Annotated in this window: 32 protein-coding genes, 1 tRNA gene and 1 pseudogene (2 of these 34 cut by a window edge); 11 read left to right on the top strand and 23 right to left on the bottom strand. The window is 34.4% G+C overall.

What is annotated here, in order from left to right; translation table 11 throughout:
- The 5 genes from IE051_RS14110 to IE051_RS14090 all read right to left on the bottom strand — a co-directional run.
- A protein-coding gene (locus IE051_RS14110; RefSeq protein WP_229796824.1) for a sulfatase-like hydrolase/transferase crosses the window boundary here: on the bottom strand, window positions 1–1,796 show its 5' portion. 58 nt of this gene lie to the left of the window's left edge; only the first 1,796 of its 1,854 coding nucleotides appear in the window; its start codon is at window positions 1,794–1,796; its stop codon lies off the left edge, out of view.
- Window positions 1,797–1,803: 7 nt separating this feature from the next.
- Window positions 1,804–3,345 (bottom strand): alpha-L-fucosidase, encoded by a 1,542-nt coding sequence (locus IE051_RS14105; protein ID WP_189361744.1) that lies wholly within the window; start codon window positions 3,343–3,345, stop codon window positions 1,804–1,806.
- A gap of 11 nt (window positions 3,346–3,356) precedes the next feature.
- Window positions 3,357–5,519: a hypothetical protein gene (locus IE051_RS14100; protein ID WP_189361742.1), complete on the bottom strand. Its 2,163-nt coding sequence runs from the start codon at window positions 5,517–5,519 to the stop codon at window positions 3,357–3,359.
- Window positions 5,520–5,534: 15 nt separating this feature from the next.
- Window positions 5,535–7,133: a sulfatase-like hydrolase/transferase gene (locus tag IE051_RS14095; RefSeq protein WP_189361739.1), complete on the bottom strand. Its 1,599-nt coding sequence runs from the start codon at window positions 7,131–7,133 to the stop codon at window positions 5,535–5,537.
- 498 nt (window positions 7,134–7,631) lie between these two features.
- A complete protein-coding gene (locus IE051_RS14090; RefSeq protein WP_189361737.1) occupies window positions 7,632–9,989 on the bottom strand; it encodes a glycoside hydrolase family 3 N-terminal domain-containing protein in 2,358 nt (785 codons plus the stop codon).
- Window positions 9,990–10,675: 686 nt separating this feature from the next.
- On the opposite strand from IE051_RS14090, the gene IE051_RS14085 reads away from it, so the two are divergent.
- Both IE051_RS14085 and IE051_RS14080 read left to right on the top strand, forming a co-directional pair.
- Window positions 10,676–11,977, top strand: a complete 1,302-nt coding sequence (locus IE051_RS14085) for a sulfatase-like hydrolase/transferase (protein ID WP_189361735.1) — start codon at window positions 10,676–10,678, stop codon at window positions 11,975–11,977.
- 94 nt (window positions 11,978–12,071) lie between these two features.
- The gene (locus IE051_RS14080; protein WP_189361732.1) at window positions 12,072–13,328 is read left to right on the top strand and encodes a glycoside hydrolase family 117 protein; all 1,257 of its coding nucleotides are present in this window, start codon (window positions 12,072–12,074) and stop codon (window positions 13,326–13,328) included.
- 12 nt (window positions 13,329–13,340) lie between these two features.
- On the opposite strand, the gene IE051_RS14075 is transcribed toward IE051_RS14080, so the two are convergent.
- The 8 genes from IE051_RS14075 to IE051_RS14040 form a co-directional block, all read right to left on the bottom strand.
- Window positions 13,341–14,816, bottom strand: a complete 1,476-nt coding sequence (locus IE051_RS14075) for a sulfatase-like hydrolase/transferase (RefSeq protein WP_229796823.1) — start codon at window positions 14,814–14,816, stop codon at window positions 13,341–13,343.
- 10 nt (window positions 14,817–14,826) lie between these two features.
- Complete coding sequence (locus IE051_RS14070) at window positions 14,827–15,717, bottom strand: family 16 glycosylhydrolase (protein WP_189361728.1); 891 nt, start codon at window positions 15,715–15,717, stop codon at window positions 14,827–14,829.
- A 27-nt stretch (window positions 15,718–15,744) separates the two neighbouring features.
- Window positions 15,745–17,256 carry a sulfatase family protein gene (locus IE051_RS14065; RefSeq protein ID WP_189361726.1) on the bottom strand — a complete coding sequence of 504 codons (1,512 nt, stop codon included), beginning with the start codon at window positions 17,254–17,256 and terminating at the stop codon, window positions 15,745–15,747.
- A 66-nt stretch (window positions 17,257–17,322) separates the two neighbouring features.
- Entirely contained in the window at window positions 17,323–18,867 is a 1,545-nt protein-coding gene (locus IE051_RS14060; protein WP_189361724.1) for an alpha-L-fucosidase, read from the bottom strand.
- A gap of 152 nt (window positions 18,868–19,019) precedes the next feature.
- Complete coding sequence (locus IE051_RS14055) at window positions 19,020–20,675, bottom strand: sulfatase family protein (protein WP_189361722.1); 1,656 nt, start codon at window positions 20,673–20,675, stop codon at window positions 19,020–19,022.
- A gap of 141 nt (window positions 20,676–20,816) precedes the next feature.
- On the bottom strand, window positions 20,817–22,388 hold the full coding sequence (locus tag IE051_RS14050) for a hypothetical protein (RefSeq protein ID WP_189361720.1): 1,572 nt from the start codon (window positions 22,386–22,388) through the stop codon (window positions 20,817–20,819).
- Between the two features lie 9 nt (window positions 22,389–22,397).
- Window positions 22,398–24,203 carry a RagB/SusD family nutrient uptake outer membrane protein gene (locus tag IE051_RS14045; protein WP_189361719.1) on the bottom strand — a complete coding sequence of 602 codons (1,806 nt, stop codon included), beginning with the start codon at window positions 24,201–24,203 and terminating at the stop codon, window positions 22,398–22,400.
- Window positions 24,204–24,219: 16 nt separating this feature from the next.
- Window positions 24,220–27,360 (bottom strand): SusC/RagA family TonB-linked outer membrane protein, encoded by a 3,141-nt coding sequence (locus IE051_RS14040; RefSeq protein WP_189361716.1) that lies wholly within the window; start codon window positions 27,358–27,360, stop codon window positions 24,220–24,222.
- Window positions 27,361–27,836: 476 nt separating this feature from the next.
- Here IE051_RS14040 and IE051_RS18730 point away from each other — a divergent pair, with 476 nt between their 5' ends.
- Window positions 27,837–27,941 carry an L-rhamnose mutarotase gene (locus IE051_RS18730; RefSeq protein ID WP_308427729.1) on the top strand — a complete coding sequence of 35 codons (105 nt, stop codon included), beginning with the start codon at window positions 27,837–27,839 and terminating at the stop codon, window positions 27,939–27,941.
- Window positions 27,942–28,391: 450 nt separating this feature from the next.
- Here the strand turns inward: IE051_RS18730 and IE051_RS14030 are convergent.
- The 6 genes from IE051_RS14030 to IE051_RS14005 all read right to left on the bottom strand — a co-directional run bounded on the left by IE051_RS14030 (window position 28,392) and on the right by IE051_RS14005 (window position 37,933).
- Window positions 28,392–28,461, bottom strand: a tRNA-Cys gene (locus IE051_RS14030).
- 529 nt (window positions 28,462–28,990) lie between these two features.
- On the bottom strand, window positions 28,991–29,656 hold the full coding sequence (locus IE051_RS14025; RefSeq protein ID WP_189361715.1) for a helix-turn-helix transcriptional regulator: 666 nt from the start codon (window positions 29,654–29,656) through the stop codon (window positions 28,991–28,993).
- A 3-nt stretch (window positions 29,657–29,659) separates the two neighbouring features.
- Complete coding sequence (locus IE051_RS14020; protein WP_189361713.1) at window positions 29,660–31,336, bottom strand: tetratricopeptide repeat-containing sensor histidine kinase; 1,677 nt, start codon at window positions 31,334–31,336, stop codon at window positions 29,660–29,662.
- 181 nt (window positions 31,337–31,517) lie between these two features.
- On the bottom strand, window positions 31,518–32,960 hold the full coding sequence (locus IE051_RS14015) for a T9SS type A sorting domain-containing protein (RefSeq protein ID WP_189361711.1): 1,443 nt from the start codon (window positions 32,958–32,960) through the stop codon (window positions 31,518–31,520).
- Between the two features lie 298 nt (window positions 32,961–33,258).
- The gene (locus tag IE051_RS14010; RefSeq protein ID WP_189361709.1) at window positions 33,259–35,424 is read right to left on the bottom strand and encodes a glycoside hydrolase family 3 C-terminal domain-containing protein; all 2,166 of its coding nucleotides are present in this window, start codon (window positions 35,422–35,424) and stop codon (window positions 33,259–33,261) included.
- A 49-nt stretch (window positions 35,425–35,473) separates the two neighbouring features.
- Entirely contained in the window at window positions 35,474–37,933 is a 2,460-nt protein-coding gene (locus IE051_RS14005; protein WP_189361707.1) for a glycoside hydrolase family 2 TIM barrel-domain containing protein, read from the bottom strand.
- Window positions 37,934–38,544: 611 nt separating this feature from the next.
- Here IE051_RS14005 and IE051_RS14000 point away from each other — a divergent pair.
- Window positions 38,545–40,404, top strand: a complete 1,860-nt coding sequence (locus IE051_RS14000; RefSeq protein WP_189361705.1) for a sulfatase-like hydrolase/transferase — start codon at window positions 38,545–38,547, stop codon at window positions 40,402–40,404.
- A gap of 310 nt (window positions 40,405–40,714) precedes the next feature.
- Here the strand turns inward: IE051_RS14000 and IE051_RS13995 are convergent, their stop codons facing one another.
- From IE051_RS13995 to IE051_RS13985, 3 genes are all read right to left on the bottom strand, one after another.
- Complete coding sequence (locus tag IE051_RS13995; protein WP_229796822.1) at window positions 40,715–42,115, bottom strand: sulfatase; 1,401 nt, start codon at window positions 42,113–42,115, stop codon at window positions 40,715–40,717.
- A gap of 271 nt (window positions 42,116–42,386) precedes the next feature.
- Complete coding sequence (locus IE051_RS13990; protein ID WP_189361703.1) at window positions 42,387–44,204, bottom strand: alpha-1,3-galactosidase-related protein; 1,818 nt, start codon at window positions 44,202–44,204, stop codon at window positions 42,387–42,389.
- A gap of 30 nt (window positions 44,205–44,234) precedes the next feature.
- Window positions 44,235–45,698 (bottom strand): sulfatase family protein, encoded by a 1,464-nt coding sequence (locus tag IE051_RS13985; RefSeq protein WP_189361701.1) that lies wholly within the window; start codon window positions 45,696–45,698, stop codon window positions 44,235–44,237.
- A gap of 760 nt (window positions 45,699–46,458) precedes the next feature.
- Here IE051_RS13985 and IE051_RS13980 point away from each other — a divergent pair.
- From IE051_RS13980 to IE051_RS13960, 5 genes and pseudogenes are all read left to right on the top strand, one after another.
- Window positions 46,459–47,613 (top strand): efflux RND transporter periplasmic adaptor subunit, encoded by a 1,155-nt coding sequence (locus IE051_RS13980; protein WP_189361699.1) that lies wholly within the window; start codon window positions 46,459–46,461, stop codon window positions 47,611–47,613.
- Window positions 47,614–47,615: 2 nt separating this feature from the next.
- Complete coding sequence (locus IE051_RS13975) at window positions 47,616–50,810, top strand: efflux RND transporter permease subunit (RefSeq protein WP_189361697.1); 3,195 nt, start codon at window positions 47,616–47,618, stop codon at window positions 50,808–50,810.
- Window positions 50,810–52,270: an efflux transporter outer membrane subunit gene (locus tag IE051_RS13970; RefSeq protein WP_189361695.1), complete on the top strand. Its 1,461-nt coding sequence runs from the start codon at window positions 50,810–50,812 to the stop codon at window positions 52,268–52,270. Before IE051_RS13975 ends, IE051_RS13970 begins: the two co-directional genes overlap by 1 nt.
- A 512-nt stretch (window positions 52,271–52,782) precedes the next feature.
- Window positions 52,783–53,520, top strand: a complete 738-nt coding sequence (locus tag IE051_RS13965; protein WP_189361693.1) for a (Fe-S)-binding protein — start codon at window positions 52,783–52,785, stop codon at window positions 53,518–53,520.
- Window positions 53,521–53,522: 2 nt separating this feature from the next.
- Window positions 53,523–54,548 (top strand): annotated as a pseudogene (locus IE051_RS13960) (lactate utilization protein B); the annotation flags it as partial.
- Here IE051_RS13960 and IE051_RS13955 read toward each other — a convergent pair.
- Complete coding sequence (locus tag IE051_RS13955) at window positions 54,517–55,341, bottom strand: family 43 glycosylhydrolase (RefSeq protein ID WP_229796821.1); 825 nt, start codon at window positions 55,339–55,341, stop codon at window positions 54,517–54,519. The pseudogene IE051_RS13960 and the gene IE051_RS13955 overlap by 32 nt on opposite strands.
- Window positions 55,342–55,706: 365 nt before the next feature.
- Between IE051_RS13955 and susR the strand changes: the two genes are divergently transcribed.
- Entirely contained in the window at window positions 55,707–57,347 is a 1,641-nt protein-coding gene (susR, locus tag IE051_RS13950; protein WP_189361691.1) for a SusR family glycan utilization regulator, read from the top strand.
- A 284-nt stretch (window positions 57,348–57,631) separates the two neighbouring features.
- Window positions 57,632–57,671 carry the start of a SusC/RagA family TonB-linked outer membrane protein gene (locus IE051_RS13945; protein WP_189361689.1) on the top strand. It continues 2,912 nt past the right edge of the window, so only the first 40 of its 2,952 coding nucleotides appear in the window; its start codon is at window positions 57,632–57,634; the stop codon falls past the right edge of the window.

Here is a 57,671-nt window from a genome sequence, read left to right as displayed (position 1 = left end):
GTACCTGTCCCCTGTTTTTCCCAATTTACCTCAACCCTATTATCACCTAAAACAATATTCAATAATTTATCTTTCATCATTTTAGCTATCTGTTCATACTTCTTATCGAAAGCAACGTTATTAATTTCTTGAGGATCTTTTTTAAAATCATATAAGGCAGGATCAAGATCTTCCCAAGAGGCAGACAATGCCCATTTCATATCTTCACCCTCTTTTCTTGTTGGTCTCGTTTTTAATGATAGTACATAATCTTTAGTTCTGATATATGCTCTTGGACCAATAACAGCATGGGTTTCACCAATAATATAATCTCTTATTGGGGCTTCTTCTGCTACTATTTCTGCCATATCAAGTCCGTCTAAATATCCATATTTTTCAGACGTTAATTTTTCTCCTGCGGCAGCCAAAGCTGTAGGCGCTATATCAACAAACTCTGTAAATTCTTTAACCACTTTACCCGCTGGAAATTTTTTCTTATCTGAAGAAACAACAATAATTGGGTTATGACTATCCCATTCCCAAGGGGTGAATTTTGAAGTAGCGCCATGTTCATTTAACTTCCATCCATGATCACCACATACGTAAATAATCATCCAAGGTTGGTTGTGTTTTTCACTATAAGCAATAAAATCATTCGCCGCTTTACCAACGAGTCTATCTCCGTAAGCACAAAATGCATAGTAATCTTGAATCATTTTCTGTAAATCTTCTTCAGACAGATGATCGGTGTACTTATTATTAACAAGTCTTTTAACCTGACTCGGAATACTTTTCAACTCTTTGTCTGTAACTTTTGGAATCTTATAGGTGTGCTTTTGAAAACGCTCTCTATAATCAGCAGGTGGTAAAACCGGGGTATGAGGAAAATCGAATCCAATATGGGCAAAAACAGGCTTTGAAGGGTCAACGCCGTTAAACTTTAATGTTCCTGCATTAAATCCTTTGTTTTCATTCACCAAGTATTCATTTAGAAAATGAGCATAATATCCATCTCGAGTTTTTCCGGCTGGTTGTGGACTAACACCTGAAATAACCATACCTTTTGATATGGATTCCTTTGCGCCTTTTTTATAATGCCTTATTAGGTCATACTTCTTTGTAATATCCTCCGCTACAGATTTATACTCCTTGCGTTGGGCTATTAATTCGTCACAAACATATTCAAATTTCCCTTCAGGCGTAACAAATAATTCTACCCTATTTACTGGTGGGTTAAGCGGTTTTCCGTCTAATTCTTTTATGCTTCCGTAGGTATAATCCGTTAAGCCTTCAAAACCCAATCTTCTAAAATCTATATCTGTTTGATATACTTTATGTCCTTTTGGTCTACCATTTTTACTGAGACCCTTCAAACGAAAACCTAACTTACCTACATGAAATGTTTGATACCCTATAGAAGCCATTTGTTCAGGTAAAGAGGGATTAGTATGTTCGGCGACATTATTATGCCATTCAAACTCGTAAATACCAGATCTAAAAGGGTAGCGCCCTGAATGCATTGTTGCTCTAGATGGAGCACATCCTGGTGCTTGGCAATAGGTATTTATAAACGTTGTTCCTTGCGATGCTAACTTATCAACTTCAGGAGATTCAATATAGCCTAACTGACTCATTTCCTGACCGTCTATTAACGTGTTAAACGTTTTGATCGAATCATACCTTTGATCATCTGTTAAAATAAAAAGTATGTTTGGTTTTTGCATTTTAGACAAACTATTTTCAACGCTTTGTGCATAAATCATTTTACCTACAAAAAAGGACATTACAACTACCCCTAATCTAAAATCTCTTTTCATTTCTATATTATTTATCAAGTGTAATTCTATAAACCTGAGCATAATTATTGCCGTTATTCTTTGACTCTATTTTTAAACCACCATCTGTCATTTCCCATGGATATGATGCTCCACTTAAAGTACTAACGCCTTTTACTTTTACGTTTTCTGAAGCGAATGTTTTTAGTATAATTTCTTCATTGTTTTCTGGAATTCCAAGAGTCATTGCATAAACTGTCTTACCATCTTTAGAAACGGTATAGCGAATATCTTTTGAAGTATATTCAATACCTAAGAATTTCTTGTGATCCTTAAATCCTCCACTAGGTTCTGCGGTTGGTCCTTCTGCAGCGTTAATCCAAGGCCTTGTGTTATAAATGGCTTCTCCATTTATTTTCAACCATTTACCTAATTCAAGAAGTCCTTTTCTTTGGTTATCAGGAATAATGCCATTTGACATTGGCGAAATATTTAAAAGTAATATTCCATTTTTACTAACGGCGTCAATTAATGCATGTAAAACTTTATCTGTAGGTTTTATTACCAAATCATCTGTATAACACCAGCTACCCGTGCTAAACGTATCATCAGTCATCCAAAGTTCTTTAAGAGCTTTAGGTTCTCTTGACTTTTCATGATCATTAATACTAATTTCTAACGGTAAATCATTTTGTTTTCTCACTATTACAACTTCTTTATCCCAATCTTCAGCGGCGTTTAAATAATACGCCGAAAACTGTTGTCTATAAGTTTCAGGAATTTGATCTAACCAACTATCAAACCAAATAATATCTGGTTTATACTTGTCAATTACTTCCTTTAGTTTTCCTAGCCATATTTTTTCATTCCATTCATCTTCTGGTACAGAACCATAAAGCAATCTGTACTTAGGGTCATCAAATATTTCTTGAAATTCTGGTAAATAAGGATAATGGCTACTTCTAAAAGATCTTCTGTGAATACTATCTTTTATTTCATTTTCCCAAGAATCTTTATAACGTTGTAAATTTCTGGCATGATGAAAAGTCGCTATTGTTTTTAGGTTTCGTTTTTCTAAAGCCTTAAACAAATCGCCTAAAACATCTTTCTTAGGCCCTTTATCCATAGCGTTCCAAGGTGTAACTTCTGAATCCCACATTGAAAACCCGTCATGATGTTCTGCAACTGGCCCTGCAAATTTTGCTCCAGCTAGTTCAAAAAGTTCTGCCCAATTCTCGGCGTCAAAATGATCTGCAGTAAACATTGGCACAAAATCATGGTACCCAAATTTTTCCGGGCTTCCATATGTATTTATATGATGTTTATTGGGTTTGGAGCCCGTTAAATACATATTTCTAGGGTACCACTCATTCCCAAAAGCAGGTACTGAATAAGGACCCCAATGAAAATAAATTCCTAATTTGGCATCTTTTAACCATTCTGCTTCAGCATTATGCTTTGATAACGAATCCCAATTAGGTTCATATTTTTTTGTTAATGCATGATTTATCTGAGTGTCTTTTGATTCCTTTTTTGAATTGCAATTAAAAACGAACAAAACTAATACGAGTAACAGAATTATTTTTTTCATTTTATTATGATTTAAAAATTAATACTTTCCACTATTTCTATATCTTTTAATACCCTTGGATAATACATTTCCCATGAAAATTTAAATGATCTTATATGCAGTAGAGAGACTTCTTGATATTGCTTGGTTGAATCAATAAGATCTAGCCAATGCTTTGATCCTTGCCTCAAATAATCAATAGCCTTTTGTTTCTTTTCTAAACTTTTGGTTTTAACACCTTCATCTAGATTTATACCTGCCATTAATTTATCTGCAAAATATAAACTGAGATGTGCCCAGGCTTTAACATCATTGATTTCAATATTAAAATTTTCAGCATTATTTATTGAAGAACCTTCCATTTTATGACATAACTCCAATATTTTTAATCCATTTCGCTCCATTTCATTAGCTAATTCAAGAGGTGTGACATATTCATTAGAAATTGATTTTCTTGCTAATTTCAGGTTATTATATTCATCAATATTAAGATACAGAGGGTCTAATGTTTTATGAGTAATCATTTCGTCTATTCTAATAAAGGCATCTTCAGCTTCTTTATAATTTCTATAAAGTTGCTTTCCATTTAAGAATCCTTCGCTATAAATAGTAAAGTCCCATGTTCCTTTGTAAAAAGTTGAAAACCTCAATGGCATTTTACTTCCTAATTGAAGTGCTCTAAATAGAGATTCCCCTACTTCATTCCCATAACGATAATTAAAGTTTTTTATAAAATAATCATCACTGGTATTGGGGTCATACATTAAACGCCCCCACATTTGGTAAAACTCCCAATCTTTTTCATAGGCATATTTCCAATTGTAGTTAACATCTGGGTTCATTCTAAATTCTTTGGCAGGTATATAAGTTTCAGAACCTATAAAGTAACCGGCTGTCACATCTGGTATATCATTAACGGCAATGTGCTCACGAATAAACTCTGTATTTCCCCAATTGAGCATTATAAAATCTTCATTACGCATCATCCAAGCCATTTTATAGTTGGATGGTTTAGGGTTCCAATATTGGTCTGATACTTTGCCGCCATGTGTAATTGCCAAATTAGGCGTTGAATGCCCATGAGACCAGTTAAACTTAAACTCCATAATAATAGGGTCAGGAAAATCAGTATAAGACTCTATATATTCTCTTGCTATTTCTGGTTCCACTTTAAACGGTGCACGATGAATAAACTTTACCTTCCTATCAGCATTCTTCATGCCTTCAATAAACGTGTTCTTAACCCATTTCATGGCGTCTTCCATTGGCATCTTCATCCGTTCACCAATACTAACACCCAAACCAGTTAAATTGGGATACTCATTTATAGTTTGTGTAATAGTTTCACGCATATAATCAACTATAACCTGAGAAGTATCGGCAGGTGTAAACCCGTAATGCCATTCTAAATCATCCTTATAATTGGCTACATTATGAGTTTCTGTGATGCCTGGTGAGGTAATTATATTCCAATTAACAATATAGGTTTCAATATTTCTGTCCTTTGCCATTTTAAACAATTGTCTCCAGAATTTTTGCCAATCTTTAAATTCTTGTCCTGTAAATTGAGTTGCCTCAGGAAACTTTTCAGATTGAACCATAAAAGTAAACGGGTGTAAATTCCATAGTGTTAAAGCATTCAATCTATTCTCTGCCATCATATCCAAATAACCTTCCCAAAAAGAGATATCTTTTACTGTCTTCATATGAAGATGTAAGGACTCGCCAATGCGATATGAAGACCACGGTAAATTAAATTTAACAGCTCTAAAAGGAAAGTGCGGATTTTCAGTCTTCTCTATAAACTTTGAATTGTTCCCGTTAAGCTTAAGCTGATCGCGAAGCTCTAATATTCCGTACATAAGTCCGGAATCATCTGAAGCAATCAAATACGTATTATTAACCTTATTAATTATTTGAAACCCTTCTGATTTTACTGTATTAGGTTTAAGTTTAAACTTTTTTATCCATTTATTATCGGCTTCTATTTTGAGTAAAATAATTTTTGAATCAATTGATTTTGATTTCTTAACTGATTCGATATTAAATTTTGAAAACGTAGTTTGGTCAGCTAATTTCTCTAGAGCTATTTTTGTCACATCTGAATATGAGGAAAGAAAAACACCTCTTGACTGTGCACTCACTGAAAAAACAAAAAAACTAACAGCTATTAAAACTAAATTTTTAAAATTCATATTATATTTTAATTACTATTTCTTGATTAAACGATCTACCTCACCATACCCTCCTTCTGGAGCGTCATGCGCCCTGGCATGCCTATCAAACCTTGGCACCACTTCTTTCAACTTATCCCGTTCGCTTCTGTGCGCTTCAGACACTTCATCCCAATCTTTAATTTTAGGAAAACTGATCAAGTCGTCTGGATATTCGCTCACATCATACCATACATTATTCCCATCTTTTAAAACAAGACTTCCGCGTATAAGGGTCATTTCTTTATGGTAACCATAAATCCAATCTCTATGTGTGGTCTTATTAGTGGTTAAAAAAGGGATTAAGCTTTCTCCATTCATCTCATAGGATTCAGGAAATTCAACACCACCCAATTCCGCTATGGTTGGTACAATGTCTGCCATATTTACTAAAACATCTTGTACGCCTTTTTTAGTCAGATTCATTCCTGGAGCATAAATAATTAGAGGAACATGTGTTCCTTTTTGACATATTGGACTAGATTTACCATATCCACTAGTTCCGTTATCGGCACAAAAAATAAAAATGGTATTGTTTTCTATACCAAGTTCTTTAAATTTATTCAGGTATTGCCACACTTGATAATCCAAATAATTCACATGAGAATGAATTCCATTTTCAGTAATAGTTCCATAATCATTGTAAACACCGTTATCACCTGTTACCTTAGGAGTTACTCGCGTATATTTTTTACCATTCCAACTAATTTTTGGTGTCCCTGGCCATTTACCCTTAGAGCTTGGGTTTAAAAAATCCCATGCATCATGACCTAAATGACTTGTGTGGTATACAAAAAAAGGGGCATCTGCTTTGGCCTTTCGCTCCATGAAATCAAATACAAATTCTAACTCAACATCTGGTCCAAACGTATCCAAGCCAAATCTCTTTTTTGATTTCTTATCATGAGGCCACCAGACTAATCTTTGACTAGTACTTGGATGATGCAATAGTTGCACATGAGGTTTCCAATACCAACCAGATTGCACATAACTCTTTTTATGAATCTCTTTATTAGTATCAGCATTAAAAATAACTTTCTTTCCATTTATTTTTCTACTCTCTAATCTAAAATCCGTGGTGTATATTGGGGTATTATATGAGCCTTCTCCGGGTGTAAAACAACCTTCATCAAATGCAAAACCATCAATCTTCATTTGGGTTTTACCCGCCCAAAACGTAGCGTAACCTCCAGCTTTTGCTACATCAGCAATAGAATGTGGCGAACTATCGTATAAATTCCAGATCCCTTTTCCGTTTGGTGCTTTTCCTTTGTCCTTATTATGCCACCATTTATGTAAATGCGCATAACGTCCAGTCATCATCATTGCTCTGCTTGGCCCACAAACAGTAGCTGCCCAAGCTGTTTTTACATAACAGCCTTCTTCCGCTAATTTATCTAGTACAGGTGTTTTAGCTCTATACTCCAAATTTGTAGTATTGCCGCCCTCTGGTGGGCTCCAAACACTCGATTTATATATTGGTAATTCCCTAGCACTAATATCGTCAGCAAATAATAAAACTATATTTGGTTTATTTTGACCATGGGACGCACCGAACATAAGTAGTGCCAAATACATCATTTTTAATTTATACATACTTATTTTTTTAGGTTACCTTAAATTCTTTACATAGGTGTAATAAACACCATAGGTTTTGTTCCCTTCTATTACTATCATTTTGTAAAAAAGTCTTGCCTTTTTCTAGATGAACTTTGACAGCTATTTCAAAATCATCTTTTTTTATTTCTTTTTAACATTTGATAACCAAATCGGTTACCGTTATCTGACATCTAAATTAAAATGGTATTCTCCATTAAACCTTCATCTTTTAAAAATTGATACAACTTGCCAAAAATTTTTATCAATATTAGGTGTATTTAACCATGGATTTCCATGACACCCTAAGTCTCCAATACCCTAACCATCAGTAAGAATAAGAATAACATTGGATCTTTTTGATTTTTAAGCAAATGAACTAAAACTAACAAAAAGAAGGAATTACAGTACTTTCAAGCATCCTATATTTCTCATAATCCTAATGGTTTAAGTATAGCATTCAATACGTATCAATGTGCTTTCTTTCCACTACTCGCCTTATTGATTAACAGAAAAAAATATGTCTCTTCCATTTTCAAGGAATAAATTATCACCTTTTAAATTAATTATTCCTTTTAATTTAATATCCGTTGAGGAAGCTCCAATTTTAAACTCATAACTTCCACTTTCAACTATCCATTTACTATCTATATATTGTGCCAATTGTTGTGGCGAAACTTCAAAAGTTAACGTTTTTGTTTTTCCAGCTTTAATCGCTACCTTTTTAAAGCCTTTAAGTTGAATGGGCTTCATGCCCGAATTTCTATCGGTTGGGGAAACATAAAGTTGCACAATTTCTTTACCATCCATTTTACCCGTATTTTTTACATTAATTGAAATTGAAAAACGTTCCTGTTCTATACTAACTTCAGATGCCATTTTGAAATCAGAATATTCATAGTTTGTATATGACAAGCCATAACCAAATGGATAAAGTGGTAATTGCGCTTCACTATAACCATTTTGATAATTAACTTCTTCCCGTTTTTGACTATTTGGATAAGTCACACATAATTTAGCAGAAGGATTTACTTTTCCAACAATAATATCTGCAAGGGCATTACCGCCTTCCTCACCTGGAAACCAAGCGTTTATAATGGCTGCACATCGTCCTTCTAATTTATCAATTACTTGTTGCCGCCCACCAAATAAAACTAGGATTACAGGTTTACCTGTCGCTAATAATTGTTCCACAAAAGCTTCTTGTTCACCAGGTAAACCAATACCCTTTCTGCTTCTACCTTCACCATTTAATGAAATATTCTCACCCATAGCAGCTATAATAACATCACTCTCTTTAGATATTTTTATTGCATTTTGTAAATCTGGTTGAGGAAGTCCTTGTACTGATAGTAGTTTTAATTTACCTAATCGGTCATCTCCAAACCCGCTTTTATCTATTTTTGCTTCTAGTTCAGCACTCCAATCACAGCCTCTTTCATGTTCAATTTTTACTGATTTTCTTAAACTGTTTTCTAGACCTTCTTTTAGCGTTACTAACTTTGGATTTAGAGCATCATAAGGTTCGTTTTTCCAAAAGGCACGCATGGCTTGATACGTGTAATCACCTAAAAGCCCTTGAGTTGTAGCTGCATTTGGGCCAACTAAAGCAATCTTTTTAACGTTTTTTTTCAAAGGAAGAATACCATCATTTTTAAGAAGCACAATCGATTCACACGCCGCTTGATAGGCTAATTCCCTAAATTCTGGTGGATCAAAATCCAGCGCACCATCCTTTCCAATACTTTGATTTTCATCAAATAACCCAAGTTTTAGTTTCATAATTAAACACCGTTTTACAGCGGTATTAATCACTTCTTCAGTTACTAAACCTTTTTCTATAGCTTCTGGCAATAGCGGATATGCAGTAGGTGCTGAAAATTCTATATCAATGCCTGCATTTATCGCCATAGCACCTGCCGTCATTATATTAGGCGCTTGTTTATACTTTTTATAAACCATATTAATAGCGCCGTAATCACTTACTACCATACCATCAAAACCAATTTCTCTTCGTAACATACGATCTAGCATGCTTGGATTAACTGAAATAGGTAAGGCTTTATAAACACCATATGAAGGCATGACGCTTTTTGCCCCAGCTACTTTAATACAAGCTTCAAAAGGCATTAAATATTCTTCATATAAGGTTTTCTCACTGTTATTTTTTGTGCCATAACCTGCAAAATGCTTTACAGTTGTCGCAATACCTGTTTTAAAGTCATCGCCTTGTAAACCATTCACAAAGGCAACCCCCATTCTAGATGTTAAATATGCGTCTTCGCCATAACTTTCTTGATGTCTATTCCAGTGCGCAGTTCTACTTAAATCTAACATTGGTGATAATGCGAATGTTGCCCCGGCATCACGCATATTTTGAGCTGTAGATTGTGTGTTTCTTTTAACTAATTCTGGATTCCAAGAACAACCCATACCTATTTGCTGAGGAAACGTGGTTGCACCTTGAGTTGCAAAACCTGTAATAGCCTCTTCATGAAAAATAGCCGGGATTTTCAAACGTGTTTCAGTCATTAGATAACTTTGAACTTCACGCACTAAATCTCTTAACGCTTCTGGATTTAACGCTTGCCCCGTTGAAAACTGACAAAAATGACCAATACCATTTGGTATCAGCTCCCGACATTTTTCTAAGGACACTTTTCCATCAACCATTAGTTCTCTTAAACGCGTTCCTGTAATCTGCGCTATTTTTTCATCCATTGTCATTTTAGACATTAAACTATCTACTTTCGCTTCAAGTTCTGGCGTACTAAAAGGCGTATTGTTATAATCTTGAGCATCAATACCCAAATTCATAACTACCATGAAAACTAATAGGATGATTTTACGGTTCATAAATGGTGCATTATCTTTTACTTAAATTTCTAATGTTTAAAATCACGTCTGCTTCATGTGTTAATTGACTTATTTTTTCTTCTATGGTCATTTGCGACACCAATTTTTACATGCGCTCTTCAAGAGGCGGTTTATTATCTAAAAATGAAAAATCAACTTCTTGAGCGAAAAAACGAAGGGATACCAATAAATAAGGCACTAAATTCCTCTTAAAAAAATAGCTTGGTGATGTCATTGCTGTATTCAGTATTTGCTTTATTAACAATTAATTTCCAATTATTATAGATCAAATTCACAAAACATAAGGCGAGAAAACCAGGGAATTCATAAATCAGAAGGTATATATTGTATAACTTATTCACCTCTTTAGTTAGTTGAATTTTTATAACAGATTTAACCATTCTGCTAATCTACAAATGTAATTTGCCATTTTATCCCACATATGTTTTTGCTAATGAAACAAATGTGTTAATTCACAAAAATCTTTTGTTTTTGATTTTTTTTCTTACACATAAAATTTAACCTTCTTCTTTCTTTACACTGAAAAAACATACCTCATATTTTTAAGCACATTTATTGCATTTAATTTTTTTTTGAATCGATAATTTTACCTAAGCAAAATATAATCGTGGCCTCCTTATTTATAAAAGGAATTTTTTGTGATTGATATGAGATAAACTTAAAATATGAAAACGCAAATTATTTTTTTCCTTCTATTCTTTGGAATAATATATTCCACATTAGCTCAAATGAACATCTTATTTATTGAGTCTGATGACCAAAGTAATCAAGCTGTTCAGGCATATGGAAATAAGCAGATGGTCACACCACATATTGATCAATTAGCAAAGGAAGGTGTTTCTTTCACTTCTGCATATAATATGGGATGTTGGTCTCCGGCTGTTTGTATACCTAGTAGAACCATGCTTATTTATGGAAAGTATCTTTGGAAATCGCAGAAAATCAATAAAAAAAATGCTCCTATCGCATTGCCTGAAGTTCTCCATAACAATGGCTATTATACGTTTATGACGGGCAAATGGCATGCCATGGGAAAAACGCCAAATGTTTTGTTTGATGAAACAGGTAGCATTCAACCAGGACAATTAAAAACATATAATACTGATGCCGGACATATTACCGATATTACAGCAAATGAAGCTGTTAATTTTATTAATAACTATAATAACGACAAACCATTTTTTGCATATGTAGCCTTTAATGCTCCCCATGTTCCAAGACAAACAGAACAGAAATATTACGATTTATATCCTTCAGATAACATGGTATTACCGCCAAGTGTGATAGATAAAACACCGTTAAATCCTAATGTTAAATATCAATATACCAATAACCCCGTAAGGACGAAAACCATGCAAAAACGTGTTCAGCAAAATAATGCTATGGTCACACACATGGATATTAGAATAGGTGATATTATAAAATCTCTTAAAAAGAAAGGGCTATATGATAATACTATTATTGTATTTACTTCAGATCATGGAATTAACTTTGGTGAAAATGGTGTTGCAGGTAAAGTCTGCCTTTATGAACCTAGTGTAACCGCACCGCTTATTATTAAGGCTCCAAAAATAAAAGCAAATAGCAAGGTTACTGGACGCGTATACCTACAAGATATAGTGCCAACTCTTTTTGATCTAATAGAATTAAAAGATCATGCAGCGACTGATTTTCAAAGCCTAATGCCATTAATTTATGAAGATAAAAAAGCAAGAGCTTCCATTTATCTCGCTATGTTTGATGACCAAAGAGGTGTTATTGCAGAAAACAAAAAATTGATAGTTTATCCTAAGAGTGGTAATTTGGAATTGTATGATCTCAAAATTGACCCTTGGGAAATAAAAAATTTGATTGCAAAAAAAAAGTATAAGCCCACTGTAGTTAAACTATTGAAACACATGAAAAAATGGCAGATCGACACTAAGGATAAAACAGATCTGGCTTCCATATTTAATCAATATTTTTAATCTAATACTTTTTTGGTTAATCCTTTATTTCAATATATCTAAAACTAAAAAAACAACGCTTCAATATAACAAAGACTCTAATGATTTCAATACTATGAAAAAAGACTATTTATTTTTACTTGGTATAATTTTATCCGGATGTTTATTAAATCCATTAAAATTAAACGCACAATCTTTTCCTTTTGTCTTACCAGATAAAAAACCGGATCAACCTTTGAGTTTGGCGATGCAGCGTAATTACGATAATTATAGAGCTCCAAGACCTGAAGATAATGAACTCTACACACAATTTAAATATACAGCCCTTAAAGGCTTAGATTATAGCAATCATGATGGAACTATTTCACGTCGTGATCCATCCAAAGTAATCTTTGAAAATGGCAAATATTATGTTTATTATACGCATAGGCAAACTGCAACACCTCCAAAAGGGGCAAAGGCTTCTACAGAAACCATTCCCTCAGCAGATTGGGATTTATCTGAAATTTGGTATGCGACTAGTATAGACGGGTTTACTTGGGAAGAACAAGGTGTAGCGATACCTCGACCTCCTAAACCAAATTTAGGACATCGATCTGTTTCAACCGCTGATGTCTTAAAGTGGAAAGGCAAATTCTATATGTATTATCAAGGTTTTAGTGAGGCCAGTGGTTTGCGCGGCGATGATTGTCCCGTTTTAGCTTCATATGCTGATTCTCCGGATGGACCATGGACACCTGTAAACAAAATAATAATTCCGAATGGTCCTAAAGATTCTTGGGATCAGTACTCCATCCACGACCCCTACCCTTTAGTTTATAAAGATAAAATATACTTATATTATAAATCTGATTTTGATGGTCAACCAAATCTTATTAGAATGCAGGGGCTAGCCACGGCCGATAATCCCTTGGGTCCATTTAGTAAAAGCCAACTCAACCCAGTATTAGCATCAGGCCATGAAACTTCGCTTTTTCCATTTCAAGAGGGTATTGCTGCGCTAATAATTAGAGATGGTAATGAGCATAATACCATACAATTTGCAAAAGATGGTGTTAATTTTGAAATCGCGGCTCTTGTCGAATTAATGCCCATGGCCGCAGGACCTTTTATTCCTGATGCTTTTACAAATACCAAAGATGGTAGAGGTATTACATGGGGTATATCTCACTTAACCAATGTTACTACCTGGAAAGAAAACCATGCTATGCTTCTTAGGTTTGATTGTGATTTAAGTCAAGATTTAAATGATCCAGATATGAAAAAACATCATGTATATCATCGTCCTGAAATTTACCTTAAAAATGGCTTAAACCCAAAGCAGAAAAAGCGTATTTCTGAGAAAAACGAAGCCTTATTAAACAAAAATTAGTTAACTATTTTTTTAATCAATAACTAAAGTTTCTTTTTTCTTGGCTTTTATTAATAAACTTTCATAAAGATCTTTATACATTTTTAAGCGTTTTTTCTGATAATCATTAGCCTGTAAAAATATATTTCCAATATTATCTTTATTCCATTCATTCCAGAGTTTAGCCAGCTCTTTCCTTAGTTTAGGGGATGTATTGATAATATTAAAATCCTCATATGGATCTTCAGTCATATTGAACAATGCACTTAATTGATCACTGTTTTCTTTTTGGTATTTACCCTCTAAAGTTCTAACGGCCCATGCAACACCATCTTTCCTTCTCCAAAACAATGCCTCATGCGGAGAACCTTCTTTATCGCCTTTTAAATAAGGAATTAAATTAACACCTTCCAACGGTTTTCCAGAAGTATCGCCATTTCCTATTTCTACAGCTGTTTTAGCAATGTCTAAAGCTGAAACTAATCCATCAAATGTTCTTATTTTAAAATTACCATTTGGCCAATGTACTATAAAAGGAACATGAGAGCCTCCTTCATACATACTTCCTTTTCCTTTTTTAAAATTTCCATTATTGGTAAAGGTTTCTCCACTTTTTCTAGGACCTCCATTATCAGACAAAAAGAAAATAAGTGTATTATCTAATTGACCTGATTTTTCTAAAGCTTTTACAACAATCCCAATGCCTTTATCCATCTCATCTACCATAGCCGAATAGATACGACGCTTTTTATCTTTTATATGCCTGTATTTTTCTATAGTTTCTTTAGGTGCTTCTAATGGAGTATGAGGTGCGTTATAAGCAAGATATAAGCAAAACGGTTGACTACTATTAGCTACAAATTTTGCCGCATCATTACTTAATGCCGTTGTTAAATATTCGTTGAACTCAGCTGGCTTATCATTTCTCGTTAGCGGCCAATACCCGCCTTCATTAGCACTATAATGTGGCCTATCTTTACCAGGGATAATTAAAGGCATGTGAGTTCGTACGTTATCAGGAAAATAAGAATGACCACCAGATAAAAATCCATAAAAATAATCGAATCCTCTATTATTAGGGTGGAATGTATTCGAGCCTCCTAGATGCCATTTACCAATTATGCCTGTTTTATAACCTGATTTTTGTAAACGATTTGCAAAAGTTTGTTCTGTCAGTGGCAACCCATTATACATATCATAAGGTGAATTGGTTAGGTTTATTTCCATACCAAAACGCGCTTGATATCTTCCAGTAATCAAACCTGCTCTTGAAGGTCCACAATAAGGATGGGTGACGTAGCCATTTTTAATGACTACTCCATTATTTGCCAGTTTATCCAAGTTAGGCGTTTTTATGTCCTTTGAACCCGTGAAACCAAGATCTGCGTAACCTAAATCATCCGCTAGAATAACTAAAATATTTGGACGATCTTGGGCAAAAACACTTACATATAGGAGGGTAACCAATACTGTTATCAAACCCTTTAAATCCTTAACTCGACTCTGCACTTTAATATTTTTAAAGTTTGTCAAGTAATTTCCAAGAACGCACCCAATCATAATATGTTGTTCTATCGTCTGCTGACATATTCATACCTCCATCAGAAGGCACAGGGTTCCAATTATAGGTCTCAACAACCATTCTTAAATGCATTTTAATATCAAAATCGGCCGGCGGGGTAACGTTTTTTATAAGTTTTCCATCTAAGAAAAACAATATTTCATTTTTACTTTTCCACCACACACCATAGACATGAAAATCATCATAAACTTTACCTCCTGCAAGTGCACCACTTTTACTAGTTCCTTTTTCATAATTACAACCTTCGGGAATATTTCTACTATGTGTGTTTGAATTCATTGCTTGATCAAAATCCTTCATCCATTCTGCGTCATTTACAATTTCACCTACGCATTCTTGAATATCCAATTCTGTTGTTCTTTTATCGCAACCCTTGACACCCTTGCTTTCGTTAATTAACCAAAATGTGGAAGACATAAAGGTTTTATTCGCCTTCATTCTACACTCATAATAACCATAACTCATACCTACTTTTGAGCCTACATATCCACCACCATGTGTAAATTCTTTTCCTTGTTTAACTATTGGATTAGCTAATTTTTTTGTTGTGACTTGTAAATTTCCATTCGAAACATTTATGTTTTCAGCTTGAAACAAACCTGGTGCACGACCAATCCATCCCTGACCTGAAATTTGCCACTTATTTTCATTAACACTTTTTCCATTAAATTCATCAGACATTTGCTTGACTAACTTCCATTTTGCTTTTGAAGGTTTTGGATCTTCACCGCTTTCAAAATATGGCGCATCCTGAGAATATATAACGTTTACCAGAAGCATTAAAGTTAATATTAAAACATTCTTAAGTACTTTGTTTACAGATTTCATAAATGAATATTTTTTAAATTTTTCGATCTAATTTTTTGTGCTAATACCACTATCTCTGGCTGCATTGAACGTATCAAATAACTCATCAACTTTATCCTGATATTTAGAGTTTGTGATTAAGTTTTGATTTTCATTCTCACTAATATTATTATGTAAGTAAAATAAAGCGCTAGGTGTTCTTGTTTTAAGCGTTTTATCCTTTTTATCAAAATCAATGATAAGTTTCCAACCATCCTTTATTATAATACCTTCTTTACCTGTACCCGATTGTAAAATCAAAAATGGGTGCACCTTATTACTATTTTCATTAAGCAAAATTGGTAAGAGGCTCGCTGAATCATTGGCTTGATTTTCTTCAATTTTTTGATTAGTAATATCCGCTAATGTGCTTAAAATATCTATTCCTAAGATGGGTACATTAGAAACTGACTGCGCTTTAATTTTTCTTGGCCATGAAGCAATGAAAGGTACACGATGTCCCCCTTCAAAAGGTTGATTTTTTCCACCACGATAAATAGAATTAGAGCGGTGACCAGACTTTGCAGTTTCTTTGTCTAACAACCCGCCATTATCTGATGTAAAAATAAAAACAGTATTATCATAAATACCTTTCTTTTTCAATGTTTTAATGAGCATGCCTATCTGAACATCTAGCTCTTTAACCATATCTAAATGACTAGAAGGTGTAGAGCCTGCTATTTTCTTATTATCCAATTCTTTTGAGGGTGTATGAGGTAGATGGACGGCCAGCGAACAATAGTACATAAAAAACGGTTGACTTTCCTCGCTCTGTTCTATAAACCTAAGTGCTTTTTTTACCAATAATGGCCCCATATGATGTGGATCCCAAAATGTATCGCCTAAACCCTCATCTTTATCTAATGTCACACCAATCTTGTCCATTTTCTTTTGAGAAATATATCCAATCTCAGATTGTTTATTAAGAGGCATCCATTGTTCATTTTCGTAAACCACATAGGGCACATTCTGAATTCCTGCAGCAAAAGTGACACTATAATCAAATCCATTTTGTTTTGGACCTCTCCCGGCTATTTGCCTAACATCAACATCCAGCTCTACACGTTTGCGGGGCCCTCGATATATTTTTGTTGAATCATCTTTTCTAAGAAAGTCCATACCAAATCCCCATTTCCCAAAAAAAGCGGTCTGATATCCTGCATTTTTCATGAGCTTCCCTAACGTTAATTGATTTGGTTTAATAGGTGACGGTTGATAAGCCCCCCACACGCCCCATGGCGCATAACTTCTGTAACAATTATTGCCAGTCATAATGGCATAACGGGTTGGAGCACAAAGCGCTGCCGGTGAATGCGCATCATTAAATATCATGCCTTCCCTTGCCAATTGATCTATAGCTGGTGTTTGAACAATACTATTATTAGTATGCTCTTCTCTGTAAAATGAAATATCTCCTACCCCAATATCATCAGCCAATATCACAATTACATTTGGCCGTTCCTGAGCGTTGACTAAAAAACAACTTAATAATAAAGCCAGACATATAATTATATTTTTCATTTTAAAATAAACTTATTGAGTTTAATGTTTTGACATTCCATTTTTTATAACACCGTATTTTTCTCACTAATTCAATTGAATTACATAAGCGAAGTCACATGGCTTCACTTTTGGCATGGTGACCACTAAGTGATTATTTTCTTGACGCCATGTAATATCTTCCGTACTACCTAAAACTTTAACATCTGAAATCTTTATGTCTTTAGCATATTCAGAAGCTTTACCTAAAGTCTCTATTTTTACAATACCATCCGTTGGCCAATCAAGAACTATTGCGTAAAGGGAATTGCCCTTAGTAGTAAACCTAATGTCTTTAGATGACAGATCACTATTATTGCCTTCAGAATGATGTCCCTTTTTAACTTCAGTAGGCCCTTCTCCAAAAGTTTTCCAATATGTGGTATCATAAATTGCATCGCCGTTAACTTTTAACCAATCTCCAATCTGCAATAGAATAGCTTTTTGGTCATCTGGAATGGTGCCATCAGATTTTGGACCTACGTTCAATAATAAACATCCATTTTTACTAACAATATCTACCAAATCATCAACTATCTGATTTGCCGTTTTAGATTTCCAATTTGTAACGTAACTCCAAGAGTTTTTCCCTATGGATGTATCTGTTTGCCAAGGTAATTTTCGAATACCAGGTAATTTACCACGTTCCAAATCATAAATAACGGTTCCTTCTGGAAAGGCTTCATGGGAAAAGTTTTTATCTTGTAAAACCACTTCTTTTCCCCATTCAATACCCTTATTATAGTAATAAGCAGCCAATTTCGGTCTTTGATCAGCAAAATCAGGAATATCAAGATAGAAATCAAACCATAAAATATCTGGTTGATAATTATCAATAATATCTTTAGTTCTAGACCACCAAAGCTTTTTAAACGCCTCAGAAACCGGTTCATTTAAATCTTTCCCTTTTGTAGAATACAAATCTGAAAATTCTGGGTTTGTTGTATCAAAATGATCTTTCTTATTATAGTATGACCAATTAAACGCAAAATGAGATGAAGCCCCCATAATTATTCCGTTTTCTCTACCCGATTTAAAAAGTTCACCCAGTATATCGCGTTTGGGTCCCATATCAACAGAGTTCCATCTTGTTATGTTCGAGTTATACATGGCAAAGCCATCGTGATGCTCGGCTACCGGAATTACATATTTAGCACCAGCTCGTTTAAACAAATTTATCCATTCATCTGCATTAAATTGCTCTCCTTTAAACATGGGAATAAAATCTTTATACCCAAAATCTTTTTGCTTACCCCATTTTTCTTTGTGATGAAGATATACATCAGAGGGCCCTTTTTTTCCCAATTTCAATTGTGCTGAAAAGGTAGCAGTATCCATGTACATTTTCCTTGGGTACCATTCTGAACTATAAGCTGGAACACTATATGCTCCCCAATGAATAAAAATTCCGAATTTTTGTTTATTAAACCACGTAGGATCTTTATAATTCGCTTTTATGGATTCCCAGTTAGCCTTATATACTGGTTTTTGAATTTCAGCAAGTTCAATCTTATTATTCTTTTTATCAGTACAAGACTGAAATATTATGGCTACTATTAGAAGACTTAACAAGCCATTTTTTTTTAATTTCATTCTATATTAATTTATAGTTTTCAAAATATATTTTAGTCGAAATTCTAAATATCTATTTAGAATTATATGCACGTATGTACTATTTGCTATAGCATATGTGTGGAATGTGCTTTTTGAAATTATTTTATTTCAAAAAGCATTTATATGATTTATTAATCATCCCAGTGAGTATCAATTACGTTTTGAATGTGAGGGAATTTTTCACCATCTTCTTCATGCAATGCTTTACGCTTGTCAAGCAATTGTTTTTTTAATTTTTTAATAATCGTTGAATATTCGGGATTGCTATAAGCATTGTTCATTTCTTGCGGATCAATACTTAAATCATAAAATTCCCAAGCAGCGGGAGTATCCATTTCAAAAGCATTGCCCCAACTTTTCTTATTCCACGTAGCATTTGGTTCTTTAGTATCTACCCAATACTTGCCATAAAAAAATATTAATTTATATTGCTTTGTTCTAATTCCAAAATGTGCTGGATTAGCATGTGCATGAGCCATATGCATCCAGTATCTATAATAAGTTGATTGTTGCCACCCTTCTGGTTCTTCACCAGTTTCTAAAATAGTTTTAAAACTATGACCTTGCATTTTTTCTGGAACTGTACCTCCCGCTAAATCAATTAAAGTTGGAGCAAAATCAGTATTATTAATAATAGCATCGGTTCGAATGCCAGCTTTTAGTTTTTCAGGGTACCTCACAAAAAATGGCATGCGCATAGATTCCTCATACATCCATCTTTTATCAATATAATCATGCTCACCCAACATAAAACCTTGATCACCGGTATAAACAATTATGGTGTTATCATATAGACCTTCTTCTTTTAAAAACTTTACCAAACGTGCCACATTATCATCAACACCTTTAACACAACGCAAATACCGTTTTAAATATTCTTGATAGGTGGCGTGCTTAAATTCATTTTCTGACATGTTCGAATGAATCTTAGTTGATGGATCAAAATCAGGATTGGATATTCTTGTATATATATCACTCCATAAGCGCTTATGCATACCTCTTATAGTATTTCGCTTCCCAACTGAAGATCCTATAACCTGAAGTAAAGAATCATTTTTACCTCTGGTAGCTATGGAACCGTTATTTCCATTTTCATATAAACTAGCGGGCTCAGGAATATAAGTGTTCTCTAAATAATCTTTATATCGTGGCGCAAACTCAAAATCATCATGAGGTGCTTTAAAATGATGCATTAAGAAAAAAGGTTTGTCTTTATCTCTTTTATTTTTTAGCCAATCCATGGCCAAATCGGTAATATTATCGCTTGAATGCCCCTTTTTACTTATTGTATTTTCCGTCCAGGGTTTATCGCCTTGAACTCTAAATGTTGGGTTATGGTATTTACCTTGACCCGGTAATACTGCATAGTAATCAAAGGCTGCAGGTTCATGCTCTAAATGCCATTTACCAATTATAGCAGATTCATAGCCTAAACTTTTCATTTCTTGGGGAAGATACTGTCTTTCTGGAGTAATATGTCCTTCTAAATCAAGTACACCATTGGCCTGACTATATTGCCCCGTAATTATTGTTGCTCGGCTAGGTGTACAAATAGAATTTGTAACAAAACAATTATCAAAAATCACTCCTTCATGAGCCAATTTATCCAATGCTGGTGTAGGGTCTAAAGATGCCAATCTACTACCATAAATCCCAAGAGCCTGTGAAGTATGGTCATCTGACATAATATAGATAATATTCGGTTTTTTTAATACTTCCTTTTTAACGTCTTCAGAGCAAGAAATTAGGGATGCAAGAAACAAACAGAGTACAAGAATTTTATTCATTTTATTTTTTTAAATTGCAAACATCTATCTATTAATTAATAACAGATATGCCATATAAGTTTATGTAAACCAATTATGGTTTGTTAAAAAAAAGGCTTCACATAAAATGAGAAACCTTTTAAACTTATTAATTAAAAAACTCTATGGCCTATCATCTACAATAAGAATACGTAAATCATCAATATAAATAGTACCTGATCCATTGTGTCTAAAATACACGTAGAAATCATTGCCTGTAGCCGGAGGCGCCCATTTTTTTGGTGCTCTTATGGTTGTCCAGGTCTCATCTGCAACACCCTGTATCAAATTATGCCAAAACTGTGTCACTGTACCACCTGCATTATTAATCCAAGGTGCTAAGAAATTTATTGAGGTCCCAGGAGCCTTATACACGTTATATTCATATTGAATTTGAACACCAGCTTCTAAAGTAAATACATCCACGATGTTCTCGAAGGCCGACCAGTTGCCCTTTTCATCAGCTGCAATTTTCAAACTATTTGACCCACTAGCTGCTTGTTCTGAAGATACTTCAATTGCCGTTGTTGGTAAATTCCCTGCTTCTGGCGTCCAATTCACGCCACCATCATCAAAATCAAATTTAATAACTTCATGCTGAAACATCGAGACTGGCAAATCAGTAAATGTTTCCGCAATACGCGTATCTGCCGATTCAAGCGCTGCGGTACCGTCATAAGAAACTGTAATAGCATCAGATCTGTATATTTGATCCTGTAATTTTATCTCTAGCTTTGTAGCATCAGATGGATTCAACGCAGTACTAGCAATAGTAAAAGGCGTACCATTCACGGTTACGGTAAATGATGCTGAAGGGTCTACAGTAATAGGTGCAAACTCTCCACTAAATGGGAGTACAATAGTTTGATTTTCAAGTTCAACAATATCTTCAGGAGTCACCTTAAAAGGGAGTGATGACGGTATCACATTAAAAGTCGCAGGGATTTTATAATTTTCAAAATCACCAGGTATATTAGGCCCTTGTCTACTTAAGTTTAAATTCCCTTTAAACTCACCAAGTTGATTCAATTGAATGACAGCTAAAGAATCTAGATTCGTTATGCCTGCAACGTTCCACACCCTAGTATTAGGCCTACCTGTAGTTGTTACATCAACAAACTCAAGTTGAGAACCTGCTTCCACCGTAATAACATCAGTTTCCGATTCATGAGGAACAACAATACCGTTTTGACGAATTAATATTTGAGGTACAATGGTATCATAAACATCTACAACAAAGGTAGTATCAATAATCCACTTTCCACCTTCTTCTTTGGCTGGAAAAACAAAATCATCAGCACCTCTATAACTAACAGAATCATTAAAAACATTATACAAACGAATAGTTCGTATTCCTGATTCGGTAAATAAAACATGAACTGTATTATCAGTACTTTCAGTAAATCGTGGTTCTATTATAAATTGTTCATAAACTGAATCTTGATTCTTAATTGGACCTTTAAGAAAAGCACTACTTTCTTCAATGGTCCAGGTATGAGATATTGCTCCTTGAGATAAATCTGAAAAAGAAGCATAATCATTAATACCTACACCTTGAACTTCTTGTCTAAATGCAGTAGTATACCAATTAACATCTGCAAACGAATTAGGCGCCTCGTAATCTGTACGTGAACAAGCTGTAAAAGCAGTTATAAATGCAATTACAAATCCTAGATATATTAATTTATTTTTCATTTTATATTTTTAATTTAAATTAGGGTTAGCCGTTACCTCACTATTTGGAATAGGATAGTAAGCATGCACACTTTCATTATAATTGGTTGCAGCTTGTTCAAAATCTATGTAAATAAATTTACCATCGGGAGCATCATCCCCTTCTATTAAAATAGAATTCCATCTTGTTGCAGGGTCTCCTTTTTCATCAATAAAAGGATAATTATCAGCCCAATATCTTCTGGTACTTAGGTCTTCAAAACGTTGTTTAATAACACCCCAGCGTCTTAAATCTAAAAAGCGTACGGCATGACCTTCTTCTGATAACTCTAAGGGTCTTTCTACATACATTAAATGCTCCATTAAACTTTGGGCATTATAAGCAACATTGTCATGTGAAGAAGATGGAAAGGCTCCAGAGCCATCTAAACCAACTAATTGCAGTGCAGAACGATACCTTACTGCATTAATAAGGTCCATAGCCTCATCAACTCCTCCATCATTTGAACCGCCTTCTATTAAACATTCAGCTAACATTAAATATACATCTGCTAATCTAACAAGACGCACATTTATTCCTGAACGTGAAAGTGGCACAAAATCTCTCTCAGAATCAACAGTAGCCCAATTGGTATATTTTCTAAAATAGGCTGGTTCGTCATTATTAAACAGGGTAGACTGCGCAGTTGTTAACCCTGCATAATACGGCGTATCTAAATCTTCTACTAAGGCTAACGTCTGTGAAGCACGAACTGAAAATGTTCTTAAACGTGTTAAAGTTGTAGGATCACAACCATCTTCACCATCTTCACAAGGCACATAGTTACGGGTATCATTTAAATCCATTTGTTCATTTCTATAAGCCATTTGTAACCAAGCACTAGGTTGTACAACTCTAAAACCACCTCGATTTGCAGGCGCAAAGGTTCTTGCTATATTATTTGAAACATTTTGTGAATCACCTGCATTAAGCTCCGACTTAAAATCTACAGAATAACTAACTTCTAAAATAGATTCTGAATTAAACTCTCCTGCTTCAGAAAAATTATCACCAATATTAGCAACTAATGCTCTACCATAATCACCATTGGTTACAATATCAACAAAATACTCAGAAGCTTTCGTATAATTCTCCTCATATAAATAACTTCTTCCTAATTCTGCAGCAGCAGCAGCAGCTGTAATACGCCCCTTATCATTGGTGTTTTCCCAAACTGGAGGTAAATTTTCATAAGCATATTCCAAGTCGGCTAAGTAAAATGCTTTAACCTTATCAGCAGTACTTAATGGTTGATAAAAATCACTTTCAGATTCAGGAATAAAATCAAAAATAGGTACACTCCCTTTATTATACATATTATATAAATACGAGTAACTAATACCCCTTAAAAATCTAGCTTGAGCAATCATTTGTCTAGTGAATTCTATCACTTCCTCATCCGTAAACGTGCCTATTAGATTCTCGCCATTAACGATGACTTGGTTTGCTCTAAAGATAGTGGTATATAAAGCAGACCACTTGTTATTTATTTCTGGTTGTGAATCATTAAACGTATGCAAATAATAGGGTACAAATTGATTATTCGGATTTGGTCTTCTAAACCCTGGCCAATTCAAATCAGACCTATTATTTTCTGGTGCTATATTTAAAATATTAACATTTTTAAATGCATTATAAACAGATGTTAATCCATTATCAAGATCTATGGTAGTTTTCCAAAAACTTCCAGTTGAAAGTTCGTTAGGGTTTGTTTTTTCTAAAAAATCATCGGAGCATGAAGTACTGCATACTATACACAGTAAAACAATAGTTATATTCTTTATTATTAATCTCATCTTTTCTAGTTTTTTTTTAAAATTTAAATTCTAACCCCGCTCTATATTGTGCACTTATTGGATAAACCCCTGCATCAATACCACGTGTATTTAATCCATCATTTCCTACCTCTGGATCAAAACCATCATAATCTGTTATAGTTAAAAGATTATCAGCTGCTATGTAAAAACGAAGTTTTTGAATTTTCATTTTCTGAGTTAGTTTTCTCGGTAGCGAATACCCCAAAGTGATGTTTTTTAATCTGGCAAAACTTCCATCTTGAATCCATAAATCGGTGTACCCACGAAAGTTAGCATTATCACGACCACGATATGCTGGAATATTTGAAGCTGTATTATTAGGCGACCATGAATATACAAGATCTCGATGTGTACCTTGTTTATAAGCGTATGCTTTACTACCGTTGATTATTTCACCACCAATTGCAGAATACCAATTCATAGAAAAATCAAAACCTTTGTAATTCGCATTAAAATTTAAGCCCAATTCATATTCAGGAGCTGCACTTCCACTATATACCCTATCTTCTGTTGTAATTAAACCGTCACCAGCATCGGGTATACCATCATTATTCGTATCCTCTGTAAGCTGGTCTACATATCGTAATGAACCTAGCTCTGCTGTAGGGTCTAGTTCTCGATATTCAGCTAACTCTTCCTCCGTTCTTACAAGTCCATCAGTTTCAATTAGGAAAAATGCACCCGCCTCATAGCCCTCTCTCAGTGCCGTAACCAGGTCTTCTCCGGGTAAACCTGGAGCTACTTGACTACCACTTAAAAAAGAGAACTTATTGGAGTCACTCATTCTTGTAATTAAATTTTTATTAGCTGAATAGTTCACACCAATATTCCAACTAAATTTCCCTTGATGTTTATAGTTAGCACTCCATTCCATTCCATAGTTTCTCATATCTCCAACATTAAGCACAACACTAGAATTATTTCCAGTACCGGCTCCCACTGATGGAGGTAAAACTACCGGGAATAACATATTGGTTCTAGATCCATCATACAGTTCACTTGTAACAGTTAATTTGTTCTTGAAAAATCCAAAATCCATACCAAAATTCTTTTCAATTTTCTTCTCCCATTTGGCATCAGGATTTTTAAACGCCTCTTGTATTGCCCCTAAAGCAAGTTCTTGTTCCGTTCCCGTTCCAAAAACATAATCATGACCTAAACCTACAGTAGGTTGCGTGCTATAATCTAATATACTCTGATTACCCGTTGTACCGTAACTAAATCTAACCTTTAAAAAGTTAAAGGTATCTCCAAAAATTTTATCCCAACCATATTCATCTGAAACGACCCATCCAGCAGATAATGATGGTGCATAAATCCATCTATTAGCTTCAGAAAAACGACTTGTTCCATCACGTCTAAGACTGGCGCTAAAAAGATATTTACCTTTATAATCATACTGAGCTCGTCCTAACATACCTATTAAAGTATTTTCTCTATCTTGATTCCAACCGGTTCCTGTGCCAACATTAGGATCTAAAGTAGTCCCGTTTAAGTTTGTAATCTCATTGTTAAAAATATCAAACCGTTCTGCAAAGAATGAGGTTCGTGTATATTTTTCAGTTGTATATGCACCTACTAAAGTTAACTGGTGATCTCCAAATTGTTTATTATAAGTAATAATACCATCTATACTTTGGCCTGTAGATCTATCACTGGTATTTCTTACACCAGACCTAATTTGTTGCGGAATAACATTCCCATCTATATCAAAGCTAACAAACAGCGGATTTACTCTAACTCGTGTATTATTAGTACGATTCAACGATGCTCTAGCCGTTAGCTTCAAGTTTTCATGTAATTGAAAATCAACCTGTGTACGGAAGTTGAAGTTATCCCCATTTCTCACATCAGTTTGCTGCAGTTTGGCCGATAAAAAACTTAAATTAAGCGCATCATTACTTGTATTAACACCTGAACTCTCATCAATAGTTGGTGCATCAGGATCTAGTTGTGGTTGGTAAGGTTTGTATTTATATCCATCCAGTAAAATTTGCCAAGGCGTATAGCTTTGCTCATCTGTTCTTAATCCAACACCTGTAGTTACGGTCCATTTATCTTTCTTATATGTTGTATTCACTCTAACATTAAGTCGTTCAAGACCTGAATTAATTAAAGACCCTACTTGATCAAAATAATTCACAGATACATTATAAGTTAGCCCTTGTTTACCTCCAGAAATATTTATTGCATGATTTTGAATTGGAGCCATATCTACTTGAAGAATATCCATTAGACTGGTATCATTTGTAAAATTAGCAGGGTTCTGCTCTAAAGTAGTAAACGAGTTGTTTGAAAACGTACCATTGACATTATTAAGTCTTAAAAATTCGGTGTACATAAATTGATCAAAGTTAGACAAGGGCACCTCTGATGTAATGTCTTGAACCCCATAATAACTATTTATACCGATATTCATTTTACCTACCTTACCAGACTTAGTGGTAATCAATATAACACCAGAAGAACCTCGTGTACCATAAATAGCAGCAGAAGCCGCATCTTTTAATACATCAATAGTTTGAATCTCAGCTACACTTAATTGAGGGTTCCCATCTTGTGGAATTCCATCAACAACATAAAGGGGTTCATTACTACCAAAAACAGAGTTAATACCTCTTATTAATATTACGGCATCCGAACCTGGTTGCCCACTACTAGCTGTAACATTCACACCTGCTATTTGGCCTTGAATGGCATTCCCAATATCTGAGGTTGCAATGCGTTCAATATCTTCGGCTTGAACTTGTGCTACCGCTCCAGTAAGTTCACGTTTCTTTTGAGCACCATACCCAATAACGACAACTTCTTCTAAGGACTCTAAATTTTCCTCCAAAGCCACATTTATGGTAGATTTACCATTAACAGATATTTCCTGGTCTTCATATCCTATGTAGTTAAAAATAAGAATGTCATCATTCTCGACTTGAATCTCGTAAGCACCATCAAAATCTGTAACAACACCTTTTGAGGTACCCTTTACAGCAATACTTACACCAGGAAGTGGTATACCTTGATCAGTAACATTCCCTTTTACAATTTTGGTTTGTGCTTGAACTAAACCGACCCCCAAAACAAACAAAAGTGCTGTCAAAAAGGTTCTGTGTTTAGAACTAACAAATAAATTAATTTTCATATATCCAATCATTTAAAGTTTAGTTTTACAAAACTTCATTTTTAATTCCTTTTTAAACAAAACGTATGTATTATAAACTAAAACATATGTCGGTTTTAAAGTTTCTGAGAAAGAAACACAACACATAAAATAAATCACAAAACACTTATTTTAAGACAGTTAAAACAAAAAACATAATGAAACAAAAAACAATTCATGATCGTTTTATGACCTTATCATAAAAAAATAGTGTATAGTTATATATACGGTTTATGATATTATAATTTCTAAAAACAAAGACAATTCTTAGTGAAGAACAGAGTAAAAATATCTCAAAGGACGTGACTTTGAGAAGCAGGCATTATAACAAGCGATAATAGTATGGCTTAAGAATTTTTAAAAGGCATGAAGCTAATGATGACTTACTTCACCAAACCTCTTAAATTTAATCAATTATGGAAAAACAAATTTAAAAAAAATAATGCCTAGCGTTAGATTTGGTAAATAATCAGGGTCTCATTGCAGAATACAAGAAGTTTCACGAAAATGTTTGGCCAGAAATTGAACAAAACATTAAATGTTTTGACATTAAAAACACCTAAATATATAGTATTGATAACCGTCTATTTATGATTCTAGAGGTTGATGACTCTTTTTCGTTTGAAAAAAAGCAAAAAGGGATGCTGAAAATTCTAAAGTACTTGAATTAGAGAATTTAATTTGGAAATATCAACAGGCATTACCAACTGCCAATTCGAGGAAAAATGACTGCTAACTCAATTAAGTTCAAGTTTCAAAATACCCTAATTGTGAACTACATATTTTAATTCATACAATGACGATATTCATTCTTGGAATAGACTAAGCCTTATTGTTCTATTTGTGAAAAAACAGCTCCTTTAGAAACTGTTCTTATGTCTATCCCTAGGCCTTTAAATCTAACACTCAAAATACAAGTATTAATAAAGAGCATATTTAATTCAACGTGATAAAACAGCGTCTTGCTCTAAAATAAATAAAAAAATCCCCAAACAAAATTTGGGGATTCATTGAGGCGCCGAACGGATTCGAACCGCGTATCAGGTCTTGCAAACCCTTGCCTAGCCTCTCGACCACGGCGCCATAATTCCTGATCCTAAAACAAAAAATGAAAGCCCAAAATCATAACAATCTTGAGCCTTCTTCATCCTCGCAAATGAATAGTATTATCAATACATCTATTTAAAATAGAAGAACGTTTTTGTACCAGTCTGTTTATTGCCTTAAAGAGCAGATAAACCTTCGATTTCACAGGCTAAATATAGTAAATGTGAATAATCGGAAACATGACAAAACTCATTATTCTATTACTTTATTTAAAATGCAATCATAATATTCGATGAAATGCATAAAACATCAAAAAACCTCAAAAATTTAAAACGCCTTTGAGGCGTCGAACGGATTCGAACCGCGTATTAGATCTTGCAAACCTTTGCCTAACCTCTCGACCACGGCGCCATAATTCCTGCTCTTAAAATAAAAAATGAAAGCTCAAAATCAAGATAACCTTGAGCTTTCTTCATCCTCTCAAAATGAATTCTATAATAGCACTACAATATTACTGTGGAATAAGTTGTCACCTTTACGGTATCCCGTAACTAAGCGATTTTTTTTAGATAAGACCTAAATCTTTGGTTATGGCCACTAAATGAATCGCATTATGCGCTTTAAACTGAATACGAAGTCTATTCAGTCTTTTTTCTATAGAACTCAGGCTTGATGGCGATATATTCATTGTTTTAAATATACCACTAATTTCCTCTTGCGATAAGCCTCTTGACAGTTGCTTCATCAATTCAATATCATAATCGTTAATTTCTAAATCCACTTTTGGACTTAAAGCATGAGCCACTTGTGGCGATACGTAAGTATTATGTTCTAAAATAGTTTTAATAGCTTGTTCTAACTCTAATAAACCTCGTCTACCCTTACATACATAGGCATCAATTTTATCCTGCTGCATTAAGCTTCGCACCCTTTGTATTCGGTCTTCAACAGAATAAACAATAACTTTCAATTCTGGACATTCCTTTTTCAAAGCTTTGATAAGCGACTCTCCTGAGTCATAAACTTGATCTCTATGGTCTGACTTAAACGACAAATCAGTGACTAATAATTGAAAGGGCTCATGACCAATTTTAGCCTTCTTAATTCTTAAATAAGCATCATCGCAATACATGACTTGTTCGATATTTTCAATACCTAGAGCGGTCAAAACCGATAACACCCCTTGGTTGATACTTCCCAGATCATCTGTTGCTAATACTTTTGTATACATAAATTAGATTGTAATTACGGCCTTAAACCCCTTGTTTATAGAGGATTCAAAATTAATGCTTCCGTTGATGGATGCCATACGGTTTTCCGTATTCTGTAACCCTCCTTTTATACTCAGTGCACAGCCTACCCCATTATCTTTATATTCAATTTGCGTTTTATGTTTTATTTGCTCGAAACCAATGACCACAATATTAGCTTTACTATGCTTTTTCATATTGGTCATTAATTCTTGAAGAACTCTATATAAAGTCATTTTATTTAAATCTGGCATGGCCTCCCAATTAATCTTATTTAAATTCTTTGTAATAACATTAACCTGTTCATTACTATACCCCATGAGCAAGTCTTTAATTAACACGTCAAAATGCTCAGTCACATCCAAGGTATTGTTCTCTTTTGAAATATCTCTGGTCTTATTATAAATACCTTCAAGTTCGTCAATGATTGTTTCGTCATCCTGGGGATGCGAGCCTTGTAATTTAGTCATGAGTTGATAAACATCATTAGCTACCTCATCATGCACCTTTTTAGATATTCTAGTTTCGGTCAAATACACTTGCCTAATCTTCTCTTTTTTATGTCTTGACTTCAACATGAATAGCAATAACACGGTGAGTAGAGCTCCAAAAATACTTATCGCCAAATAAAGCAATTTATAGGATTTTTCCTTGGCTTGTTTAAGTTCACTCAACTCCAATTTATGTTGGTTTTCTTGCAGTAATTTTTCTTTTTCTTCAACACCATACTTTATGGCTGCAAACTTATTTACCCTTTGCTGCTTGTTATAATTAACTTCATTATTCAAGGCTATATAGGCATCAAAATCAGGATTTTTTTCAAGTTTTAGCCTTAATTCAGCAGCTTTCAAATGATAAGCAGGTGATTCGATTTTACGAGTGACTTCTTTTAATTTAACGTAATAATAATTTGCTTTTTTAAGGCCTCCATTTTCTAAATAGAATAAACTTAATTGCTCATAGCTACCAAAAAGTCCTGATAAATCTTTAAGTATCAGCCTCATTTCCAGAGCCTGTTCCATGAGCATTAAACCTTCGGAAGGATTAAATTTAGACTTAAAGCTTCCATAATTATTTAAATACGTTGCTTTTATTGCTGAGTCAGGAAGCGTTAGGACCTCATCATAATAATCCCCTAGAATCTTAACCGCTTTTTCATAATCATTACCATCTGCATAAAGATTGGCTATATTTGAAATGATGGCAGCTCTATCCGTTTTTGAACTATTTAAATGTAATGCCCTCTCATAATAGTTTCTCGCAGCACCAACATCTTTAAGACTTCGATATACCATGCCTAAGTGATTGAACAATCGTTTTCTTGCATCTTTTGTTTTAGTACTATCTTTTACCCCATCCAAAATAGATAATGCTTCTATTCCTAAAACTTCACTTTCAAGAGGAAAACCCATTTTAAATTGACCATAGGCCATTAATTCAATATAATAGGCTGCTTTGATGGAGTCCTGTTTTTGAAGGGCCTTTTTAGATTGAGTTTTAAAATACACCAATGCCATGCCAACAGAATCCATATTTTTCAATTCAGAAATGACCTTATAATATTCTAAATCAGATTGCGCCCACCCTTTCGAACTAATTAGGCCAATGATATGGCAAACTAGCAGACAAAAAAAGAGGAATGAAGTGCTTTTAAATTTCATTCCTCAAATGTAATAACTTAATTTAATTTTGATACTGATTTCATCTTTTCAGTTGCATTTAGCTACTACCATAATCAAACTCTAAAACGGTTCATCAACATTTTATCAGCGGATGGTCTTATTGAATATTCAAAACGTGCTAAAGCATCAACAACTATGTATCGGAAAAGGCAACTCCTAATTATTCTTTAATAAATTTCATAATAACGGTGCTAATCGCTGTACTTATTTTAATCATATATAAACCGCTTTGCAGCATAGAGGTGTCCACCTCATTATTCCCAATTAGAACATTGCCCTTACCAACATATCTTCCCTGAAGGTCATACATTTGGTAATAACCTTCTAGTTCTGAACTCATGTGCAAAAGGTTTTTAACAGGGTTTGAGAATACCTTTATTTTGTCTTTAGCCTTTTCTAAAGTATCAACACCCAACGTGCCTATAGTTATATTCCCAACATTTGGAGGCGTTGTTGCCACGTTTTTATTATTGGTCTCTGAAATCTTGACATCCTTAAATACCATAGGATAAACGCCATTATTAATCTCAGAATCAATAAATACAGGCAGTTCTAAAATAGTCCCTGTCCCGGATGTTATTGTAGCGGAGGATAAAGAAAAAATAATGACCTTGTAGGTGTTTTTACTAACCTCTTGAGCTCTTATTGTAAACCCATCAAGTCTCGAGGTGCCTATAATTTCTTTTGGATTAAATGTAATGCCTTCGGGTAAAACAAAATCAAATTGTAAGCCTTTAACAACATCATTATTTGCCAAATTAAATGCTAAGGTTTCAGATGAACTTGGCGATAAGGCCTGGCTATCAACAAATAAATAATTTGATTGCGATAATGCGCTTGCTGTACTTTCTTTCGTTTTACCGGAAGACGTTTTTGAAGATGGATTTAATATAATATCCTGAATACCTAGCACATCAAAAACATCAATGGTGGCATCAAAATTAACATCTGCCAGATCAAAATAAAATGGCGATGGTGGGTTACCAAAAATATAATCAATAGTTGCTAATATATCTAAAACATTGACGTCATAATCGCCATTCGCGTCACCAAGGGGGTGGTTATAAACAGTTATTACACCGTCTAAAGGGCAATGGCAGGTGATATCAAGATTATCAACATCAGACAGTATGACATTGGTTACAGGAATAGGATAATCATCTTCTAAGGTCTCCCCATTAATAAAGGTTGGAAAGCTAAGTATCGATTTCTTCCCACAAGGAATGGTTTCATTGGTTAACGAAAACCCAACAACTCTATATGCATTACCACCTATTGCAGCGCATGTCACCTGAAAATTTGTTGGTAATTCTGTTTTAGTAAGATCTAAAGGATCAAAAACAAATCCATCAGGAAATGTGATATCAAATTGAAAGCCTTTTATTAATTCAGTACTTTTCAAAGTCAAATTAATGTCACTAGTTCCTCCTGCAAAGCCAATGTTGTCTTCAACAGTTAAACAATTGACTTTCTTAATGCAATCCTTATCCTTTCCGCCATCAGTAATAGTCCATCCATAGTTTTCAATGATTGAGGCTCGCGCAGTTTCTCCATTACAATACCTAGTAGCACCGGCACCAAAACTCACATTGGGTTGGAGCACTTGTTTTTCCCAACCCTTTGTTGATACGATAGAACTACTATTAAATAGCCCCCTATGGCTTCATTGACGCCATTGAAAGATCACTTATTATTTCTGAGAATCCTAATCGCATATTTGATAATAACGATCGAACGTTGTTGATAAGAACTAATACTTTATTAAATAGATTGAGTTAAAAAAAGCTTTAACAATTAATACTAATGTAGAGACAGGAAGTTTCTATCAAATATTGTAGTCAAATCAACTATTAAAACTATGAACAGGGCTGTTTTTTATATACTGCATACACTTAAAACCATTACTTAACCTTCAAAGTGGCAGAAACCGGTTTTGCTCCTCCTAAATCTAAACTACGCTGTGAAGGTAAAGCCCCACCAACATGAATAGTATATTTCCCTTTTCTTAAAACTTCTTTACCTTCTTCATCAAATTGATTAAAGGTTGCTTTATTTAACTTAAAATTGATTGTTTTTGTTTCTCCAGATTTTAAAAACACTCTTTTAAATGCTTTTAAGTCGAAAATAGGATCTTCAGTTCCTGCCAATGGTGAACTTATATAAAGTTGTACCACATCTTCAGCGTCATATTTCCCTGAATTGGTAACATCAACGGAAACATGAAATGTTTTATCAACCGCTAAATCATTATATTCAAACGTTGTAAACGACAATCCAAAACCAAAAGGATAAAGCGGTTCTTCAGTCATGTACTTATACGTTCTACCTTTCATATTGTAGTCCTCGTAGGCAGGCAACTGATCTACTGCTTTTGGAAATGTAATCGGTAATTTACCTGAAGGAGAAATATCACCAAAAAGGATGTTAGCTAAAGCGGTTCCGCCCTCTTCACCGGGATACCATGCAAAAACAACGGCATCCACTAAATCATGAAGTTCAGGAATGGCAATAGGACTACCTCCTGTTAATACCAAAACAAGTGGTTTTTCAGATTTTCCTCGCATCTTTTTGATGAAATTGATTTGATTTTCAGGCAGTTTCAAATCTTTTTTATCGCCTTTAAATGTAGATGCTATAGCTTCTCCTTCTTCCCCTTCATATAACCCAGAGATTCCCATAACGGCAATCGTTACATCAGCATTTGCAGCATTGCCAGTGGCCCAATCTATGGGATTTGAATTTTCTCTAAAGGGTAAAACACCATACTTATAATTAATGCTAGTCCCTGCACTTACCTCATTTACAATACCATCTAAAATCGTTTGAGAACGTCCTGTTAATCCGTAGTAATTACCTAATAAAACTTCCTCACTAGATGCATTTGGTCCAACTACATAAACCGTTCTAGTGTTCTTTTTTAAAGGCAGAATGTTATTTTTATTTTTTAAAAGTACAATCGACTTTTCGGCAACTTCTTTTGCTATAGCACGATGTAGTTCAGAATTAACAACTTGGGATGTAATGTTATCATAGGGATTTGCTCCTATAGGATCAAACATTCCAAGTTTAAATCTGGTTAACAAACTCTCTTTTAATCTGAGATCAATTAAATCTTCAGTAATTAAATTTTGTTCTAAAGATTTCTTTAAAACCTTATAAACATTTCCACAATTAATATTTGTTCCGTTTATTAAGGCCAGAGCTGCAGATTCTTCAGGTGTTTTTGTTACTTTATGAAATCTATGAAAATCACTTATGGCTCCGCAATCTGAAACAATATAACCTTTAAACCCCCATTCTTTTCTTAAAATATCTTGTAACAAATATGGACTTCCGCTACAAACTTCTCCAAGCGTACGATTATATGCCCCCATAACACCTTCCACATTTGCTTCCTGAACTAGCGCTTTAAATGCTGGCAAATAAGTTTCAAAGAAGTCTTTCTTGCTAACTTCGGCATTAAACTCATGCCTTAATTCTTCTGGGCCGGAATGCACAGCATAATGTTTTGCACAAGCTGCCGCTTTCATATAATCAGGATTATCGCCTTGTAAACCTTTCACAAAACTTACACCTATTTTACTGGTTAGAAACGGATCTTCTCCGTAGGTCTCTTGACCACGACCCCAACGCGCGTCTCTAAAAATATTAACGTTTGGTGACCAAAAAGTTAAACCGGCATATCGACCTCTATTATCAAGTTTTATGGCTTCGTTGTATTTTGCTCTTGCCTCATCAGAAATAGCAGTACCTACTCTATGAATTAATTCTTCATCAAATGTAGCTCCAAAGGCAATAGCCTGAGGGAACACAGTTGCTCTACCATTTCTTGCTACCCCATGTAAAGCTTCATTCCACCAATTATATTCAGGTATCCCTAAACGTTCAATAGGTGGACAAACATCTAATAACTGAGATGTTTTTTCCTCTAAAGTCATCGCTTCTATTAAATAATCTATACGCTCATTATGACTTAACGCCGTATCAAACCATTTTTGATTAGAATTTTGACCGTGTATAACTAACGGCATTAATGTAATAACTATAAAAATCTTAAATAGTTTCATAATATTATATTTCTATATTCTATAACCTAAATTCTAAAAGATGCTTCACCTACTTTGTTTGAACCGTGACACTTTTAGATTTTAATCCTTTAGATGTTGCCTTTAAGGTAATGGTTCCTGAATGCTCTGACGATTTCAAAACAGCCAGACACATACCGCTAAAGGTTTTTCTATGATTTGCTTGAAAGGATTCCACACTGATTTGGTTGCCGTTATCAACAGCTATTAAACGACCTGCTCCTTTGACTGAAAAATTAACCAGATTATCAGCCATAGGACATAAATTTCCATTTTTATCTTCTATTCTAACCGTTACATAAGCCAAGTCGACGCCATCTGCATTGATTTCAGTTCTGTCAACGGACAGATTGATCTTAGCAGGCTTTCCTGCTGTAAATATTTGCTCTTCTTGTACTGGTTTTCCATCTTTATAACCAATCACTCTAATATCCCCTGCTTTATAAGGTACATTCCAGGATAGCCTATATTTCGATTGAAACGTTTCGCCTTCGTAATCATTAAAACTAACCAAAAGTTCTGTTAAATCTTTACCCTTAACTTTTTTACCCATAGACTTTCCATTCACAAAAAGCTCTGCGGAATCACAATTGGTATAACAATACACAGGAATATCTTGACCTTCCATACCTTTCCAGTTCCAATGTGGCAAGAGGTGAATCATAGGCTTGGTAGTCCATTGACTTTGGTATAAAAAGAATCTGTCTTTTGGAAATCCACATAAATCCACTGCTCCAAAGTAAGAACTTTTAGAAGGCCAATCGTCATTCCAATAGCCATTTGTAGAGTTATCTCTTCCACCGTAGGGTGTTGGTTCTCCTAAATAATCAAAACCAGTCCAAATAAACTCGCCCATAACATGTGGATTTTGTTCTTGATAATGAAATTCAATATCTGGTGGATAGGCCCAGACAGGCCCTATTAAATCATAACTTGTTACATGTTTAGATTCATGAACTCTATATTTTTCAATTGGCAAATGATAAATACCACGACTACTGGTACAACTTGACGTTTCGGTAGCCACAAATGGTAGTTCCGGGTAATTATTTCTCACATCAACATAATGTGTTGGTTTGTAATTCATACCAGCTATATCTACTTGTTGCGCCATATTATTATCATATGGGCTAGAATAATGGTTAAAACCAGCTGAAGTTGGTCTTGTTGGATCTATTTCTTTACAATAGGCGTTTAATCGTTTTGCTACTTTCCACCCATTTTTCTTATCCTTTTGTTCTATGATTTCATTACCTATACTCCACATTATTATTGATGGATGATTTCTGTCTCTCTTAATCATATCCTTTAAATCTCGCTCCCCCCATTCATCAAAAAACAAGTTATAACCGTTTGGTACTTTTTCCATTTTCCAAACATCAAAAGCTTCATCTTGAACCATTAATCCTAATTCATCACAAAGCTCTAGTAATTCTCTTGACGGTGGATTATGACTTGTACGAATGGCATTAACGCCCATACTTTTCATGATTTGTAATTTTCTTTCATCTGCTCTACGGTACACCGCAGCCCCTAAAGCACCATTATCATGATGCAAACAAACCCCATTAAAACGTACTGGTTTGTCATTTAAGAAAAAGCCATCTTTAGTGTATCTAATTGATCTTAAGCCAATACGACTTTTATAAGTATCAACCACATTTCCGTTTTGAGTAATAGTGGTTACAACATCATATAAATTCGGGTTTTCTGTATCCCAGCGTTTTGGGTTCTTAATTTTAGAAAACAGCTGTGAAGTACCAGATGTATTAGCGGCTACTGAAATGGTTTCATCAATAAAAGATACTGATTCTCCTTCCGGTGAAAAGTATTCGTGATTTACTTTTACTTCAACTGACTCACTACTTTTATTCACCACTGTCGTTTCATTTTGAACCACAGCTAAATCTTTAGTTACAGTTGGTGTTGTAATATAAGTACCCCATTGGCCTACATGCACTTTGTTATCAATTTTCAACCATACTGAACGGTATATTCCGGCTCCAGGATACCATCGTGTTGATAAATCTTCTGGTTTCAATTTAACGGCTATCACATTATCAGAACCATCATACTTTAAATGTTTACTGATGTCATACTCAAAACCGATATATCCAAATGGTCTATTACCAATGAACTCACCATTAACCCATACATGGGCATTGTACATGGCACCTTCAAATTCAATTCTAACAACCTTTCCTTTGGCATCTGCTTCCATTTTAAAATGCTTACGATACCAGCCAGTACCGTGAAATGGCAACCCTCCAGAACGTGCATTATATTTAATATCAAAAGGACCTTCTATAGCCCAATCATGCGGGAGGTTTAAATTTCTCCAATCGGAATCATTAAATTCAGGTGCTTCCGCGCCTTCAGCCTCCGCATTATAGAACTTCCACGATGCATTAAAATTTATGTCTTGCGCTTTCATTTCAGAATAGCCCAAAAAGAAAATAGCTAGACATAGTAAAATGTTGAATTTCTTCATAATTATTTATGTGCTTTTAATTTAGTTATAGTTGTCCAATGAAGTTCTATTGTCTTCTATTTGCTTAAACACTAAAACCTTATATTGTTTTAAGAATGGCATATAATAAAAAGCAGCCCAAAGGTTATAATTAGATAAAAGGTTAATGATTAGATATGTATTTTTTATTTATCATATGACCTATTATTATTGAGACTCTTTCAATCTACTTTACATGTAATAATATGGCAATTGGACACCTTCAAATATATACAAAAATGCATGTTATTTTTTATGACTAGCACTTCCAATTTTGGGTTTTTCAATAAAAAAACACATTTGTATTATAAACGAAATCATATGTTTTACTCAAGCTCCAAATACAAAAATTAAAAATCATATGTTATCTATACTAGCTCATATGGTGCAACATTTAGATTAGCTATAATTTATATTTGAATAAGGCAACAATTGCGTTACAACTAAATTTTAATAAATAAAAACACCTAAAGTTATGCCAAGTAAGTATGCTTATAAAATTACTCTAGAAGGCTATACTGAAAATGAAATTGGAGGAACTGTTACCCCTCATACAGATTAATTAACTTTACATTTCAACTTAAACATTATATATGCATTCATCAAAATTTAGCTTAGTACTTTCTCTGACATTATTCAGTATCCTAAGCGCATGTGACTCAAAACCAGTTGAACTAGCACCACCAAATATAGTTTGGATTACTTCTGAAGACAATTCTAAGCATTACATGGACTTGTTTGATGATCATGGCACCCAAACGCCAAATATTGAAAAACTTGCAGATCATGGGATTCGCTTTACTCATGCATTTTCAAATGCCGCCGTTTGCAGCGCTGCAAGATCAACGTTAATATCTGGTTCTTACGGCCCGAGATTAGGAACTCACTATCATAGAAAACTTGAAAAAGTACCAATGCCAGAAGGGCAAGAAATGTTTCCTTACTATTTAAAGCAAGCTGGATATCATACCACAAACAATTCTAAAGAAGATTATAATATATTTAAATCGGATAGTGTTTGGGACGAATCATCAAAAAAGGCGACATGGAAAACTAGAAAACCTAATCAACCATTTTTTCATGTTTTTAACATAGGCACCACACATGAAGGAAAGCTACATTTCACGGAAGAGGACGTGAAAGCAGGCACAAAAACGAATCCTGATTCAACGTTTATATTTCCAAATCATCCGCAAACCGAACTGTTTAAATACACCAATGCACTTTACTTAGACAAAATAAAGCAAATGGATGCTGAAGTTGGACAAGTAGTTGATGAACTTAAAAAGGAAGGGCTGCTAGAAAATACATTTATTTTCTATTTTGGCGACCATGGAGGCGTGCTTCCTGGTAGTAAAGGCTACCTATACGAATCTGGCTTACACGTGCCTCTAGTTGTTTATATCCCCTCTAAATATGAAAATTCTATCAACCTTGAACCTAATACTCGCTCAGATGCTTTTGTAAGTTTTGTTGATTTTGGTCCTACGGTTTTAAACTTAGCTGGTGCAACAATTCCTGAAGGTATTGACGGCAAACCATTTCTAGGTAAAGATGTGACAAAAAAAGACTTAGCTAATAAAAATGAAAGTTTTAGCTATGCTGATAGATTTGATGAGAAATACGACATGGTTCGTGCGCTTAGAAAAGGCAAGTATAAATATATTAGAAACTATCAAGCCTTTAATTTTGATGGATTAATGAACGAGTATCGCTACAAACAACCGGGTTACAGAGAATGGAAAAACCTATATGAAGCGGGTGAATTAAATGCTATTCAATCACAATTTTTTGAACCAAAACCTGTGGAAGCACTTTATGATTTAGAGGCTGACCCTTATGAAACAAATAACTTAGCAAACAAAGAAGGCTATGCCAATACCCTTCTAGAAATGCGAGAAAATTTAAATTCTCGCGTTAAAAACATGCCCGATTTATCGTTTTATCCTGAGTTCTATCTAATTGAAAATGCTTTTGAAAACCCTACACGATTTGGACAAAGACATAAAACAGATATTCAAAACTATATTGACATTGCTAATCTTAGTTTGGGAAATTTTAATAGTGTTAAATCTAAAATTGAAACTAGCTTAAAATCATCTGATCCTTGGATACGCTATTGGGCCTTGATTACATGTAGTAATTTTGGTAAAGATGCCATAGCATTAAAAGATCAAATAAAGACTATGTCAATAACAGATAACGAAGCTATAAATCGAGTTCGGGCAGCCGAATTTTTGGGATTAATAGGTGCGGAAAGTCCAATTAAGATTATGACTGATGCTCTATATAATACTGAAGATTCATCTGAGGCTTTATTGATTTTAAACTCGATGACCTTAATGAAAGAGTGCAAATTAAAATATGCATTTGATATTGATAGATCAAGGCTTAAAAACAATATGTTATCTATTAAACTAATAAAAATTCGAGTGGATTACCTAGCCAGTTAATCCCTAAAGAATCTTCAAAATATCTTATTATAAGGGTTGATATATTAAACAATAACAGCAATTCTAGTTTTAGGTGGGCTTGAATTTTATGACTTATCCTCTCATTAAAAAGCTCGAAAGGTCCCTAAAACAAAAGCTATTTAGGATGTTCTATGTGTTAACCGTTAAACAACCGCATTATTAACACTTAGCTCTAAATCCTTTCCTAACTATTCTAAGCCATAGTCTTCGTTAAATTGTCCCACGAGAGGATTGCAAAATATTCTGGGATAGTTTGATTAAATTAATGTATCCCAAAACGTTTAATTTATTAAAATGAAGGGACAGCTTCTTTTTCCCAAATTAATATATCGTTCTTAAGTTTTGTTTCTATATCCAAACCTTGACCTATGAGATCGTTTTGTTCACTAATATCTTCTGCCACATTAAATAATTGAAATTTACCGCTATGGTACTTCACTAATTTCCAATCATCATAAATAACTGCGGCGTATTGGTCTTCATAACTTCTAAAAAAAAAGATATTGCGTTGTTCAATTTTATCTTCTTTCAGAATAGGCATTAAACTCACACCTTGAATGTCTTTATTCTTATAATTGTCACCAGATGCTATTTCTATTATCGTTGGAAAGAGATCAATTGATTGTACAGGTATATTGGATTCTGTATTGGGCTTGGTTAATCCAGGGTAGCTTATTATAAACGGTACTCTTGCCCCCCCTTCACCTAAAGTATTACCTCCTTTTTTTCCACCATTTAAAGGTGCATTAGAATATGCTCCACCTTGATCTGATATTACAATAACAACCGTATTATCTTCAATTGCTTTAGCCTTTAATGCTTTTCTAATTCTTCCAATAGACTCATCCATAGCTTCTACCATAGCTGCGTGATGTGCATATTTACCTTTTAGTCCAGCATCTTGATACTTCTTTAATAAATCTTTTCTTCCAACTGAAGGCCCATGAACTGAATAATACCAAAAGGATAACATAAATGGCTGTTTGTTATCGTAATTCTCGATAAAATCTACAGCACCATCTGTAAGTACATCTGTTAAATAATCACCCTCCTTATAATCTTTTTGAAATGCTTTTGGATCACCGCTTTGAAAGAAAGGATAGTAATAACTTTTTGGATGTCCATTATCAGTAGTTCCAAAAGTTTTATCGAACCCTTGAAATTCTGGATAGTGCTTTCCTTCTCCTAGGTGCCATTTACCAATAAACATATTGTAGTACCCAAGCTCTTTTAATTTTTCGGCATAGGTCACTTCTTCTAATGGTAGATAATTTCTTGAAGGTCTCTGCACAGGGTCTTTAGGCCAAATATTATACTCTTCATTTATAAAATGTTCTTCTTCTGGAATATGCCTTGACATCTCTAATCGCACTGACTCCTTCCCTGTTAACAAACTTGCTCTACTGGGACTACAGGTGGGTGTTGGAATATAGCCACGCTTAAACTCTAAACTTTCCTTTTTAAACTGGTTTAGGTTTGGCGTATGAAACGTGTCATTTCTGTAACCAATATCAGACCAACCCCAATCATCAATAAACAACAAAACAATATTTGGTTTTTGCTTATTAACACATTGATCACTCGAAACAACCGAAGTTACTTTTTCTTTGTTTTCTTTACAAGACAATGACATCAGAGCAAATATTAGAACCAATAAGGTATTTTTATAACTAGCTTTTTTGTACAACATAAATAAATGCTTTTCTAGGACGTTTAACAAAATATACAAACAATTGAATATTAGATTTGAGTTTATTTCTAAGGTATAAAAATAGGCTCGTTAAATCTGTCTTGTTTATTTTAAAACTTATAAGTTTCTTTTGTTATCAAAGATATGAGACTTATAAATTTTTAGTTTTTTATGCACATAAATTGGGAAAATAACGTCCCTATAAAAGTAAAATTGTTATGGCTGCTTTAAAATTGTTTTTCATATGTTCTGCAGTGTAGAAATAAACTTATTATTTCAAATTCTTAAATCCCTTATTTTTTTTAATTTTCAATGTTTTCATAGAGACAGCATCGGCTTTTAAACTATTCTCGCAGTTACCATCATAAGTATTGTTCATAATTTCCACATTCATACAATGTTCTAAATCAAAGAGAGGCGCATCTGGAAACTGCTGTTTTTCGGTGTCTGTTTGTTTTATCGTATTGTTCCTAATAATCAAACCATCTACCCTATCGGCCCAAACAATTCTATTGTCAAATGTTTTAATTGTATTGTTTTCAAAAACAATATTTCTATCATACGGCATGGTTTGATCAAACGTTTTTCCCAATCTAGGTGACACCTTTAAAACGGCATGTTCTGGTCCTCCATATGCACAATGTTCGAAACGATTATTTCTAATTATTACATCTTCAACATTTCCAGATTCAAACCAAAAAAAGGTTTCACCACGCAGCATTATTGATGACATCATTGAAGACAAATCATTATCCTCAATAACAATTCGCTTTGGTGTTTTAATAATAATATTCCGTGCTCTATGATCTCTAATCACATTACCTCGCATCGTAAAAACAGGATTCCATGTTTTATTTTCTAGAATATCGCCTGCTTTCAAATTAGAAGGCACATTTTCAGTAAAAGTAATCTCTCTAAACTTTTCGTTAATCACATAAACGGACTCTACTATGCCTTCTAAAGCTCGCTGCGGATTTGGCTGTTGAATAAACCAAACAGCATCACCTTTGTCAGCAAACTGAAAACCCATTTGTTCAAAATGCTTCAAAGCAACTTGAACTGTTTTTTCATTAATCACTTTAATCACTTCAACATAGGTACCACGTACGTTAGTACCATCATCATACATGCCCTCAATACGGCAATTTTCTATTAAAACATTGCCTTTACAATTGGCAAAATGAGTAGCATCAGCAGTAGATGAAATCACTCTATCTGAACCATCACGAATATAAACTCCAGAGTTTACAATATTTATATCCTCACAGCGCTCAAACAAAAAGCCCATCCCTAAGGCATGATGAATAATAACATTATCAAAATTTATATGATTTGAACGTCTAGCCAGAAATGCGGGTGCATACCTGTCTTTTTCTCTATCTCCTTTTGAATTTAATACCGTTCCAACACGAGGTAGATGCTTCATGTGCTTCTGATGAATACGAAGATTACCTTTTGGCAACTTTTCAACATATTCAGGATTTAAATGCATATCCCAGGCGCCATAATCTACAGCTTTGGTTTTTTTATTATGAGGTAACGTACTTCCTAAGCTGTTATATTCAAAATTATCAATTCCAGGAAAAATGATTCTCCCTTTACTCAAATTCCAAGAAAAACCTTCTGTATAAGGCTTGACATCCATATATCCCTCTTCTTTATTAATGGCCAAAACATCAGCTTGAAAGACAAATGGAATATCCCAGTCCACTGTTAGGTTTGTTACTTTTATTTTTTGGCAATCTTCAAAAACGAAAGGTGCAATAGTTCCGTGAAACAAAAACTCAGAACCTTGACCATCAATTTCAACTGAATTAAAACCACTGAAATTAAAAGCGATTTTTTTAAACCCATTGCCGTGATTGGTGATATATAAAAATTTCCCTAATGCATAGTCTGAACGGAAACTATAAACACCTTTCTCAAAAATAAGTTTGATGTCTTTATCTTTTGACTTTTCAATGGCTTCTCTAACTTTTAAAGTCATATCACCATCTTGATTTTTAAACTCGATAACTTCGGTAGCACTTAAAAATTTTGATGAGATTAAAAAAAGTATTAAAGCTGTTTTTAAGATATAATGTTTCATTAAGATGAATTATTTATCGTTCTGTATTGTCTATAAATTTACGCCTGTTCCTTGTAAGCTAGACTCATGATCCCACATTATCATCCAAGGATCTGAAGTGTCTTTTTGAAATTTTTTCAACTTTACTTTCATGGATTCTAGAACTTCTGAGTATTTCTCATTATCCGCTAAATTGTTTGTTTCCAGCGGATCATTTTCTAAATTGAACAATTCAAACTCCGGTCTAAATAGATAATCTTTAACCTTACGAGGCCCAAAATATTCAATATCATTCCTGTAGATAGATTGCCATGTGGAAGCGGCCCATAAATCTGAAGCAAATGGATATTCTAAACGCCAAGCTATATTCCAAATTAATTTATAATTTTTATCAATAACCACGCGCATGGGGTAATACATGGTAATTTCATGAAAGGTATGGGAAGCGTAAATAGCATCCCATCCTTTTGGATTTTCAGTATCGATGATATTCTTGAAGGATTTTCCGTGAAATGCTGTTTTATCATAACTCACATTGGCAAAATCTAAAATTGTTGGCGTTAAATCTACCCAAGAAATTTTTGCCGTGTTCGTGATTCCTTTTTTATTAGAAGTTGGGTCTTTTATGATACAAGGTAGTTTTATACCGGTTTCATACACTGTAGTTTTCGCTCCTGGAAAAGCCATACCATTATCTGAAATATAAATTACAATGGTATTTTCCAGCTTGTTCGCATCTTTTAAATGATGCATAAGCCGTCCAAAACCTTGATCTATTCTTGAAACACTTTGGTAATACTGAGCAATCTCTTCTCGTGTTTGTTTTGTGTCTGGTAAAAACGCTGGAACCAAAACCTCATCGGGGCTATAGGTTATCTGTTCAACATCTTTATACCCTTCTTTTTTATTACCAAAACTGTTAGGCATATCCCATTTTTCTGGAGTAAAAGGATGCCCTCTATGCGGATCATCTGTGCAAAAATATAGGAAAAATGGTTTTTTAGAATGTATCACAGCTTTTGAAGCATCAGCCATTTCAACCGTATTTCTAGGATCGGCCTCAAGCACTTCATCAAATTGATAGACAGCTTCTGGAGCAACGTGATATTTACCTATTCTAGCGGTAACATACCCGGCTTCAGTTAATCTATTTGATAAAGATTTCACATTGTCATAAGTACTGAAATGGTGATAGTCGTGTACATGTCCGTAAGACCCTGTTGCATGACCGTATAATCCTGAAAGAATTACTGATCTACTTGCTGCACAACTAGCACTTGTACAATAGGCATTTGTAAATTTAACGCCTTCGGAAGCTAACTTATCTAAATTGGGTGTTTTAATGATTTGATTACCATAACACCCTAAGGCATCCATACCATGATCATCTGAAACAAACAGAATAATATTAGGGTTTGAAGTTGCTGAGTCCTTTGGTTTAGTTTCTTTCGATTTTGAACAAGTAAACACAATACATAGTACTAATACATAGGCTATTCTTAAAGCTGTTCTCATTATGGTCTAATTAAGTTTAGTTAATGTGTCTGTCTAATAAAACACGATAGTCTCATTTTATTTTAAATTAATAGGCTTAAAAGGCCCGTCTTTTCAGCCACTGTACTTTTCCTTAGTTGTGACTATTTCATTGTTTTGCGCTAATACATTGATTAAACAATTAAATTCCAAGGTTCTCTAAGTATATAGTGAAACTCCTTGTTCCTTGAAACTTATTTTACATAGCGCATCCGTAAGAGATAGTAATTTCCAACCTTCACAATTAAAATCCACATTTTTCTATATAGTAAGAAAGTCCATTCTTTCAATAGTTGTTTTTCCATTAAAATTAAAGGGACTTACTAAAATTAGATACATTTCTTATAAATGGGGGATTTGTTGCAATATACGGCTTTATCCAGTTCTGATAGTTTAACAAATATGTCATTTTCGAACTGCTTTTAAGCAAAGTCGATTTTTTAATAACTTAACTTTTTCATAATGACACCAACCCTAATTCCAAAGGTATTATCTTATTCTAGATCCTTTACCTCTATACAATTGTTCATTATTTGATTCAAGAGTACTTAAGATAAACACCTACCATGTAAAACTACTCATTGGACATGCGAACTCTGGAATAAATGAAGAATAGACGTGTAAATTTCTAAGCTCTACTTCCATTCTTATTACTTTGAGAATATAAAATACCGCACCTACAGCCATTTTTCTTTGTAACCCACATTTTATTTTCTACATTTGATGTAATTGTAATTCACCTATGAAATATACTATACTTTGCGTCATGGCCTGTTTGTTTTTCTCATGTAAAAAAGAACAAGGTCCACAAACAAGACCCCCTCAAGAGATTCCTGTAATTGAAGCCAAAAAAGAAGATGTTCCGGTTTATAATGAGCTAGTAGGACAGATTTACGGCTTAAAAGACATTCCTATCAGAGCTCGGGTTGATGGTTATCTGGAGAAAATTTCTTTTGAAGAAGGTACGCAGGTCAAAAAGGGGCAATTATTATATAGCATTGATCAAGACCCTTATTTGGCTGAAGTTGCTGAAAAACAAAGTGCTTTGGCCCAAAACCAAACCATGATGGTAAATGCAAAAAACGAGCTTGAACGTTATGAGCCGCTTGCTAAAATAAATGCCGTAAGTAAGAGTGACCTTGATGCTGCTCAAGCCACTTATGATGCCTCTATAGCCTCTGTTGATGCTGCAAACGCCAATTTAAAACAATCTAAAATTAAATTGGGATATACTGAAATGAGATCACCAATTGATGGACTTATAGGTAAAACCGAAGCACGAGAAGGTGAATATGTTGGTAGAGAACCTAACCCTGTAATACTTAACACGGTTTCCAGAATTGATACCGTACGTGTACAATTTTCAATTTCCGAATCAAAATATCTAGAACTTGCCAGAGAATATCAAGCAAATAAAACAGCGGAAGACATCTCTAAAGACGTGCATGAAGGTAATATAAAACCAAATGTAGAACTCCTTTTAGCAGATGGTACTTTATTTGAAAAAAAAGGAAGAATAGATTTTGTTAACAGTCAAATTAACACCACAACGGGATCTTTACTTATACAGGCTAGCTTTCCTAACCCTACAAAAATATTACGTCCGGGTCTATATGCGAAGGTAAGACTTCAGCTAACCGTAGCGAAAGATGCTATTGTTATTCCCCAGCGTTGTCTTATTGAATTACAAGGTCAATATAGCGTCATGGTTGTTGATAGTTCTAATAAGGTGGTATCCACCCCTGTTAAACTCGGTTCCAAAATAGGAGACCAGGTAATTATCTCAGAAGGTATAACACAAGGAGATAAAATCATCATAGATGCTTTACAAAAAGTAAAGACAGGAATGACAGTAGTACCTGTTAAAAGTGAATTTAAAAGTAAAACAGCTCAATAAGCATGGCGGAAAATAAAGGTAATTTTTTTGTTCACCGCCCTATTGTGGCAATGGTAATTGCCATTGTTATTGTAATTGTAGGTGGTGTTTCTGTAATTGGACTTGCCATTGAGCAATATCCAAATCTTACACCTCCCATTGTGGAAGTGCGAGCAACATACACCGGAGCCAATGCACTAAATGTGGAGGAATCTGTGGCTACCCCCATAGAACAAGAAATGAATGGTGTGGATAACATGATATACATGAAATCTACAAATGCCAATGACGGTAGTATGGTGGTACAAGTATCTTTTGATGTTGGTACAGATCCAGACATGAACACAGTTCTAGCTCAAAACCGTGTATCTGCATCTACGGCTAAATTACCATCTTCAGTAACGCAATATGGTGTTACTACAAAAAAGTCCCTGCCGAATATTTTAATGTTAGTGACTTTAACTACAGATAATCCGGCTCATAATACTGCGGAATTCCTCGGAAATTATGGTCTTATTAATATCAAAGACCGACTGGCTAGAGTCCCAGGTATTGGTCGGGTTGATGTTATGGGAGCATCCAATTACTCTATGAGAATTTGGATTAAACCAGATTTATTGGCTATTCGAGGAATAACTGTTCCTGAAATAGTAAAAGCTGTAAATGAACAAAACATTATTGTTCCTGGCGGAAAATTTGGTGCAGAACCAGCGCCCCCTGGAACAGAATTTACATATACTGTGAGATTGCCGGAACGATTTAACTCTGCAGAAGCTTTTGAGGACATCGTAATTAGAACCCTACCTGATGGATCTCAAGTAAAAATTGGCGATGTGGCTCGTGTGGCTTTAGGAACCGAAACCTATAGTATGATTCCAAGGCTAGGTATTAATCTTGAGGGTAGAGAAAAAACCTCCAAACCGGGTGCCATTGTTGCGCTTTATCAAGCACCGGGTTCAAATGCTGTAGAACTTGCCGAAAACATCAAAATGGAAATTGAGGACCTGAGCAAAAGCTTTCCAGATGGCATGACTTATGATGTTTCTCTTGACTCTACGCTTCCTATTACTGCAGGTATTAAAGATATTATTGTTACACTTATTGTTGCCCTCATATTAGTTGTTCTTGTTGTTTTTATTTTTATTCAAGACTGGCGTGCAACCTTAATTCCAACGTTAGCCATACCTGTATCCTTAATAGGTGCTTTTATGTTTTTTCCAATGTTAGGCTTTACAATTAATGTATTATCCCTTTTAGGTTTAGTATTAGCGATTGGTATTGTAGTGGATGATGCTATTGTAGTGGTTGAAGCCGTTCAAGTAAATATTGAAAAAGGTATGACGGCTAAAGAAGCTACTTTAGAGGCTATGCGAAAGGTTACAGCTCCTGTTATTGCCACAACCTTAGTACTGGTAGCGGTATTTATTCCCGTAGCTGGAATGGCTGGTATTACTGGGATTTTATATCAGCAATTTGCCATTACTATTGTAGTGTCCGTGCTTGTGTCTTCTGTGAATGCCTTAACACTAAGTCCTGCCTTATGTTCACTCTTGTTAAAGAAGCCTGAACCCTATGGTGGTTTATTGGGGAAATTCTTTGCAGGATTTAATAAATTTATTGGTAAGACCACTGATAGTTATACATCGTATACCAGTATTTTAACAGGTAAACTAAAACGTGGCGTCATATTTATTATTATTCTTTCTGTTGCTGCCGGTGTTTTTGGAAAACTAGTGCCAGCAGGGTTTATACCTGAGGAAGACATGGGGTACTTCTATGTTAATGTCCAATTACCTAATGCTGCCTCTCTGCAAAGAACCGATGAAATTGGTAGCCGAGTAGAGAAAATATTGATGGATATACCGGAAGTAGAATATGTTACCAATGCAACAGGTTATAGTTTACTATCTGGGTCTATGGCTACAAACAATGCTTTTATGTTTGTTACTTTAACAGATTGGGATAACAGAGATGCCACGGCCAAAGAAATTATTGACCGGGTTAACATTGCACTTGCGACACGTATAAATGGTGCACAAGCCTTTGCTTTTGGACCTCCTGCCATTCCAGGTTTAGGTAACGGTTCTGGGTTTAGTATTATGCTCCAGGATAAAGGAGGAAACTCGCCTACCTATCTCTCACAAAATGTTGGGAAATTTATTGCTGCAGCCAATGCTCGTCCAGAAATAGGAAAAGCATTTACCACATTTCAAAGTACCGTACCGCAGCGATTTATGGATATAAACAAAGAGAAAGCCTTAAAACTTGGTGTTCCACTAAATGATTTATATACTACCGTTGGCGCCTTTATGGGGGGATCCTATGTGAACGATTTTACAAAATTTGGACGACTTTATAAAACCTATATTCAAGCTGAAAGTGAGTATAGGGTCAACGAAGCGCAGATTGAAAATTTCTTTATTAAAAATTCCGATAATGAAATGGTTCCGCTTTCAACATTAGCAACCATAAAGCCTGCTTCAGGTCCTGATTACACCACAAGGTTTAATTTATATAGATCTGTGGAAGTCACTGGTGGCCCCGCTCCTGGCTATTCTTCAGCACAAGCCATGGCAGCACTTAAAGAAGTAGCTGATGAAGTACTTCCTGAGGATATGACCACGTCTTGGAATGCCATGTCCTTTCAAGAAAATAAGGCGTCCGGTTCTCTGGGCGTTATTTTAACCTTCTCGTTAGTGTTCGTCTTTTTAATTCTTGCGGCACAATATGAAAGTTGGAGTCTGCCTTTTGCAATTTTGTTAGGTACGCCATTTGCCATATTTGGTGCGCTCTTTTTTCTATGGGCCGCACGTTTATTTAGCGTCAGTTTTGAAAACAACATTTTTGCACAAGTCTCCTTCGTCATGCTTATTGGTATGGCGGCGAAAAATGCAATTCTAATTGTAGAGTTTGCTCATGATGAATTTAAAGCTGGATTATCCCTTTTTGATGCTGCCGTTAAAGCAGCAAAATCTAGATTCAGACCTATTTTAATGACAGCATTTTCATTTATTTTAGGTGTTTTTCCTTTAGTTATCGCTACAGGTACAGGCGCTGAAGCCAGAAAAATTATGGGTATGGCGCTTCTAGGCGGTATGACCATTGCCACTTTATTAGGTGTATTCTTTTACCCGATGTTATACTTACTCATTGGAAAAATTGGCAATTATGAAAAGAAGAGAGATTTAGAAAATGCTAATTCAATAAAAGAAGCCTAATGAAAAAAGTACTTTATATATTGTTAGTATTGGCAGCATTTACTGCTTGTAGATCTGGAAAAAACTATTCAGGAGTTGACCTGAATCAACCTTTATCATTTAAACAATTAGATACTTTAAAAACGGTAAGTTATGACTCTATTAATACGCAAGAAATTGCTATTGATACCGCAGACATAAGATGGTGGAAACTCTTTAAAGACCCTGTTTTAGACACGCTTATTCGAGAAGCTTTTGCTAATAATAGAGATGCACTAATAGCTGCTGAAAACGTCCTGCAAGCAAGATATGTTCTTAAAATCCAAAATGCAGATTTTCTGCCAAAGTTTTCTGCCAATGGACAAGTCAATAGAGGTAATTTTCTTTTAAATACTGTTGGCCCCACGTCAAATACTATTATTGGGAGCGCAGGTGTATATTGGGAGATTGATCTTTGGGGAAAATTACGCAGGCTTTCAGAATCGGCAAAAGCAGATTTAATGGCTACTGAATATGGCTATAGAGGTATTATGATTTCGTTAATAACTGAGGTGGCTACCAATTATTTTGACTTATTGCGGGCCAGATCTCAATACGAAATTTCTAAAAGAAACGCCAGATCACGCGATAGTATGACCCAAATTATACAAGCACGTTATGACAAAGGGATTGTGCCCATGATTGATGTGGATCAAGCCAAGATTCAGTATACAATAGCCGCAGGTGCTGTTCCCCAATATGAACGTCAAATTGTTCAACTAGAGAACAGTTTAAGTTTCCTTCTTGGAAGGCATATTGGAAGTATTGAAATAGGCATGCCATTAGCTGATCAAGATTATGACATCTCCTTCCCTGTGGCACCACCTATTGAGTTACTAAGCAGACGTCCAGATGTAATACAGGCGGAATATGATGTTATTGCGCAAAACGCCTTGACTGGTGCTGCTAAAGCCAATCGTTTACCTTCTTTGAGTCTAAATGGTCTAGTAGGCGTTGCCGCTCCTAGCTTTAGTGCTTTAAGCCTAGGGAATCCCTTATGGAGTATTGGAGGTGAATTAGTGGCTCCACTTTTTAATTGGGGACAACTAAGAAGGCAAGTGGATATTGAAGATAGCCGTACTTATCAAGCACTATATCGTTATCAAAATTCGGTATTTGGGGCTATTGCTGAAGTTGAAAATTTGTTAGCTACTATACGCACGACTAAAGAGGAAATTGAAATTGCTAATGAAAGACGAAGAGCTGCGCTAGAAGCTCAATTTTTGTCACGCGAACGTTATGATAAAGGCGTCACTAGTTATTTAGAATTTTTAGAACAACAGCGTCAAGCTTTTGATGCGGAACTGTTATTAGAAAATTTAAGATCCGAATTATTGAGTAATTATGTGCGTTTGTATAAAGCGCTTGGTGGAGGATGGCTTAATGAAGCTGAAGAACAAGCAAGTAAAGAAAGTGCAGCACAAGAAAACCAAACGAATTAAACGATCCTTTAATTTTAAATTCTGTTAAAACTAGGACCATTTTTATTGGTTTAATTGTGATTACTTTATTAGTTCTGTATTGTATAATTAGCTTTAAAACTAGTGGCATCAGATTTTGTTATCTAATCTCCTTATGCAACTAACATTCCTTTTACCATTGGGCTTATATTAACTAGGTATTCGTCTTTTGTTATAAGTATATTATTTGTTATTGCAAGAAATTTATAAATACTAAAATGCCAAATTCAGGACACCCTTTCAGGGGTGTAATTGCCCCAAAGTAGAGGTCCGGGCATTTATATGGCTTGATAAGGTTTCTTTTGGCTACGTAAAACATATTGCGAGAGTATGCGCTAAAATTAATATCAAAAAATGGGTATTGTTCCTAATAAAACAAAACCAATTTAAACCTAAAAAAACCACTTTTACGGGTCAGAACAGGACAGACAAAAAGCCCTAGTTGCCTACCTTTAACATAGTTAATTCAGACTCTGAATTTTTATTTTAAATATATGAAAGTAGGTTTATTTATACCATGCTATATTAACCAATTATACCCACAGGTAGCCATAGCATCTCTAGAATTACTTGAAAAATTGGGTGTGGATGTTTATTATCCTCAAGGTCAAACTTGTTGCGGCCAACCCTTAGGTAATTCGGGATATGAAGACGATTCGAAAGGCATTTGCCAATTATTTGTTGAACATTTTAAAACCTTTGATTACATTGTTGGTCCATCGGGAAGTTGTATTTACCATGTGAAACATCATTTTGATATCTTAGAACAAACACCAGAGGTACAAAAGGTGAGAAATAATGCGTATGAACTCTGTGAATTCATTGTTAAGATACTTGGAAAAACGGACTTAGGCGCATCCTTCCCATACAAAGTAGGTTTACACAAAAGCTGCCATGGTCTAAGAGGTTTAAAATTAGGCTCATGTTCAGAAGTACAAGGAGAACATTACTCTACCGAAGAAGACTTATTAAACAAGGTGTCAGGTCTTCAACTAATGTCATTAAATAGAAAGGACGAATGCTGCGGTTTTGGTGGAACTTTTGCTGTATTTGAAGAAGCCATTTCATCAAAAATGGGTAAGGACCGTGTACAAGATCATTTAGATAGTGAAGTAGAAGTTCTAACAGGAGCCGATCACTCTTGCTTAATGCACTTAGAAGGTATTGTAAACCGAAATAAACAACCCTTAAAAGTGATGCATATAGCTGAAATATTAAATAGTACGTTATAATTATGAGCCATGCAACTAAAGCCACAGCGTTTAATAAAGATGAAGCCAAAGTTAACTGGCATGATAAAGCGTTATGGTATGTAAGAGAAAAAAGAGATAAATCTGCCCATAAGGTGCAGGGATGGGAACATTTAAGACAATTAGGGTCTAGTATAAAGGCGAACGTACTTTCTAATTTAGACGACTATTTAATTCAATTTGAAGCAAATGCTAAAAAGAATGGTATTCATGTGCATTGGGCTTCAAATGCGGAAGAGCACAATACAATTGTTAATGCTATCCTTGAAAAGCATAACGCAAAAAAAGTAGTTAAAAGCAAGTCAATGCTTACTGAAGAATGTCATTTAAATCCTTTTTTGGAGGCCAAAGGCATTGAAGTTATTGACACAGATTTAGGTGAACGCATTGTACAATTAGCAGAAGAACCACCCAGTCATATTGTGCTACCTGCTATTCATAAAACAAAAGAAGAAGTTGATGTCTTATTTCAAAAGCACCTTGGAACCAAACCTAGTCAGCGTAATCCTGAATATTTAGTAAGTGAGGCTAGAAAACATCTAAGAGACAAATTTATAAAAGCAGATGTGGCTATTACTGGAGTTAATTTTGCAGTGGCCGATACTGGTGGTGTTATTGTTTGTACTAATGAGGGCAATGCTGATATGGGTGTACATTTAGCAAAGGCGCATATTGCTTGTATGGGAATAGAAAAAATTATTCCTCAGGAAAAACACTTAGGTGTATTCTTAAGGCTTTTAGCGCGTAGTGCCACGGGCCAGCCTATTACCACATATTCTTCTCATTTCAATAAACCAGAAAATGGTAAAGAAATGCATATTGTTATTGTTGACAATGGCAGAACAGAACAATTAAGTAGACCAGATTTTAGAGCTTCCTTGCACTGCATACGCTGCGGAGCATGCATGAACACCTGCCCTATTTACAGACGAAGTGGCGGACATAGTTATGACTATACTATACCGGGGCCAATTGGCTCTATTTTTTCGCCCGGAAAAGATTTAAAAAAGCTTGCAAAAAACCATTTGGCCATGTAGGCGCATCATATCCTTCAGCGAAGCTTTCCTCTTTTATTACACTATCTTTATAGTCGTAAGGGCCATACAAATTATCAGACATGGCATAAAAACATCCCCAGGATAAGTAATATTTACCATTGTATTTATGCATAAATGGCTTATCATCTGTTGGCATTTTATGGTTATTCCCATCAAGATTATAAGGGCCCCTTGGATTATTAATTGTTATTTTTTTAGGTGATTCAGCCAAACTTATCATATCGTTATTCAACTTGGCAATGTAGTAATCCCATACTCCGAATATAATATAATGCTCACGACTGTCTTCAAAAACAGCCATATCATATTCATGGGTTGGTGTTAAATCTGAAACTAGCAAAGGCTTGCCTAAAGTGTCTTTCCATGGACCATATGGTGTATCACCAACAACAACGCCTGTTTGCTCATTACCTTCTGAAAAATAAAAGTAATACTTATCATTTTTATAGGCTGCATCAGTTGCCCAACAACGCGAAAACGCCTTCCCTATATAGGTGTCTATTGGATTTAAAACACTGCGCTTGGTCCAATGGACTAAATCAGGTGATGACCAAATCCACCAATCTTCCATAATAAACTTATCATTTTTAATTGATTTATCATGGGATGCATAAACGTAAGCTGTATCGTTAAAAATATGAATATGAGGATCGTTTAATCCTACATTAGGAACTATAGGGTTTTGTGCAGAAATATAAACTGTAGCAAAAACCCATAAAACTGTACCTTTAATTATTTTATCCATTTCTAATTCGGTGCTACGTCTTTCATGCTTCGTTAAATATAGATTAGTGCATGATTTTATACATTTTTTCTATAAATGCATATATTCGCTAAAAGTAAAATAAGACGTCTTTTTATCTGTCCTGTACTGTGTGGCAAATTGTATTTTTTTATTTAAAATAAAAACTAATCCCAAAAACCCAGTACACCTCGAAAAATGATTAAAAAAAACCATTCGGAGTTAACCGTAAAAACATCGATTTTATTAATTATTAAACCCATACTATAACCAATTGCACCCTGTTTTAGGGCATAGAAATTTTAATAAAATACTTTGAATACATAGTCCTTGTAATTTTATTATATTGCCGTTAAAAACGAACAAACTTGTCTAGAAGAACCCCTGCTTTTATTCTTTTTCTGTTTATTCATTGCTTGGCCATAGGTCAAACAGAACTGAATTCGTTGCTTCTGAAGCTCGATGAAGCTATGAATAAAAGAGACGTTTATGATACCTCTAAAAACTTAAGAATAAGCAATTTAGAAGAACTTCTTAATGAAGAGAATATTAGTTTGGAAAACAAATACTTTTTAACCAATAAGATTATTGGCGAATACGAAAAGTATAGTTTTGATAGCGCTTTAGACTATATAGAACAGAATATTGGAGTTGCAAAGCAAATTGGCAATATTAATTTTGAAAAAGAGTCTAGATTAAAATTAGCTAAACTCCTGGTAACCTCAGGGAGATACAAAGAGGCCATTGATGTTCTAAACGAAATTCAAAGACAGGAGCTTCCAGAAAAACTTTTAAATCTGTATTATTTTAGTTTCAAAGAAGGGTATTCTGGACTTAGTTTTTACACTTCCGTGAAAAGAATAAAAGCGAATTACTCGCAGTTGTATGCTACGTATCAAGATTCTTTATTACAACGCTTAGATCAAAATTCGGATGAATCCTTAGCATTAATTGAAAAAGGTTTCAGAGACCAAAGAGCTATTGAAAACGCACTTAGAATTAACGCGCAACGCCTCAGTAATGTTGAATCTGGCACACCAAAATATTCTTTAATTACCTTTGAAAGATCGTTACTTTTTGAGCTTAGTGGTCGTATTGAAGAACAAAAAAAATTCTTGATACTTTCTGCAATATCCGACATTACAGCTTCTGTTAAAGACAATGCATCCCTTACTGTATTGGCCATGATTTATTTTAGGGAAGGCGACATTGAAAGAGCGCACAGGTATATAGACTTTTCTGTAGCAGACGCCGAAAAATTCAATTCAAAATTGCGCTTTGTTAATATCTCGAACACCCTTTCGGTAATATCTAAAGCCTATGAAGAAAAAAGCTTAGAGCAACAAAAGGAACTCAAAAAAATGCTTGTCTTCATTAGTATTTTAGCTTTGTTTTTAGTCATTACGATTATATATATTTACCGACAAATAAAACGGTTGTCTTCAGCCAGAAAAAGTCTTAAAGAGGCAAATAACCAATTGCAAAGCCTTAACGAAAAACTTCAATTTACAAACGCCGATTTAAACAGGCTTTACAATGAACTTTCTGATTCAGACCGAATAAAAGAACAGTATATAGGTACATTTTTGAATCTTTACTCAGATTACATCAATAAGTTAGATACCTACCGAAAAATGGTCAGGAAATATATTGTTTCCAACAAGACTAAGTCATTGTTAGAAATGACTAAGTCCAAACAGTTAATAGATAACGAGCTTAATATTTTTTATGAAAACTTTGATAAATCATTTTTACATATTTATCCAAATTTCGTAGAACAATTTAACGGTTTATTACAAGACGATAAACAAATTACGATAAAAGACACCAATAGTCTAAATACTGAACTAAGGATATTTGCATTAATTAGATTAGGCATATCTAGTAGTTCAAAAATATCTAAAATCCTAAGATACTCTGTGAATACTATTTACAATTATAGAGTAAAAGTAAAAAACAATGCATTAAACAGAAATGACTTCGAGGATATGGTAAAAAAGATATCTTAATACTATTATTATCATAATTTCACTCGTAATTCCTTTCATTTTTCGCAATTACATAGACAACAATACCATTAACCAACCACTCTTTTTCTACTTTTTATTACACATTAAAAAACCATAGATAACTTAAAATCAATTACTTAAATAATTAATTAACACCTATAAATCTACTTTTTAAGTACTTACCATTGTTTATTCTTTACTATGGAAGTTAATTTGTTCTCAACAACAATAAAACTATAACTGTTTCTATTTCCTGAAATAGAAAAAAAACTAAATCTAAAATAATGAATAAAACTTTGAAGACTAGGAAAATTATTTCCTTAC

The sequence above is a fragment of the Algibacter mikhailovii genome (assembly GCF_014651495.1).
Classification (GTDB): domain Bacteria; phylum Bacteroidota; class Bacteroidia; order Flavobacteriales; family Flavobacteriaceae; genus Algibacter_E; species Algibacter_E mikhailovii.
Note: the sequence above shows the minus strand (reverse complement) of the source record. Positions and strands in the feature narration are given on the sequence as shown.

Excerpts from the sequence above, each read along its gene's own strand:
- IE051_RS14005 (WP_189361707.1), bottom strand. The coding sequence starts at position 37,933 with ATGAAGAAATTCAACATTTTACTATGTCTAGCTATTTTCTTTTTGGGC.
- IE051_RS13975 (WP_189361697.1), top strand. The coding sequence starts at position 47,616 with ATGGCGGAAAATAAAGGTAATTTTTTTGTTCACCGCCCTATTGTGGCA.
- IE051_RS14105 (WP_189361744.1), bottom strand. The coding sequence starts at position 3,345 with ATGAAAAAAATAATTCTGTTACTCGTATTAGTTTTGTTCGTTTTTAAT.
- IE051_RS14065 (WP_189361726.1), bottom strand. The coding sequence starts at position 17,256 with ATGAAAAATATAATTATATGTCTGGCTTTATTATTAAGTTGTTTTTTA.
- IE051_RS14090 (WP_189361737.1), bottom strand. The coding sequence starts at position 9,989 with ATGAACCGTAAAATCATCCTATTAGTTTTCATGGTAGTTATGAATTTG.
- IE051_RS14050 (WP_189361720.1), bottom strand. The coding sequence starts at position 22,388 with ATGAAAAATAAATTAATATATCTAGGATTTGTAATTGCATTTATAACT.
- IE051_RS14055 (WP_189361722.1), bottom strand. The coding sequence starts at position 20,675 with ATGAATAAAATTCTTGTACTCTGTTTGTTTCTTGCATCCCTAATTTCT.
- IE051_RS14020 (WP_189361713.1), bottom strand. The coding sequence starts at position 31,336 with ATGAAATTTAAAAGCACTTCATTCCTCTTTTTTTGTCTGCTAGTTTGC.
- IE051_RS13965 (WP_189361693.1), top strand. The coding sequence starts at position 52,783 with ATGAAAGTAGGTTTATTTATACCATGCTATATTAACCAATTATACCCA.
- IE051_RS14000 (WP_189361705.1), top strand. The coding sequence starts at position 38,545 with ATGCATTCATCAAAATTTAGCTTAGTACTTTCTCTGACATTATTCAGT.
- IE051_RS14070 (WP_189361728.1), bottom strand. The coding sequence starts at position 15,717 with ATGAAATCTGTAAACAAAGTACTTAAGAATGTTTTAATATTAACTTTA.
- IE051_RS13980 (WP_189361699.1), top strand. The coding sequence starts at position 46,459 with ATGAAATATACTATACTTTGCGTCATGGCCTGTTTGTTTTTCTCATGT.
- IE051_RS14010 (WP_189361709.1), bottom strand. The coding sequence starts at position 35,424 with ATGAAACTATTTAAGATTTTTATAGTTATTACATTAATGCCGTTAGTT.
- IE051_RS13995 (WP_229796822.1), bottom strand. The coding sequence starts at position 42,115 with ATGTTGTACAAAAAAGCTAGTTATAAAAATACCTTATTGGTTCTAATA.
- IE051_RS14025 (WP_189361715.1), bottom strand. The coding sequence starts at position 29,656 with ATGTATACAAAAGTATTAGCAACAGATGATCTGGGAAGTATCAACCAA.
- IE051_RS14040 (WP_189361716.1), bottom strand. The coding sequence starts at position 27,360 with ATGAAAATTAATTTATTTGTTAGTTCTAAACACAGAACCTTTTTGACA.
- IE051_RS14085 (WP_189361735.1), top strand. The coding sequence starts at position 10,676 with ATGAAAACGCAAATTATTTTTTTCCTTCTATTCTTTGGAATAATATAT.
- IE051_RS14080 (WP_189361732.1), top strand. The coding sequence starts at position 12,072 with ATGAAAAAAGACTATTTATTTTTACTTGGTATAATTTTATCCGGATGT.
- IE051_RS14045 (WP_189361719.1), bottom strand. The coding sequence starts at position 24,203 with ATGAGATTAATAATAAAGAATATAACTATTGTTTTACTGTGTATAGTA.
- IE051_RS13970 (WP_189361695.1), top strand. The coding sequence starts at position 50,810 with ATGAAAAAAGTACTTTATATATTGTTAGTATTGGCAGCATTTACTGCT.
- IE051_RS13985 (WP_189361701.1), bottom strand. The coding sequence starts at position 45,698 with ATGAGAACAGCTTTAAGAATAGCCTATGTATTAGTACTATGTATTGTG.
- IE051_RS14100 (WP_189361742.1), bottom strand. The coding sequence starts at position 5,519 with ATGAATTTTAAAAATTTAGTTTTAATAGCTGTTAGTTTTTTTGTTTTT.
- IE051_RS13955 (WP_229796821.1), bottom strand. The coding sequence starts at position 55,341 with ATGGATAAAATAATTAAAGGTACAGTTTTATGGGTTTTTGCTACAGTT.
- IE051_RS14095 (WP_189361739.1), bottom strand. The coding sequence starts at position 7,133 with ATGTATAAATTAAAAATGATGTATTTGGCACTACTTATGTTCGGTGCG.
- IE051_RS14060 (WP_189361724.1), bottom strand. The coding sequence starts at position 18,867 with ATGAAATTAAAAAAAAATGGCTTGTTAAGTCTTCTAATAGTAGCCATA.
- IE051_RS13990 (WP_189361703.1), bottom strand. The coding sequence starts at position 44,204 with ATGAAACATTATATCTTAAAAACAGCTTTAATACTTTTTTTAATCTCA.